Origin of the sequence: Mesotoga infera (assembly GCF_900157305.1) — a bacterium.
Lineage (GTDB): Bacteria > Thermotogota > Thermotogae > Petrotogales > Kosmotogaceae > Mesotoga > Mesotoga infera.
In genome coordinates, this window is sequence record NZ_LS974202.1 from 2,129,696 (window position 1) to 2,187,366 (window position 57,671).

Genomic DNA, 57,671 nt, shown 5'->3' on the forward strand with positions numbered 1-57,671 from the left:
GAAAATCAGTATAATCCAGGGAAACGCCACGCTGAAGGAAACGGCCTTATCGATAGCTTTCTTGAAGAGATTCGAAATTCCAGACGCGATACCCCGTAATTTCGACTGCAGCAATCTATAGCCCTCCCAGAATAGACGTTCTTTAAAAAGAATCATATCATGTTGAATACGCAAAGGCTCAGTCAGTACTTCAAAGTTATTACTCAAAATGGTAGTATATTGTTAGCATATCAAACAAAAGAAGGTTGTGGTTTGAGGAAAAACGTTTTTCTACTCCTGATTTACACGTTCATATCAACGATAACCATCTCCATGTACCGGGTAGTGTTTAACCTTTATCTCAGAGAATTGGGCTTTTATAACAACACCATTGGCAACATTACATCGGCCCAGCTATGGGGTTCGGCAATAATAGGTCTTATAGCTTCCGTAATTGCCGATAGGATTGGAAAGAGAAAGATACTGTTTTTTTCGGCTATCGTCGTGCCGGTTGTTGGAATCGCTCTAGCTTACATTGCCGACCCGGGTGTTATTATATTGCTTTCATTCATAAAAGGTGGCTTCACGGTGACGGTCTTTACCGTAGTGATGGCCGCTATGACCGGAGTCACGAAGACGGAAAACAGGGCGAGAATCTTTGGGTTGAACTTCGGGATAAACATGGCGAGCGGTGTTGTTGGTAATTTTGTGGGTGGCTTTTTTGGAGATCTCTTTGGATTGCAGTCGACTCTTTTGATTTCTATGCTCGGGCACTTTGTTGCCATAATTCCCGTCATCCAGTTGCAGGTAATCGATACAAAGTCGAGATTCAAAGAACTCTTCGATTTCTCGAGTTTAGAGCATGACGAAAAAAAGGTTCTAACTTACTACTTCGCATCTACGGCATTAGTAGGCTTCGGTGCCGGGCTCTTCATACATTTCGGGAATCTTATATTCAAAGATCTCTTCAATATGTCGGCCACGGGTATAGGCATAGCCCTCTCGATCGCGCAATTTGGAACGGCCGCCGGTTCAGTCATGTCTCATCGTCTGGGCAGGCGTTTTGGACCTTTGAGATTCAATCTTGCGATGCAGCTGCTGGTAGTTCCGCTTATGCTCTCTCTCGTAGTTGCGCGCGAGCCGATACTCTTCACGATGCTGTATGCCTTAAGGTTCGTGTTCATGAACATAACTAACCCTATAATGACATCCATAATCTATTCATACGTTCCGAATTCGAAACTGTCCACAATATCCGGTCTGAACGGTTTTTTGAACAACACAGTCAGGGCTATTGCCGCGATTGTCTTCGGTTACATTGTCGGCACATACATTAGCGGATATGGCCAGCTCTTCCTTCTTAGCACAGTATTCTACGGAATAAACTCGTTCGTGATCTTCCTCTTCTACCGAGAGTTCGGGACCAAGAACAGGGTGATGGAGCTTTACGAAGAGCGGAACTCTCGAGCGTGAGAAGAGCGGTTCTTGGTTATTCGTTCTTAGTCCAGATTCCATCCTTATAAAGACCCAGACCGATCAAGAACTGCTACCTGAATCCAAAAAGGCTTTTAGGGTTTCTTTCAGCGACGATTACGGCTGGAGCTGATGGGCGTATTAACCCTGGATATATGAAAACTCGCCTTTCTTTGTACAGGGTATTGTGCGCGATTGAAGAGAACTCCAAATACTATTGAAAAAGGCTGATTCTCTCGTCTGTCGCCTCTTATATTCTACCTTTGAGCGTTCAGTGGCTGAAAATGTGTTCTATAAGGATCTTCAATCCGATCGATACAAGCACCAGACCGCCTATCGCCTGCATCGACTTCCCGAATTTTTCGCCAAGTTTGTGCCCCCCCTTTATTCCAAGAAAGGAGAGAGAGGCCGTTACTAAACCTATAACAACGGCAGTTTCCAGAACGGGTTTCTTTAACAAAGCGAAGGCTATCCCCACAGCGAGGGCATCTATCGAAGTGGCTAAAGATAGCATTATAAGATGCACTCCTCTGGTTCTATCGAGGCACAGTCTTTCCTCTTCTTTCTTGAAGACTTCGAGAAACATCTTGCTTCCGATGAAGGAGAGGAGCGCGAAGGCTATCCAGTGATCGAAAGACTCGATGTACTTTTCGAACCTCGAACTCAGAAGCCATCCGAGTAAAGGCATCATGAACTGAAAGAATCCGAAGTGGAAAGACACCCTGAAGATCTGTCCGGGTGTGATTTTCTCCAGAGAAACACCGACACATATCGATACCGCGAACGCGTCCATTGCCAGACCAAAAGCTATAAGAATGCTTTCCATTGCAAACCTCGATGCTTCAAATGTTTCTACAATGCTATCATGAATGGACGCGGCGTTCCTGAATCGATGAAAAAGTTTTGATATACTCTTGGGAGAGGTGGAGCTATGGAGATACTGCCCTATTCGAAAGACAGACAGGAAGAGATAATGATGGTGGAAAAATTCTACGCGGAGAAGTACCCGTTCGCCGAGAGTTTTGATGTCTTAGACCTCAAGAATCCTCTCCTCAATGGAAGAAAAAATATTCTTCTCGCACTTCAAAGCGGAAAAGTCGTAGGTTTTTCGAAATTCCTTTCACGACAGAACTTCTCCAGTAAATTTTATCATCACATATGGCTAGATATAAAAACCGTCCCCTTCAACGGGGCTCACGAAGTTATGAAAAAGCTTTTTCAAAGTTCTATCCGTCCGATAAGAGAATCCACGAAGTCTTATTTCAGGGCTGCCGGAACGAGAATCTGTGTAAAACTTCACGAAAGCGAGACGGAAAGAAGCAGGTTCTTCGAGGAGCTGGGATTCCTTCCATGGATCGATTTCTATTACATGGAAAGAGATCTCGAACTTCCGGTAATGCCTGTAAAACTTCCCGAGAGTCTGTTGGTGAAAGTCTGGAAGCCAAAGAAAGAACCGGAGATCCTCAAATATCTGAGTGCCGAACAGTCATGTTTTCCAGATTCTCCGCTGGAATACAGGTACTTGAATTACTTTTTCCAGAGACCAGACTGGAAATCCCAAGGGGCCGTTATAGCGGTTTTTGATGGCAAAGAAAACCTTGTCGCGAGTTTAATGGTGTATCCATCGAGCAACGGCGTATATTACACCGAAGAAGTCTTCGTCGTGAACAGATGGAGGGGAAAGGGGGTGGCGAGAGCCCTGATGTCGGAGGCTCTAATCTATTTGCAGAATAGACAGGCCAGAAGCGCCCTCCTTTCCGTGACATCCGACAGGACGACGGCGTTGAAGATATACAGGGAATGCGGTTACGTGCATACTTTTACCAGAAAAGTCCTTGTCTTGCCAATATGATGAAGATGCTCATATTAAACGTCACTAACAACATGTGATCAATAGTTTTCTCGAACGGGACTTCACAAAATCCAGCGTACGCAAATTTTGCGTACAATTGATCATCAATTATAATCAAACATTATTATTGATTAATTGAATATAATCAAACAAAATAGATTTATGTTTGATTTATTTATTTTGCATGGTACAATGTTCCATGGAGGTGTAGGCATGGAATTTGTGGAACTTTTCTGGAAGGCGAGTATAGAAGATCTTAAGCGTGGCTATTCACTGATCGAGAGAAATTATGTCTGCCATTACTGTGGAATGGGCTTCGAAGAAGGAGTAGTTTACACGGTCAATGGGATTTTCTTCGATGCGAAAAAGGCCGTTGAAGAGCACATAAAATCCGTTCACGGTTCTGTTTTCGAATCCATGATGGCGAGAGAGAGAAAACACACTGGTCTGACGGAACTTCAAAGTGAGCTGATGAGTGGATTTTTCAGCGGTCTGGATGACGGAGAGATAGCCAGGAAAATGAATATCAACCGTTCGACAGTCAGAAACCATCGGTTTCGCCTTAAAGAGAAGGCCAGACAGGCGAAAATCTTCCTGGTTCTTTTCGAGCTGATGGAAGAGAAAATCAAAGAGGAAGACAGGATGATCGGTGTTCACAGAGGCGCGACCATGATCGACGACAGATATGCAATAACCGAAACGGAAAGGGAAGAAAAAATAAAAAAGTTCTTCGAAGAAGACGGTATTTTGAAAAGATTTCCAAAGAAGGAAAAAGACAAGCTGATTGTTCTCATGAAAATAGCCGGGGATTTCGCCAGCAACCGCATCTACTCGGAAAAAGAAGTTAATGAAATTTTGAAACGATACTACGAGGATTACGTGTTGTTGAGAAGATACCTGATCGAATACGGTTTCATAACCCGCAAGCCCGATGGCAGTAGCTACTGGTCGATTTTCTGATTTTGCGCTCTCACGCCTCTCATCTTTCACTTTTAATCGATGAAAGGTGTGTTTGTTCAGATGGAGCAGCATTCAGTACAGGCAACGGAAGACCACTCTTAATTCCTGACTTGGCAGAATGTGACAGGATAAAGACGAATCAGTCCGGATATTTCGAAACCCCATTTGTAAAAGGGGGCTGTATATGCGAAAATAAATATGGACAATTATTATCGTCATTGGGAGGTCTTTTAAATGGAGTCAAACAATCAAAAGAAGGTACTTGTCGTTTATTATTCCTATGATAACAGCACGAAAACCATAGCCGAAATGATCGCCAACGAAACCGGAGCCGACCTCTTCGAGCTGGTTCCACTTGAGGAGAGCGGTGGAAAGAGAGTGAAGTATATGTGGGAGGGAGAAAGTGTGATAATGAATCCTAATCCCCGTTTGAAAGCGATACCGGATAAAATGGAAGATTACGATCTTATATTTTTCGGAACTCCTGTTTGGGCCATGAGTTACGCTCCGCCGTTCGAAAGTCTGTTAAATTCCACTCGGTTGTATGGAAAGAACGTCGCGCTTTTCTGCACGCACGAAGGACTCATGGGAATAGTTTTTCAGGAGATGATCAACAAGCTCAAGGATAACAAGATAGTGGGAACGATCGATTTCTACGATCCGGTCGGTTCGGGAATCGAGTACGCGGCAAAAGCCGGTAGAAACTGGGCTAGACACGTCCTTAAATCGGTCATAGAACCGTGATAGCCCTGCACGGTAACCAAAGAAGTTATCCTTACTAGATTTGACAATATGTACCTTTGAGATGTCTAAATGAAATAGACAAGGAGTTCGCTATTCTAGTGTTTCCGGTCAGTTTTAATCCATCCGGACGTTCTTCACCACGACTTTACTCTTCCATCGGCCGGTGCGGTAGTAGATCAAAGTGAGTATCAATCCAACGCTCCACGCCACGGGAATCGACCACCATATGCCGCTTTCGCCCATGAACCCCGAGAAAATCGCCGCTAGAGGCACTCTTATAAGCCAGAGCGAAAGTAAGGAGATTATCATCGGAACAAACGTATCGCCCGCGCCTCTCATCACGCCCGTTGTGATAAACATCCAGGCCACGACTCCGTAGAAGGCGCTAACGATTTTGAGGTAATTCGAACCTATTCTTACTACCTCGGGATCTGAATTGAACAGTCTTATCATGAATCCTCCGAACAGAAAGATGAAGATCGCCGTGATGAATGCAAGACTGACCGAAACCAGTAGAGTTACCCGGTGACCGCGCTTGACTCTCTCCATTTTTCCCGCGCCGAGATTCTGTCCCGCGAAGGCCGATATGGCCGCGCCGAAGCTAAATATCGGCATCGATGCGAAGGTATCAACCCGAGTCGCCGCGATGAAGCCGGCCACGGTGTTGGTGCCGAAACCATTCACTAAAAATTGCAGAGCCATCATACCCAAAGAGAAAAGCATTTGTTGAACTCCTGCGGGTAGGCCGATTCTAAGAGACTTTTTGAAGATCTCACCATCGAATCTCATTCCTTTTAGTTTGATACCGAGGAAATCGTGGTTTTTGTTCAAGTATAGGATTCCAGAGAGGAAGGAAACGCCCTGGGAGATTATGGTCGCCCAGGCAACACCGGCGATGCCCCAGCCGAAGGTCATAACGAAAACTAGATCGAGCACTATGTTGAGGAGAGTGGCTATTATTATGAAATAGAGAGGCGTTTTAGAATCTCCAAGACCTCTGAGTATGGCGCTTATTGCATTGTAACCGAAAAGCGTAAGCATTCCTGCGAAAATTATGTTCAGATAAGTTTGCGCTTGGCCTACTATGTCCTGAGGGGTGTTCATCAATCTAAGAATTGGTCCGCTGAGAAGGACTCCAAGAATGGAAATTGCGATCGATCCAAAAAAGAGAAATATATACGTTGTATCTAGAGTCTTTTTAAGTTTTTCATAGTCCTTCGCTCCGAAGTATTGCGAAATCAGAATGGTGGCTCCCATAGTTACTCCCATTATCAGTGATAGAAGGAGGAACATGATCGGAAAGGAAGCCCCGACGGCCGCGAGTGCCTCTTTGCCCACCACATTTCCCACTATTATCGAGTCCACAGTGTTGTAAAGCTGCTGAAATACATTTCCCAGAAGCATCGGGATAGCGAATTTGACGATTAGACTGCCTTCGTTTCCACTGGTTAAGTCTTTCACGTAGTCCTCCAAAAATAAAGGTTTCTCCATATTCTACTCTACAATCATCTTTGAAACAACTTCCACAGTTAGATGGCGCTTTAGAAAGGGTATAATGATCTTTGAAAGGAAAAGTTGGGGGGTGGAGCAGTGGAAAACCAGAGATTGCTGTACGTTCTTATCCTTGTTCAGGCGGCCTTGCTTGGATTGGTCCTTTTTTTCGGTGACAGTATTTTTCCAATTCTTGAAAAGAGCAGCTGGTCCAGAGAGATACGTCTCAGAGAGACTGCCGATAGACTGGTGTGCGAATACTTCGACCAACTCACGGGCAGGAACATGCCCGATGAAAGAAGGATAACAGGTTATGTGATTGAAAAGCTGGAGATACTGGATCAGGACGACCTTGAATTCGCCTTTTCAGTCGAGTTCTCTGTTAAACCTTTTAACCGCGAATTATACTGGAATAAAAAAGATCTGGCCACTACCGATGCATGGGTGTCAGGTAAGCTGTTCTTCGTGGTCGATCTTTCCGATCCGGATAAGCCCGAAGTTATCTCTGTGGTCTCCTCGTTATGAGATTCAAAAGGTTCTCAAGCAGTCCTTACTCAGTCTTTTAGCTGAATAAAATACGACATCGGCTCTGTTATCATCTTATCGACGTCGTCCCACCGTTCCGCGACAGCATTTCAGCTCCATGCTTATGGTAACATTGACATTCTATTTTTCGTATTCGGACTTTACATGAGCCCGAATCTCTCGACGGTCATATTTGTCTTCGATCTGTCGGAGCTGGCAAGCCTCAATGTGGATTCGTCTCCTCCCCATCGCATGATCTGGTCGCTGCCGCCTATGACTTTTTTGATCTTTCTGAAAGTCCAAGAGAGTATGGAGTTGCCGTACACGTGGTCTATAGAATCGTTTATCGCTTAGAAATTGCGTTGTCTGTCATAATCGTCGAAATGTATTATCTTGTCACGGTTTTTCTTGGGAATTTCGAAGAGATCGTTTCTTTCTACACCACGGATGAGGGCTATTTCATCGGTAGCACCGTATTTGACCATAATGTACACGCCTTTTGTATGGTGATTCGATGTTTTGCATATCTATGCCATCTGTGATTCAAGGGTTGATATGAATCAATAGAGTATGTATAATTTCTCAATGGGCAAACCGGAAAAATCGATCGGGTGTGACTCGCTTGAAAAAAACTTATAACTGGACAGTCGAGACCGTCTCTTTACTTGCTTCAACGAGTCTGATAAAGGTTTTCTTTTTCTACATCTATACGGCTCAGACCTTGAAGCTCTCCAATATAATCGGAACGATCGTATGGTATTTCTTTCTGCTTATAATCTTTCAGGTTCTATTCAGAGGCAGGTTCTTCCTGCTTTACTGTATAGTGTCTTGTGTGCTTTTTATAGATTTCCTTTATTTCCAGTACTTCGGATTCCTACCCTCGGTGAAGGAACTTGCCCATGTTCATCAAATAGGCGGCGTGAAGAGCAGTATAATCTATGTGATGGATCCGTTGAGTTTTCTATTCATAGTCGACCTTTTTCCTGTGGGATTATATCTGAGGCGAAAACTCTCGAAAGTGAACGAGACCGGTGAAAAATCGGACAGAAGAGTGCAGTGGCTGGCCATGTTTTTAATTCTTTTTATGTCTTTGTTGCTTCCATTCATCTCTGAATCGCTGCAACCTTATTTTGTTTTCAATCGATACGGACTCTTTGCTTATCATCTGTACGATATGGCCAGGCTGGCGCTGAGTAAGATCAAAACCCCCGACCTAGATGAGAATGTTACCTATAGTGGTTATATAAACAAAATTGCTGAAAAGGGGAATTATTTTGCGGTGGCAAAAGACAGAAACATCATTCTGGTACAGCTGGAATCCTTCCAGGATTTTCTGGTTGATTTTTACTACAACGGCCAGGAAGTTACCCCGAATCTCAACAGGCTGATTTCAAACAATTCCATCTATTTCGATGAGATCTACCAACAAGTCGGGGCAGGCAACACATCGGACGCGGAATTTGTAATAATCAATTCCATGCACTGTCTTGGGCAGATCTCTGTCTATGAATCACATGATCAGAACAGTTTTTATAGCCTTCCGGCGCTACTGAATTCTAAGGGGTTCTACACGGTTGCATTCCACGGAAATAAAGGTTCCTTCTGGAACCGGGAGAAAGTTTATCCCTCTTTGGGATTCGACGACTTTGTGAGTCTTGAGGATATGGAAAACGACGAAATCATAGGTTTCGGTTTGAGCGATCTCTCCTTTTTCAGGCAGGTAGTGTCGATGACAAAATCTCTACCCTCTCCTTTTTTCGCTTTCCTTGTCACACTCACCAGTCATAATCCTTACGACATTCCCGGTGAGCTTCATGAAATTAAGTTGCTTCCTGAACATGAGGGGACGCTTTTTGGCAACTATCTCCAGTCGGTCCATTACACGGATAAAGCTCTGGGGGTTTTCATATCCGATCTGAAACGCCTTGGTCTCTATGAGAGCTCAATCGTTGCTATATACGGTGACCATTCTGGTCTCTATCCATTCAATAAGGAGAACAGGGATATTATGACCGATCTTCTTGGTAGGCCTTACGACCTGGTTCAAGCCATGAACATACCTTTGGTTTTTCATATACCAGGTTCTAAGCTCAAGGTTGTTAACTCCATAGTAGGAGGCCAGATAGATTTTTTCCCCACTCTCCTGAACCTGATTGGCGTCGTCGAAAGAAACGGAATACTGTTCGGCAGAGACCTCAACAACTCGTCGGATGGCTTCGTATCACTGACACATTATGTGCCGGAAGGCTCTTTCATAGATAATAGAAGGATATTTATAATGTCCAGCGACGGGATTCTTCAGAACAGCATAGCCTTAGACAGAGCCACTGGAGAGGCGATCCCCCCGTTCAGCTGTCTGGATGGTTACAAAAACTCTATTCAGCAAATAGAAGCTTCGAAATATCTAATATTGAATGATTCTATTTCTCAGCTTTTAGGTCAGCACACTCTCCCAAGTACTAACCAATAAATTTAAATGATAGTCAGCCGTTCTTCCTTCTGTAATCGATTAGTAGACCATCGATCTCTGCGGTTTTTTGAGCCTCAACCTTCCAAAAATCCTGATCCATGGTTCTATTGAGCTCTTCTACTGTCTTTCCCTGTTGTTCTACCCAGGTGTAGTACTTGAGATTGTGCCAGCGCAACCGGTTTTCCATCGTCCCCTCGAAGATCCAATCTGTCCTGGCTCCCAGTACGATTGATTCGAACCTCTGTTTGGCCTCGCCGCGGTCGAGCTTTCCGTATGTTCTGGTCATGTCTTTCATAACCGAGTGGTAGCGATTCATGTTGTCGGTGGCAATCGTCACTATATTGTCTCTGGAGGTAAGCCGGTAATGTTTGGCTATCTTTATGGCCCCCAGAATGTTAGCAACACCCGAGATTCCGAATATTCCTGCCATCTTCTCCACGTCTTTGTCGCTTAAAAATTCCTTCAAGAAAGATTTTCCAGACTCGTCTGTCAACATCTGGAGTACTTTCTTGCATTCGATATCATCGAGCGCCACAATAGCGTCGTTGTTGAGTACATTATGAATCCAGGTGACATGCTTGTCGCCGATTCCCTGTATGTCGTGGCCGCCATAGCCATTCAGCGAAAGCGTTGGGCATTGAACCGGTTCGCCGGCAACTATCTTAACCTCCGGGAAGACTTCTTTCACACGGTCACCGCAGGCGATCGTGCCGGCAGAACCGACGGTCGAGACGATTGCCGATACTCTTGCGTTACCAATTTTCAACTGTTCTATCAGCTCGAGTATGGTATTTCCTGTCACATAATAGTGGAATCTGTAATTGCCGAATTCTTCGAACTGGTTGAGTATCCTCACCTTATCAGGGTCGGCAGCCTTAAGCTCTTTGGCTTTGTCGTATATCTCCTTGACATTCGATTCGCACCCCGGTGTGGCGATCACACGGGCTCCGTACTTCCTTATGATTTCGAACCTTTCGGCCGACATCTCCTCGGGCAGGATAACTACCGAGTCGAACTTCATACGGCAGCCGACCCAGGCTCCTCCGATACCGTAGTTGCCGGTTGATGGCCATACGAGAGTGTGATAGGTTGGATCGACCTCCCCACGAAGGACTTTTTCCATAAGGATCGAGTAAGTGGCCCCGACTTTGTGGCTACCTGTGGGAAATTCTTTTCCATATAGCACCACGATATTGGCATCTACTCCAGTGAACTCTTTTGGTAAAACGTAGTAATAGATCCTGTTGTCGATGTCCCGCCACGAAATGTTGAAGAGGTTTATCGGATCTAGAGGGTCTTCGATTCGCATTCGCCAGGCTTTCTTTCGCAGGTTTTTATCGATTTTCTCTGGATGGAGCATTTCTTCAAAGGTTGGACCAAGAACAAATTTATTCATTGTAAGCCTCCAGTGAGATTTTTTATGTAGTTCTATTGTATTTTCAATCGGTCTTTTCCTCAATGAGACCCAACACGTACTCGGGCGTGACCGGTATTTGTCTAACTCGCTTTCCGATTGCCATAGATACGGCATTAGCCACAGAAGCCGGTACTGGCATCAGGGAGGGTTCGCCTATTCCCTTGGCCCCGTAAGGTCCCTCGCGAAAGGGGTCCTCCACGATGTCTATTACCAGTTCTGGAGGGACTTCGTGGATCGTCGGAATGATATAGGTATTAAAGTTGTCGCTTACTATCTTTCCGTTCCTGAGTTTTAGATCTTCGTACAGGGCGTACCCCATACCCTGGACGAAGCCTCCCTGAATCTGGCCGATCACACCGTCGGGATTTACGGCTTTTCCGACATCGTGGGCGGTGAATCCCTTCAGAACCTTGGTGGAACCTGTCGCCATATCGACTTCAACCTGAACCACCTGGCTGGCATAAGAGTACGTCACATAAGCCTCCCCGAGCCCGTTCTCCATATCGAAGGAAAGTTTCGGGGTATCGTACCAGCCGGCTTCAAAGAGCTTCACATTCCTCACGTAAGCGGTATCGACCAGCCTGTCAAAAGAGATCGTTCGGTCTTCTCCGTCGCTGACTTCTCCCTGGCAAAACTTCACGCTATCTGGATTCGAATTAAACAGGTCGCAGAAAACGGAAACCAATTTCCCTCTCAAGGCCATACAGGCCTGTCTGACGGCGTTGCCTGAATAGATGGTCGTCCTGGAAGCGACTGTTGGTCCGCTGTCCGGTACGAAGGCCGTATCAGGTTGGTGAACGAGAATCTTCTCAATTCTCTGACCCAACTCCTCGGCGGCTATCATGGCTATGACGGTTTTGGCACCCTGACCCATCTCCGTTCCACCTATTCTGACCTCCACCGAACCGTCCCTGTTTATTAGCACGTGCGCACCTGACTTGTCGAGAGCCTGTCCCCCGGCTCCCAAACTAACTCCGTAGAATATATGAGAGAGGCCAGCGCCGCGTTTTTTGTCTTTGTTGATTCTGTTGAATTCGTTACACTCTCTCACCAGATCCTTCCAGTGCGACGATTCCTTAACTCTCGCCAGTGTTTCTGGGGCTCCTACACTTTCGACGATCAGATGATTTGTCGATGTTCTCGAACCGGGTCGCAAAGTGTTTTCCTCCCGCAATTCCATCGGGTCGATCCCCAGTTTACAGGCGATATCATCGATCATACTCTCAACCGCAAAGAGAACCTGCGGAGAGCCGAAACCTCTGAAAGCTCCGGGCGGAACTTTGTTCGTGTAAATGCCATAGACATCGACGTTCACGTTTTCAATATCGTATGCACCCGCGGCGTGTACCAGCGTTCTGAACATCACAATGGGTGTAAGTGTCGCGTAGGCTCCCATGTCCATGTATGCCTTAATCTCAATGGCTTTAATTTTCTTCCCTTCCATCGCTATGCGGTAGAAAGATTTTATCGGGTGGCGTTTGGAGGTAGTCTGGATATCTATCTCGCGCGAATAAATGAGTCTTGCCGGTCTTTTGAGATTGAAGGCGACTACCGCTGCGTACGAGGCGACGTATGAGGGGATGTCCTCCTTTCCTCCGAAAGCCCCTCCAGTCTCGGTCTGGATGACACGTATTCTGTTTATGGGCAGTCCAAGAACGTGAGCTACGGCACTCTGAACGTAATAAGGGCATTGCATAGTGCCATAGACTGTATAACCGTAATCGAAGTCGGGAACTACGGTTACACCCTGCGGCTCCATGTAGGCCTGTTCCTGGTAGTGGGCGTAGAATTCGCCTTCGAATACTTCTTTTGAGTTCTTAATGACGGTTTCTGCATCGCCCTTTCTTATACGTTTACTGACTCTCACGTTCGAACCTTCGTGTATCTGGACTTTATCCTCCATCGCCTGTTCTATGGAAAGTACGGGCTCGAGGTCTTCTATATCGAGTCGCACGCTTTTTGCGGCGTTCTCGGCCGAGATGCGGTCTCTGGCGGCGACGATGGCCACCACATCTCCCCAGAAGCGTATCTTCTCGCCTTCCTTGACTAGACATGGCATGTCTTTTATCGCTTCACCGAGCTGGTTCTCGCCTGGGATATCCCGCCAGGTGAATATACCCTCTACCCCCTCAATTTCCGAAGCGAGAACGGTATCTATAGATCGAAGAATGCCATGCGGTTTTTCGGCGATAACCAGTGCACAGTAGATCTGACCGTCGAAGGCGATGTCGGCCGCGAACCGGGCGCTACCGTTTACCTTCTCAAAGGCATCTACTCTTTTCATCGTTTTTCCTACAACATTCGTCGATTCTCCGGAATTACTTCTAAACATCTTGCCCCTCCTTTACAAAAAGGGATACGAAATCGTTCTTTTCTACATCGACTAGTCCGAGGTTGGTAAGCTTCAATTTCGGAATAACGGAGAGTTGCATGAAAGAGAGTGTCATGAAGAGATCGGGTAATTTGCTACCCATTGTCTTCGTGGCTTCTTTCAATTCGACGAGACGTTCGGCGACCTCCTTGCTGGTCATTTCGGACATCAGGCCGGCGATCCGCAGGGGTAATTCTGAAACGATCTTACCATCTATCACCGCTACCAGACCACCGCCCATCTCCATAACTCTGTTTGCGGCGGTAACCATATCAGAATCGTTTGTTCCAAGAACACCCAGATTATGGGAATCGTGGCCAACCGAGGTTGCCACTGCGCCTTTTTTAAGGCCAGAACCGGTTGCGAAGGCCACCGACATTGATTTTCCTTCGCAGTAGCGGCAGATTGCGGCTACTTTCAAAAGATCCTTCGATGGATTGCCAACGGCCATGCCGTTTTCAATCTTCGCATCCATAACACAGCCACCTGTTAAGACTTCACTTCCGAGCAGTTCTATGGCTCTCACAAATCTGCCTTCGGCCGGCAATTCGAGGTCTTTCTCATTTATCTTCTGACACTTGAAGGTATTCACTTTCTCCTGTGGGAAGTTCTGAGAGACTATCTCGGTCACGAGTCGGCCATTTCTTGCTACGATCTTCGAATCTTTGAAGACCATGATGGGATTGAAATCTCTAAGATTATCTACCACCACCAAGTCGGCCTTATACCCCGGCGCTATGGCGCCCATAGATCTGAGGTTATAATGCCGCGCTGTGTTTATCGTCGCCGCCCTTATGGCGATTATTGGATCTATACCGTGTTCTATCGCCAGCCTAACATTGTGATCGATGTGTCCCTCACGAATTATATCGACCGGGTGTTTATCGTCGGTACAGAAGGATACGAAGGGATAAGTCTTGTCGTTTATAAGAGGTAACAACTGTACGAGGTTTCTCTCGACACTTCCCTCTCTCATAAGTATCTGCATTCCCCTGGAGAGTTTTTCACGCGCCTCCTCGACGAAGGTACATTCGTGCTCGGACCTTACGAAAGCGCTTATGTAGGCGTTCAACGGTTTTCCTAGAACGCCGGGGATATGACCATCTATCTTTTTGTATTTGTGGCGTATCAGCTCTATTTTGGCTATGGAATCGCGATCGCCGTTTATGATATCCGGAAAGTTCATCACCTCTCCCAGGCCCAGGATACGATTTTGGAACTTCTCTACGAATCCGATCATATCCATCGCGCTGATCCTGGCGCCCGAGGTTTCCATTGAAGAGGCCGGAACGGCCGAAGGGATCATTATGTAAAGATTCACGGGTATGCCTTCAGTCGAACGAATCATGTACTCGATACCGGACAGCCCCATCACATTCGCTATCTCGTGAGGATCGGCTATCGCAGTTGTAGTACCTCTGGCCAGTATCGTTTTGGCAAACTCGACCGGAGAGACCATCGAGGACTCTATATGAAGGTGGGCATCTATCAACCCCGGTACAATATAGGCACCCTCGAGGTCGATCACTTCTCTCCCTTCGTCATAGTCACCGATCCCGGCTATTCTCTTTTTAAAAAGCGCTATGTTGCCTTTCTCTATCTCGCCGCTGAATACGTTTACGATTCTGCAGTTCTTTAGAAGTACATCTGCCGGGTTGTCACCTCTGGAAACGGGTATTATGTCTATAATGTTCATAAGAGACGCCTCCTTTCTGCCTGAGCCGGAAAGAAATAAAAGCCCCCGCTTCGCAGGGGCTTAAAAAAGATCATTCGAAGATACTTTTGCCTTTTCTATCTTTCACTTCTTCTGTGAGTTTGTGTATGAAATCTTCGAGATCGATACTTCCCAGATCCTTTTCGCTTCTCAATCTGACGGAAACTTGACCGTTCTGCATCTCTCTGTCTCCGACGATCAACATGTACGGGACTTTGTTGAGCTGGGCCTCTCTAATTTTGTAATTGGTAGATTTTTGCCTGTCATCTACTTCGGCCCTGAAACCTTTGCCACGAAGCGAGACGACCACGGAGCGCGCGTAACTGGTGTGTCTGTCGGCGATTGGGATCACTTTCACCTGTACTGGTGCCAACCACGTCGGGAAGGCCCCGGCATAATGCTCTATCAATATTCCCATGAACCTTTCAGTCGAACCGAAGATCGCCCTGTGGATCATTACAGGCTGGTATTCGTTGTTGTCCGGACCGATGTACTTTATCCCGAATCGTTCCGGCATCATGAAGTCGAGCTGAATTGTCGCGCATTGCCACTCCCTGCCCAAAGAGTCCTTAATATGGTAATCAATCTTGGGACCGTAGAAGGCACCATCACCCTCGTTGACTGTGAAATCCATTTTCTTTGCCTCCAGGGAATCTCTGAGTGCCTCCGTTGCTATATCCCAGAGCTCGATCTCTCCCATGGAATTTTCCGGTCTCGTCGAAAGCTCAGCCCTGTACTGGAAATCGAAAGGTTCGTAAATCTTCTTCACGAAATTTATAACGCCGATCACTTCCTGCTGTATCTGCTCGCGTGTACAAAAGATGTGGGCGTCGTCCTGGACAAAGCCCCTAACTCTGAAGAGTCCATGTAGAACACCCGATCGCTCGTATCTGTGAACTTTTCCAAATTCGAAAATCTTCATCGGAAGATCTCTATAGCTCACCGGAGAAGATTTATAAGCGAGGATGTGACCGGGGCAGTTCATGGGTTTGACAGCGAACTGCTGTTCTTCTTTTTCCGTGAAATACATATTTTCGCTATAATGGTCCCAATGACCGGATGTTCTCCAGAGTGAGTCAGACATTATCTGGGGCGTGCTGACTTCTCTGTAGCCGTCTTCGATATGCTTTTCTCTGGAGAATTTGAGCAGTTCGTTAAGCATGTCCGTGCCCTTCGGCAGGAAGATGGGCATGCCGGGTGCATAGTCATAATTGATCGTGAACAACCCAAGTGCGGGACCCAGCTTTCTGTGATCCCTCTTCTTGGCTTCTTCGATTTTCGCCAGGTATTCTTCCAGGTCGGCTTTCTTGGAGAAGGCAGTACCGTATATCCTCTGGAGCATCTTGTTCTTCTCGTCACCGCGCCAATAAGCACCTGAAACAGAGGTAAGTTTGAAGAATTTCACCTTACCTGTAGAGGGTAGATGGGGTCCCCGGCAGAGGTCTATGAAATCGCCCTGTCGGTAGAAAGTTACAGACTCCGTTCCGTAATCTCTCACTAGATCTTCGATTAGTTCAATCTTGTATGGCTGTGACTGTTTCTTCATAAGATTTATAGCCTCAGAAACTGGCAACTCGAACCTCTCGATCGGTAGATCCTCCTTTATGATCTTCTCCATTTCGGCTTCGATTCTAGGCAGGTCTTCCTCGGTAAGTCTCACGTCGAGATCGATATCGTAGTAGAACCCGTTCTCTATTGTCGGACCGATAGCCAATTTCACCCTTTCCTCGCCGTAGAGTCTCATCACGGCCTGGGCCATTATGTGTGCCATCGTATGCCTGAAGAACACGGGAGCCTCGCTGTCCTTGTCCAGCACCAATCTGAAGTCGCAGCTAGTCTCTAGAGGTCTTCGTAGGTCCCAGTACTCGTCGTTGACTATCGCTCCTAAAGCTCTTTTGGCGAGGCCTTCAGATATATCTATTGCTATATCCAGGGGTTTTACACCCTTTTCGTACTGTTTCTTCGAACCATCGGGTAGCTTTATTTCTATACCCATTTTTTCCTCCTGTTAAGGTATCACTGCAACGGCTTCGATCTCTACAGGGGCGTTTTTCGGGAGATTACTTACCTCTACCACGGCCCTTGCAGGCTTATGGTCTTTGAAATAAGAGGAGTATATTTCGTTGAGAATCGCGAATTTGCCCATGTCTCTGATATAGATGTTGACCTTAACCACGTTTTTCAGACTCGACCCGCCGGCAGTGACCAATTGAAGTACATTTTCTAGCGACTGCTTACACGCAGCTTCGAACTCTGTCGCCAGCTCACCGGTCAACGGGTTGAGGGGGATCTGTCCGGAAACAAAGAGAAGACCTCCAGCAGCAATGGCTTGAGAATACGGGCCGACTGCTGCCGGCGCTTTGTCAGTACTGATAACCCTCAACACACTAACACCTCCCATTTTGGTTTATTATATCACTGACCGCTCCGCGATGCTGCGCATTATCTACTATATGGGGGAAAAATGCGTGGAAGACATACTGATGTATTGTAGAATTTCTTTATGATAAAAGAGATAAGAGCCACTTCGGCTTTGACCAGATCGCGAATACCGGTCGCCAGCTATACGATAAACCCCTTCGTCGGTTGCACAGTGGGCTGTAAGTACTGTTTCGCGCGCTTCATCGGGGCTTTTAAATATACCGGAGGTCTCTGGGGGCGGGACGTAGGAGTGAAGAGGAACATTGTGGAGCTCCTGAGACGCGAGGTTAATTCTCTGGGCAAAGCCACGGTCTTTCTCAGCAGCACCTGCGATCCGTACCAGCATATCGAAGAGAAGTACAAATTGACCAGAGAACTGCTGGTTACACTCATTTCTCACAGGATACCGATCTTCGCGATGTCCAAATCCGCACTTATAAGGAGAGATGTCGATCTTTTCAAACTGGCTGGCGAAGAGGCTCGAGTGTTGATAAGTATCACCACAGATCGGGAGGACGTGAGAAAACTGCTCGAACCGGGATCGTCAACCTTCGAAGAGAGGCTGGAGACCATCGATTTCTTGAGAAAAAACTGTGTCGACGCGGGAGCCTTCGTCGGGCCGGTTCTCCCGATGAACGCGGAGCGCGTCTCCGAAGAGCTGGCCAGAAGAGTCGGAACTGTTCATCTAGACGCGCTGAACTATATTTCGCAGGTGAGACAGCTTTACCTTAAAATGGGCTGGGAGAGATGGCTTTACAGAGAGAAGTTCCAAGAAGTGCAAGCCGTGTTTGAAAGAAGGCTGACGGTTGAATGAACATTGTCGAATAATGGCTCCCAATAATTTTAGCGACTTACAAAGCACCATGTCTGTCAGCGTTTTTTAAGTTTCTGGACTAATTTCTTACCTTGAACCGCTGCGGTTGCTATGCCTATAAGACCTTGGGCCCACTGACCAACCATATAGAAATCACGCAACTCCGGGAGGGTTTTGCTCAAGCCTTTCGACATGATTCTGCCGGGTTTGCTCCTGGGAGTCCACACCTGCATCCCGTGGAAATTGCCGGTGAAGCGTTCGGTAGTAATCGGTGTCGAAACATCTACAACTTCCACTTTTTCTTTAATACCGGAAATCAATCCATCCAGCCTCTCTATGACTTTTTCGGCTATCTCGCCCTTCTGATCGACATACAGTTCCCTGTCGTTGCTAAGCTTCTTCCAATATGAGTAACTGGCCGTAAAGGGAATTCTGACAACCGATTTACCTTCGGGAACCATTTCCGTTTTCGAATTGAAAACCTCCAGATCCATCTTTTGATAATTTCTATCCGAAAGTTCCAGCTTTTTATCCATCAGCCAGGTAACACCATGGGGAAGATCGATGAGAGGCAGATCGACACCCAGCGATACGTAGGCATTCATTTCCTGCTCGTCAGGGGGGTTGGCGTAGTATTCGTCTATCAAATCGTCTCTGTATTTGCCGTTGAGCATTTCGTAAATAGTACTGTATCCATCGGCCGCGGAGACGACGATATCGGCGTCTGCTTTTGTTCCATCTTCAAGTATAAGACCGACAGCTCTGTCGTTTTTTACTACGATGCCCTTTACCTTCGATCTGTAATGAATTTTGCCGCCAAGTTCTTCATATCGTTTTGCGATTCTTTTTGAAAAAGCCAGCGAACCTCCGACGGGCCATCCCATCGACCTTATTGAGCAACCGGCAAGGAAGGAAAGATGAATCATCATCGGGATTCCCTGAAAGTCGTATTGAGCCGTCGGGAAGGCCTTTTGAAGGAAGGAGTTTTTGAATCTCGAAGCGAATTGCTCGAGCGATATTGGACCCCACTTCATTATCTTGGGCAGATGTGGAATCATTGAAAATCTCTCCTTGCCTTTGCCAGCGACCATCGCGAGCAATTCGAACTTCGTGAACTTCCGTGCAGCTGTCAAGTATTGGTCTATGACTGCTTTGTCGGCCGGTGAGATTTCCATTAGATGTTCCTTCAATCTGACGAGATCGGTGTAAAAGTTGAGCTCATTTCCGCCGGAGTCTATGGTTCTTCTCAAGATTGAATCGAACAAGATCCTACCGTCTTCGATTGCGCCGAGCTCTTTCCACATTGTGTGCAACTTCGAAGAAGGGCTCGCACCTGGAAGGTGATGAATGCAGCCATCTATGGTGTAATCCTTTCGCTTCCACGAAGTACACAATCCGCCTGGATTGTTGTGCAATTCGAAGATTTCCGTCTCGAACCCGTCCATCTGGGCATAACAACCTGCAGAGAGTCCTGCGATGCCTGCTCCAATAATAGCAATTTTCTTCATCTTATCACGCCCTTTTCTTTTCCCATTTTCCTTTGCGGTAATAGATCAACATCACCAGTGCTTCAGTTACATCCGAGAAGACATAAGAGAGCCAGACCCAGATTATGCTGGCTTTCAAAAGGTGAACCATTATAAAAAGGATAGGAATCTGCACGAACCAGCGCGAGGTGATGCTAGATATGACGAATGGAAGGTTGTATCCCGATCCTCCGAAGACAGAGGAGAGACCGAACCCGTAGGCCAGGATAGATATCCCAAGAGAGCCATATCTCAAAAACTCGGTGCCGTACTTTACGATTTCCGGGTCTTTGTTGAATATACCCAGGACTATTTCGCCGGCGAAAAAGGCGATCAAGACGAAGAAAAACATGATCGAGAAACTTATAAAGGCCGTTGTTCCGGCCGTTTTTCTGGCCCTCTCGATGTTATTGATTCCCAGATTTTGACCGACCATCGCCGATCCTCCCATGTTCATTCCCACCAGCGGCATGAAGGCAAGTCCGAATAGTCTGCCGGCGACCCCTACCGCAGCCACGGCTGCAGTTCCGTAGACAGCTACGAACTTGAGTAACACCGCTCCAGACAGGTTCCTGAAGAAACTCTCCAGGCCTGTCGGTAGACCTATGGTGAGGAGCTTTTTGTCGATTTTCCAGTCAAGTTTGAAGAGTCCTTTCAGTCTGGGTTTTACACCTTCTATTCCAGAGAAGACGATGTAGAAGCCGAGTATAAAGGCCACCATCTGGGATATGATAGTCGCCACTGCCGCTCCGAACACGCCCATTCCGAAGCCCGGTATCGCAGTTCCCGGGAATTTGTCGAACATGAGCAACGGATCGAGCAGGACGTTGAGAATACTGGAAAGCATCATTATATACATCGGTGTCTTGGCATCACCTATGCATCTCAAGGCTGTGTTGACAGAGTAAGATGAGAACATCATCGGAAGGAAGAAAAGTCTTATGTATCCATAATCGAGCGCGGCCGTAATAACATTGGGATCGTTGCTGAACAGGCTGAGCGAAGGCTTGAGAAAGAGCGCGACGAGAACTGCGGCTATTACGGCGACGAGAAATTTGAAAGTAATTGTCTGTTCTATCGCCTTTGCCGTTCCTTCGTCGTCTTTCCTCCCGTAACTCTGTGAGATCAAGGAAATCGAACTCTGTCCGATTATGGAGTTCAAGATCTCTACAAGCCAGAAGAGCGTCGAAAAGATCGTGACCCCGGCGATCGCCTCTCCGGATATCCTGCCTATCCAGAAGATATCGACTATATCATAGACCATCTGTGCACTGTAACCTATCATCGTTGGTATAGACATGATGAGAAGATTCTTCAGAATGCTTCCCTGAGTAAGATCTCTTGCCATTTTCTGCCCCCTGATGTACAACCCCGTTCAGAAGATATGAATGAAGAGAAAAAAAAGAACCTGCCCTAGATAGCAAACAATAGATATTATACACTGATACAGCCTTTTGTGAACCGTTCAATTCAGGCTTTTGAGACGTCGACTGGAAAGAATTTCGAGAGCCCCTTCACGGCGATGGGGATCGTATAGATAAGCACCGGTATGAGTAGCCGTACCTCGGCTGGTCTGGCTACTATAAAGTTCATCGCGACGAAGGGAACGATCCAGAACCAGGTCTTCCTGAAGAAATCTTCCTCCCCGATTGAATCGTAGAAGATCAACGGGATCGAAAGGAACAGAAGTGGGAAGATCCAGGACCAGGGATAGTTGAGATTATACCCAAGTTGAACGAGATCAACCGAATACTTGGCCTGCGGATATAACAAACGGCTGGAAAGTAACGTAAAAACGACAGGTATTGCGAAAGTCGCGAGTGCCTTTAAGTAGAGGAGGAATTTCTCGGACTTTCCGGAGTATCTTTCGTAATTAAAGCCGAAAAGTATCAAAGAAAGAAAAACCATGTGGTCGGCTCTGAAAGTTGACCCCAGAAGGATCACCATACAGAGTGTGATAAAGGATCTTCTTTCGATTATCAGAAGCAGTCCCGCGAGAAAGAGTGCGGACGCGTGGAAGGTCTCCCAGCCGAAATACATGGTCGTCAGTGGCATGATCGACTGAAAAAGCAACACAGAAAAGAGTGACATCGCTGGAGTAAGAAAATGTCTTCCAAAGGCATACAACAGTAGAATAGTCAGTATATTGAAAAAAAACCTGGCCGTTATATGGCCGTTGAGTGTTCGGTTATCCTCACTGGTGAGATCGACGGCCACCCTTAAATCATCAGGTAGGTTTTCTCCAAGCAGCAGAAGGGTACTGGCCGGTTCGGTTATGTATGTCTGCCAGTTCAGGCTGCTGACCATAGCCTTGAGAGCGTTCTGCAGAAGGATACTCTTTCTGGCTATCCTGTCTATCGCCTCGTTTATGGTCATCTCGAGGTCGGATACAATTCTTTCTCGCTCTTGCAAAGGAAAATAGGCTTCCACCATTCCTCTCGCTTCATCGGTCCAGTATTCCGTGGACAGGAGCATCTTCGATACTTCAGACGTGTTTTCATCGAGCCAGGGGATAGGAATGTATTTAAAGAAATACTCCACAAGATAGTAACTCCCGAAACGGTATTGATCGGGAGCAAAGTTCTCTCCGGAGATTACCCTTTCATGCTGGTTGATTCTGAGATATCTGGAGAGGAAGAGATACTTCCCGTCGGTACTCCAGACGGTCATGGAGGTGAAGATGTAAGAAAGTATAGTCGCAACGATCAGAAGCAGCGGCACGCTGGAGAATTTTTTTCGGTCGTTCATGAGCCGCCTCCTTTTCTGTCTCTGTCGTAATCGAAATGACAGAGTACTTCTTTTACGCCTGCGACAACGTATGGAACGCTGTATATCAATACCGGCAGGAGGAGTCTGACCTCGGCCGGTCTTGCAAACAGGTAATTCATAACCATGAATGGCGGAACCCAGAGCCAGGTTTTTCTGAAGAAATCTATGTTCCTGATCATCGGACTGAAGGCCAAAGGAATGGCCAGAAATATCAGGGGGTAGATCCAAGCCCAGGGGTGGTTCAGGTTATATTCGAGCTGGATGAAATCGAGGTAATACTCCGAGCCGGCATAGATTACCTCGCTCAGTAATAACGTAGCGACCAGAGGGATAAGTACCAGCGAAAGCCCGGCCAATAGGGAGAGCCACTTTCTTCTCTTTATCGCCCCGGGTACTTTGTAGAGGAGGTATATCACACCGGCGAAAAGCGTTTGGTCTGTCCTGGCCGTGCAGCCTAGCAGAACGAGCAAAAGGAGGAGTAGATAGCTTTTGTTTTTCAGCAAAGCCACAAGAAAGCCGGCGAAGACGGTTGCCGATAGCATGGTTTCGGCTTGCATGAAGTCCTGGGCTACCATAGGAAGAAGGGCGGCAAAAAGCGACATACCCAAAAGCGACGTCAACGCGTCGGTAAACTGCGCGCACAAGAGAAAAACGAGCAGGAGAGTAGTTGCGGTGAAGAAGAATCTAAAGGTAACGTATCCATTTACCAATGCGCTCTCAGCGCTGTCTTTTTCTATCAGGACTTTGAATTCTCCGGGGATGTTCTTTCCAATGAGCATGGTCGTCTTCTCTATATCGTTGATGTACTCTTGCCAGCCGAAAGAATCGATTGCGGCTTTCAACATGTTTCTCAAAAGCAGATTGTTTGGCGAAAACGAGTCTATGATCCTGTCTATAGTGGATTCTATCTCCTTGATGATTACGGCACGGTCCTCTTCGGGAAAGAAGAGCTCGACGCTCTTCTCTGTGCCTTCGCCCCAGCCTGTCGGATCGAGTCCCTCCGCGACGATGTCGTTGAAGACATCGTACCATCTCAATGGTATGTGTTTGAAAATATATTCGACCAGGTAATAACTGCCGAAGCGATACTGATCAGGAGCAAAGCTCTTTCCATCTATGGCTTCTCTGTGGCGCATCACTTTGCTGTAACGGGAAATAGTCAAGAACCTGCTTTCGGTCGTCCAGAGTATCATAGAAGTGAAGATGTACGAAAGAACTATCGCAATGAAAAGCACGACCAGAAAAACCTTTTTCTTCGAGCGATCGTTCGTTGTCCCTTCAAAACACATGCACTCTTCACCACTCTCCGAGAGATTTTTAAAACAGGTTTATCTGTAAGATTCCCAAAGTCTTCCCCATGGACTGTCCTTCTTCCACTGTTGGAAGATCTTTGTTCCGTGTTTCTTCCACCAGTATCTGTCGTGATACGAATCCGACGCTGCAACGAAGACTTTCACCAATGGCGTGTGAAAGAAGAGTTTCTGGAAGATCTTCAAAGGACTGAACCATAGCAGGTCACCGACTTTGCTAGCAAAGTTGTCGCCGACGTGAAACTTGAGGTTGACTTTAGAAATATCTTCACCGACCAACTCAATGTTCTCACGCTTGCCGTTTCCTAGGCCCTCCTCGTCCGCCAGCCTTATATATTTCAGGTCCATCGGGTTGAATCCCATCATTTTCGCGGCAACAGCGTCTATGGCTACCTGATCCTGGCTTGCAAGTATATAATCCGTTCTGACAGGTATCAATGTCCTCGGACCGGGACCGTTTCCCGCGGTCGTCCCGTCCATGAAGGCAAAAAGCCCGGTATGTATCTCTTTCTGTATTTTCAAAAGATCGACAAGAGTCTCGTGTATCCAGGAATGGGTGTAATGACGTTTCACGTTCAAAAGGCCTCCGAAGGCGTTCTTCATTGCCCCCGTTGTGGTCGTGTAAATATGGCACTTCATCGTAGGGAGCTGAATGATGTTCTTGCCGAAAAAGTAGTCGGGCAATCTTATTCCTTCAGGGAAAATTCTAGGAAGCACTTTGAGTTTACTTTTCGGAGTGTATTCAATCCAGTGCATATCGCTCTCTTCAAAGTTGTACAGTACGGGTATTCCATACTTGTTGTATATGATGTCGTACTTGTTCTGCTTTTCGCCATACTTGGGCCTTGTAACTACTGTTTTGTTTTCTACGGCAACTATCTCGTTAATGCCCGCGTCCTTGAGGGCGAGGACGACTCCTTCGATCTGCCAGGGAGTACTGTTGGCGCCTGGCATCGGCAGGTGCCAGGAGATGTTGTCCTTGAGAATGGTTGTGGCTCCTCTATCGAGAAACTCCTCCATTTTCGCCATCTTCGCGAGTCTTTTATAGTCATCCAGTACACTTTCGGGTGTTGTCTTAATTACTGCTACTGTAGATTTATTCAAACCAAACACCTCCTATTTCGCGATCGATATTAGCCAGATGCCCAGAGCAATAATGGCTATTCCGGCGATCTTCAACCAGCTCATCTTTTCATCGAAGAGAAAGACTGCAAAGAGAGTCACGATAACAAACCCGGCGCTGGTCATTATCGGGTACGCGATACCCAATTTCATTTTCGTCAATACCACACTGTAAAAGATGAAAGCCACACCGAAGGAGATAAGTCCTAGCCAGACGTACACGTTGGTGATAGAGTTCAACAACATACCCTTCAACCCTACATCAGACATTTGCTGTGTTTTTTGCATGCCGAATTTCAACAGAATATTCGCAGACGCATTAAAAACTATCGCTACAACTAGAATGAAAAAATCAATCAAATTCAAGATCAGTTCCTCCAGTAAAGCCACACCCTAAAACCACATGGGCAGGTATATGATCATTACTACCGATAGAAACCACAGCACGGTCGTCACCGCGATGCCCGTATCGCGTGTTACGACCTCTGTAGGGTCTCCCTCGCCGTCTTTGAAAAGAAGTAACATATATCTGAAAACCCCGTAGGTCACGAACGGAACGGTGTAAACTAGCTTGTCGGTAGAGAATTTGGAAATCACCGAAGGATCCAGGCAGTAGAGAGTGTAAGAGATTACGGATATTGAGGCCGTAGAAACCATCATGTAATCAAGAAATCTAAAATCATATAGCTTGAGAACCTTTCTGTGATTATCGCTGTTCTCCTTGAATAGTAGCAACTCGTTTCTTCGCTTTCCAAAACCCATGAAGAGAGCCAGAAAAAAGGTCGTCACCAGGATCCAGCTAGTTGGGTTTACGCCTATCGCGTAAGAGCCGGCGATCACACGAATAACGAAGCCTGCCGAGATGCAGAAGGCGTCTATCACGACCATTTCCTTTCCTCTGAGCGTATAGAAAACGTTCTCAAGCACGTAAATGAGAAGAAAAAGCCCTGCCAGGAGAGGGAGGAGAAGGACAATCACGAAAGCCAGTATGAAACAGACGATAGCCACAACGGTTGCCTCTTTGACACTTACAGCGCCCGAAGAGATCGGTCTGTTTTTCTTTCGCCAGTGATGCCTGTCGCTTTCCAGATCGTTGATATCGTTGAAAATATAAACGCCGCTCGAAGCGAAACAGAAGGCAATGAAAATGAGAAGTGAGTTCAACATCATATCAACTCTGAAAAGACTGGCCGAAAATATTAGAGGGGCAAAAACGAAGAGATTCTTCAACCAGTGCCTGACTCTCATAAGCCTTACATATGTACCGATCTCCTTCATTGCGCAACCCCGTTGAATAATCTCATATCTCTGCAGCACACCGCATAGACATGGCTAACAGGTATTATCTTAGCATAATAGATATGGTTCTCGCTCTTTCTTTCCTAGAAAGGAACTTTCCTGTTCTCTGATCTTCCTTTTCTCTTCTTTAACTGCAAGTGTATTACTCGAAATTCCGGTTCATGGTAAAATGCATTAACCCGTATAATTCCGAGAATCGGCTGGGAAGTATCTACCAGGAAGCCTTAACTTCCTGACTACGGGGTGGATTTTTCATACTTCACCCCTTGGAGGGGTGATTTTTGTTTTTCGGGAGGATCGATGTAATGGAAAGGATAGTGGTTCTTGATTACGGTTCACAGTACACAATGCTGCTAGCAAGGAGAATAAGGGAGTTCGGAATTCTTTGCACGGTCGAACATCCCTCGTCGGTAGTGCTTGATAAGGATGTGAAGGGGATTGTTCTCTCGGGAGGTCCCCAGAGCGTTTATGAGAGCGGTTCGCTGGATATTCCGAAGGAGGTTCTAACTGCCGGCCTGCCGATTCTGGGAATCTGTTATGGTATGCATTTAATGGTTAAGAACTTCGGAGGTACGGTATCCAGGGGCAAGAAGGCTGAATACGGTCTTACACCCGTATCGCTCGAAGATTCGAAGCTGTTGACAGATGTTCCAAGAACGATTACAGCTTGGATGAGCCATGGAGACGAGGTCACGACCCTTCCTCCCTGTTACAGGACGATCGCCAGGAGCGGAAACGGTGTAGTGGCAGGCATGACCGACGGCAGGAACTACGCGCTCCAGTTCCATCCTGAGGTTCACCATACACAGTGCGGTACAAAGATACTTGAAAACTTCGTTTTGAAGGTTTGTGACGTCTCGAGAAACTGGAAGATATCCGATTTCGCTTATGAGCAGGTCGAAAAAATAAGAGAGATCGTTGGTAACAAGAAGGTCATCGCCGGTCTTTCCGGTGGAGTTGATTCTACGGTGGCGGCGGTTTTGACAGCCCGGGCTATCGGCGCAAATCTGACGGGTATTTTCGTCAACCACGGATTGATGAGAAAGGATGAGGAGTGCGAAGTCCCGGAGGTCATGAAAACTCTGGGGATAAACTTGCGGGTGGTGGATGCTTCTGACACCTTTTTCAGAAAACTTCATGGGGTGACCGACCCAGAACGCAAGAGGAAGATAATTGGCGAGACCTTCATTGAAGTCTTCGAAGGAGAGGCAAGTGATATCGATGCTGACTTCCTGCTCCAGGGAACCATCTATTCCGACGTGATAGAATCGGCTGCTTCTTCAAGGACTTCCGACAAAATCAAAAGTCATCACAATGTCGGCGGACTTCCTGAAAACATGAAGCTGAAGCTTCTCGAACCTTTGCGGGAACTCTTCAAAGACGAGGTCAGAGCTCTTGGAAAAACCCTGGGCATAAGTTCGAAGTTCATAGACAGACAGCCTTTCCCCGGTCCGGGACTGGGAGTGAGGATACTGGGAGAGGTCGATGCTGAGAAAGCGAGAATTCTCAAAGAAGTCGATGACATTTTCCTCAAGACACTCGAGGAGTACGGAGAGAAGGGCAAGATCTGGCAGGCCTTCGCTGTATTGTTACCTGTAAAGAGCGTCGGGGTCAAAGGTGACAGGAGGGCCTACGGTTACGTTGTCGCTTTGAGGGCCGTTCACAGCGCCGAAGGAATGACGGCCTCCTGGTACGAGATTCCTCACGCGGTCTTGAGGGAGATTTCTTCAAGAATAACCTCTCGAGTTCCAGAAGTGGGAAGGGTTACCTACGATATAACCGACAAACCGCCAGCGACCATAGAGTGGGAATGATGAGCATGTTCGATAAAGCTTACACATTTGATGACGTTTTGCTTGTTCCTGGTTACAGCGATATTCTCCCCAGAGAAGTGGATCTGAGTTCCAGGATCACAAGAAAGCTCTGGCTAAAGGTACCGTTCATATCGGCGGCTATGGACACAGTCACCGAAGCGGAAATGGCCAGAGCCATGGCACTAATGGGCGGCATGGGAGTGATCCACAAGAATCTCTCGATCGAGGGGCAAGCCGAGCAAGTAGAGAGAGTGAAGAAAGCACCCGTAGATCGTGAAAGATACCCTTTATGCTCTCTCGATTCATTCGGCAGACTCATGGTGGGAGCAGCCGTTGGCACGGGTCCGGAGACAGTGGAAAGGATCGAAGCGGTTGTAAGGGCCGGTATCGACGTGCTGGCGATTGACACGGCTCACGGTCATTCGAAAAGAGTCATAGATCTTCTTTCTTTGGTAAGAGAGCTTTATCCTTCTCTCCAGATCATTGCCGGAAATGTGGTGACTTCCAATGGAACTCGGGCGCTCATTGAGGCTGGTGCCGATGCAGTAAAGGTTGGAATAGGACCAGGTTCCATCTGCACGACAAGAATAGTAGCGGGTGTCGGTTATCCTCAGCTTTCGGCCGTTATGGAGTGTTCGCAGGTTGCAAGAGAGAGAGATATTCCGATTATCTCAGACGGGGGAATACGGTATTCGGGAGACATAGTGAAGGCTCTCGCTGCCGGAGCCAGCAGTGTCATGATGGGAAATGTCTTCGCCGGGACGAGAGAGTGCCCCGGAAAGAGTACATTTGTAGGTGGTGGCGAGTACAAATCCTACAGGGGGATGGGCAGTTTTACGGCGATGGCTGCTGGCAGCAGCGATCGCTATTTTCAGGATGGGCAGCCAGCATGCAAACTCGTTGCCGAGGGTGTTGAAGGAATGGTCCGGGCGAAGGGGTCGGTTGAAGATGTCTTTGAACAGCTCGCCGGAGGTGTCAGATCGGGGTTCGGGTACTGTGGGGCTGAGAGCGTGGAGTTTCTACAATCGAAGAGAAAGTTCGTGCAGATCACCGCTGCAGGAATGGTCGAGTCACACCCGCACGATATCACCACCTTCTAATCTCCGGTATGGTCCACAAACTAGAAAAAAAGAACGTCTCATATGAGACGTTCTTCTGGAGCGGAAGACGGGTTTCGAACCCGCGACCCCCTGCTTGGCAAGCAGGTGCTCTACCACTGAGCTACATCCGCATATGAAAGCAATAACGGCCTCCTGCACCTGGTGCGAGAGGAGGGACTTGAACCCTCACAGGTTACCCTACTGGATCCTAAGTCCAGCGCGTCTGCCAATTTCGCCACTCTCGCTGGTGACTCGCGCGGGATTCGAACCCGCGACCCCCTGATTAAAAGTCAGGTGCTCTACCTGCTGAGCTAGCGAGTCGCTCCCACTCTCCGTCTCCAGCTTGCGCTTGCAAGAAAGATTATATCATCACATTTTCAGTCGATCAAGTGGAGAGAAATATTAAAAGAATGTGAAACCGCACTACAGCGACGCAACACACGGAGATAGAACGGAATACCGCATGGTAAAATTGTCAGGGAGGCGATTAAATGGAACTTCTGGCCGATATTGGTAATACTACAACTGTATTTGGATTGCAGAAAGGCGACTTGATAACCTCGATATGGAGACTACCTTCAGGGAGGCTAGAAACGGAAGACGAGCTTTTCGCGATTCTCGAAGACCTTCTCGAAAGTAAGGGTTCATCCATCGACAAAGTCGATGGCTTATGCGTTGCCAGCGTTGTACCGAGTCTAAACAGGTCGATCCAGTATTTTGCGGCGAAGTATCTTAGAGAGCCGGCTGTCTTTCTCAAGCCGGACCGGTTCGTCTCTTTGGAACTGAAGGCCGACAATCCTGGCGAGATAGGCGCCGACAGGCTAGCTAACGTGATCGGCGCTTCAGTTCATTATGGGGCGAACGCAGTCGTCATAGATGTGGGAACGGCCATTACTATAGATGTGCTTAAGGAGAACGCCTTTGTAGGAGGTTCTATACTCCCGGGTCCTTCGACAGCGATGTCAGCCCTCTTTTCCAAAACCGCGAAACTTCCTGAAGTGGAACTATTTTTCGAAGATCATTATCTTGGAACTAACACAGAAGACAACATCAGGATCGGGATAGTTAACGGTACTTACTTTGCATTGGCCGGTATCGTCGAAAATATCCTGAAAGTCTTCGATGGCAAGGTAGATGTGATAGGAACGGGTGGCAATGTCGAGATGTTCATGGTCGAGAATGGTTTCATAACGATCAAAGATCCCGACCTGACGCTGAAGGGAATCAAAGCGTATTATGACAGAGTCAAGGAAAGCAAGAAGAGTACTGCTGGTTAATCCCTGGATAGAGGATGTTTCGGCGTACGATTACTGGTTGAAGCCTGTGGGTCTGCTGTACATCTCTTCAATCCTGAGGGATTTGGGAATCGAGCCCATTCTCGTGGATTGTTTGGACAGATACGACTCGGACTTTCTCTCTTCTGGCGGAGAGAGCCAGGAGAAATACTTCGGGACAGGGAAGTTTCATGAAGTGGTAATCTCCAAGCCGGAATCCATGAAGCATATACCCAGGAAATTCAAACGTTTTGGAATACCCGAAGAGCTGCTCAGGAGGAAGCTCCGTTCCACGGGCGAGGTGGCCGGAGTTTTCGTGACTTCGATGATGACCTACTGGTACAACGGGGCGGTCGATACGATACGTGTGATTCGCGAAGAATTGCCGACCGCCAGGATAGTTCTGGGAGGGATCTACGCAACGCTTCTACCCGATCACGCGGCTGCCAATTGCGGTGCCGATTTCCTCTGCCCTGGAACCGGTATCGCTCCGATAAAAAAGGCGCTCGAATGTCTCGGCATAAATGCAATACCGCGCGAGGACTGGTTTACGGCGCTAGACCCGGATTACTCCCATTACACACGCCTGCCTTACGCGGTTCTCCTGACGAGTCTCGGGTGCCCTTACAGGTGCACGTACTGTGCAAGCGGTAAACTCTGGAAGGGGTTTTCAAAGAGAGATCCTGTGGCGATAGCCGATTCGATAGAGAACCTGACCGATCGCGAGGAAACTGAAGATGTGGTTTTTTTCGATGACGCTATACTCTTCGGTGATTTCAAGGCTCTATTGAAAGAGCTTTTGAAAAGGAAGATAGTCAGGAGGTTCCACCTGCCCAATGGCGTCCACGCGAGGCTGCTGGATGAAGAGATGGCCGGGCTCCTCTACGACAACAATTTCAAGACGATCAAACTCGGACTTGAAACCTCGGATCCTTCGATGCAACTTTCGACTGGTGGAAAGGTGACGAACGAAGATTTTTTCAAGGCCGCGAAAAATCTAGCTAACGCGGGTTTTACGTCCCGCGAGATGAGCGCCTACATAATGCTCAACCTGCCTGGCCAGAAGGTGGAGGATGTTGAGCGTTCGCTGGAAATGTGTGGTGAGCTCGGGGTCTATCCAAGTTTAAACGAATTCACCCCGATACCTGGAACAGAGCAGTGGAAGACTCTCATCGAGGATGGCGTTTTTGATGAAGGGATCGACCCTCTGCTTCTTGACAATTCCCTGCTTCCCCACTGGTGGAAGAAAGGCATGAACGCGTCGCAGGTTCAGGCCCTGAAGGAGATGGAGTGGAAAGTGAGGAGGTCTCTCGATGGAAAATGAAATTTATCTGGGCTTTGGAAGCAACCTCGGGGATCGTCTTGAAAATTTGAAGATGGCCTTCGATGGTTTGAAAGAGTGTGGAGCGGTTTGCAAAAAGGTATCGGCGGTTTTCCTATCCTCTCCTTATGGGGGAGTTGAGCAACCGGATTTTCTCAACTGCGTCGGCAAGTTCTTTTTCTGTGGCTCTCCGTATTCTCTGCTCGATGCGATATTCCGGATCGAGGAGTCTCTGGGGAGAGTCAGGAGCGTGAGGTGGGGACCGAGAACCATAGATATTGATATTCTTCTCTACGGTGAGGAGATAATCGAAAGTAATACTCTCACTATTCCCCACAGCGATATAATAAATAGAGCTTTCGTTCTGGTTCCGCTCTTGGAAATAGACAGCGGTATAGTCGATCCCAGAAGCGGGAGACCTTACAGCGAGTTTCTGGACAGGCTGGACCGGAGCGAATGGCCAGAGATATACATGAAAGCCGATGATTTTGCCCGTGCGGCGGGCCTGGAGGTAAAATAATGAGAGCGAAAATTCCTTTGATACCGGTGATGATTTTAATTGTCATGCTCCTTTTAGTATCGTGCTCGACAGCGAAAGAAGAGTTAGTTCCCGGCAGATATGCGGGGTTTAAACCGGGCGACTATATGGACCTTTCATCGAACACTTCAATTGGCGGATCGATCATGGATCTCTCCCTGGATGGCGAGACTTTGCTCCTGGAAAAGCGTTTCGCCAGGGGAATGGAAGAGTTCATAATTTACATCGCCAAGTTCACTAAATCTTCACAAACGACGAGTTTCTGGTACAACCTGATCCGCGAAGTCTCCAACGATTTCAGATCCTTTGTTAGCGCCCTGCCATTGATATACGGAGAGTTCCAGGGCGAGGTACAGAAGGGATACATGAGGGCCTGGTTCTCAGGGAAGTGGCTTTACGTATTCCTTGGAAAGACCAAGAGCGAGGTGAACTCGGCGGTTAAAGCCTTCAAGGAATTCGAGAAGTTGCTGGTGAAATCAATTGATTCGTAAGCCTTACAGAGACCTGAAAAGCTACCTCAAAGAGAGATACGGCCAGGCCGTTCAAAGGATCCCTCTGGATGCGGGATTTACTTGTCCCAACAGAGTCGGTGGGGCTGGTGGATGCATCTATTGCGATTCTACCGGGAGTGGATTCACCGTTGATTCAAGGCTCTCACTTCTCGATCAGCTCCAGAGAGGAATGGACGGGCTCAGAAAAAAAGGGCTTGGGAAGTTCATGGCCTACTTTCAAGCCAACTCGAACACCTTCGCCCCGGTAGAAAGACTCAGAGAACTCTATAAACAGGTATTGATAGAAGATGTGGTCATTCTCGACATTTCTACCAGACCCGATCTGGTCGGCGAGGAAGTGCTCGAACTTCTTGATGAACTCTCCAGAGATATTGATGTGATACTTGAGCTGGGTCTTCAGAGTGTAAACCCCAACACGCTTAAGAAGATAAACAGGGGTCACACTCTCTCACAGTTCGTAGATGCGGCTATAAGGGCGACAAAGCACAACATCGAGACAGTTGCACACGTCATAGTCAACCTACCTTGGGATACAATCGAAGATGTCGCGGAGGCGGCCAGACTGCTTTCTGTACTCGGTGTGAAAGGGGTAAAAATCCATTCACTTTACGTTGTCGAAAACACCGAGCTGGCCAGGCAGTATCTGGCTGGCGAGACCGTACTCACGAGCCTGGACGTTTTTCTCGAGAGGGTGGTTACTTTTTTGGAATATCTGGACGAGGATGTGGTAGTTCACAGACTGGTCGCCGATCCGCCGATCGAGGGGACGCTTTTCGGAAACTGGGGTTTTTCAAAATTACAGCTGTTGAATATGATAGAGAAAAAGATGATAATCGAAGGTAGATACCAGGGTTCGAAAGCCCTCAAAGTTAAGAGAGGAAAGTGAAACGGGTGATCGCGGCAATGCCGAGGAAAGTCCGGACTCCATGGGCGAGGATGCTGGGTAACACCCAGGGGGAGAGATCCCCGGTAAGGGCTATAGAGAAGCAAACCGCCTACGGGCAAGGGTGGAAAGGTGAGGTAAGAGCTCACCAGCTGTCGGGTAACCGGCAGGCTTGGCAACCCCCATCCGGAGCAAGTCCAAGCAGAAAGGGTTTGAGGGCGCCCACCGAATCCCTTTCGGGTAGGATGCTGGAGGGTTATGGTAACATAACCCCGAGATAGATGATCACGCGAACAGGATCCGGCTTACGGTTTCACTTTCCCTTCTTTTTTGGTGTGGATTATGAACATACCGATGAACAGAAAAGAAATGTTACGGCGTGGCTGGAACAATCTAGATATAATACTGGTTACGGGAGACGCCTTCGTCGACCATCCTTCATTTGGAACGGCGTTGATCGCAAGGGTTCTCGAAGCGGCCGGCTGGAGGGTGGGAGTGATCTCCCAGCCTAACTGGAAGAACACCGACGATATTTCGGCACTCGGAAGGCCGCGCCTCTTCTTTGGTGTTACGTCCGGCAACGTTGACTCCATGGTCGCCAACTACACCTCCTCTGGCAAAAAAAGAAAGAGCGATGACTACACTCCCGGCGGTGCGGGCGGTGCAAGACCCGACAGGGCCGTGATCGTGTATTCGAATCTTATAAGGCAGGTCTTCAAAGATGTGAATATAGTTTTGGGTGGGGTAGAGGCCAGCCTGCGAAGATTCTCCCACTACGACTGGTGGAGTAACAAAGTAAGAAAATCCGTACTCCTCGACTCCAAGGCCGATCTTCTAGTCTATGGAATGGGAGAAAAACCGATTCTGGAGATTTCCAGTAGGATAGCTTCGGGGGAACTCCCTGCAGACGTACCAGGAACGGTCGTCTGGAGTTCGAACAGACCCCGGGGGTTGGAGCTTCCCTCTCATGATGAAGTATCGGCCGATCGCCGGAAGTATTTCGAGTCGGTAAGGCTTCTTTACGACGAAACAAACCCGGTGCGTGGACAGCTTATCTACCAGCTTCAGGACAGCCGATTTGTCATACAGAATCCTCCCCCTGGAATAGATTCAGACGATTTGAACGGATTTTACCGTCTGCCATACACCAGGCAGGTCCACCCGGTCTGTCTGGAAAAGGGGCCGGTAAAGGCGCTAGAAACGGTCAAATATTCTATAACCACTCACAGAGGCTGTTATGGTCAGTGCAATTTCTGCGCCATAACACTTCACCAGGGGAGAACTGTGGTTTCCAGGAGCGAAGAATCTATCATGGAGGAAGTCTCTCTGCTGGTAAAAAGCCCAGACTTCCGCGGCACCATCACAGATCTCGGTGGACCTACGGCCAATATGTACGGCTACGAGTGCCCGGTTAAGCTGAAAAAAGGTGCCTGCAAGGATAAGCGATGCCTCTTTCCGGAGGTCTGTGCCACTTTGAGACCCGACCACTCTAGATATATCAACCTGATGGAAAAAGTCGCTTCGGTTCCCGGCGTGAAACATGTTTTCATTTCCTCGGGCATAAGGTACGATCTGATCCTCGCCGATAAGACTTACGGAAGAGAGTTTCTCAGGAGACTTATCGAGAGACACATCTCCGGTCAATTGAAGATTGCGCCGGAACACAGCAACGACAGGGTCCTCGAGCTTATGGGTAAGCCTTCTAGAGAGACTCTCGAGGAGTTCTTGCAGGAGTTCCATGAATTGTCGAAGGGCAAAAAGCGGTACGTTATAGGCTATTTCATCGCCGCCCATCCGGGATGTCGGCTGGAAGATATGGTTCGACTGAGACGATTCGTTGCCAGAGAGATGAATTACAGACCGGAACAGGTGCAGATATTCACGCCCACACCTTCGACGATCTCGACTGCTATGTACTTCACGGAGCTGGACGGGCCTGAAGGTCGAAAGATATTCGTTGAAAAATCCTTTACCGGTAGGATGAAGCAGAAGGCTGTTCTATTGGGTAGAGAGCACCCTAAATAGCGAACATCACAAGGATATACCCCGTTCCCATTAATAGAGTAATGAGGGTCACGGGCAGGGAGAATTTCAAAAAATCGCTGTAAGTTAGTTTTTCCCGCGAGTTCTTTTCGATCAGTCCGACGCCGACCATGTTAGCCGCCGCTCCGGCCAGCGAGAAGTTTCCACCAAAGCACGAAGCTATAGACACTACCCACCAGATGTCGGTGGTTATGCCGTATCTCGATATCATTCTACTGATTATCGGTATCAGGAAAGTCACTGCAGGGACGGCTCCTATGAAACCGCTCAATAGCGACGACAACCAGAAAAGCACCAGAAAGAGAACTACTTTGTTTCCAGCCATAACTCCCAAAGCATCGGATATGAAGGCCGTGATACCGACCTCTTGAATTGCGAAAGCGAGAACGAAAAGACCTATGAAGAAGAAAATAGTATCCCATTCGATATCTTCTGAAAGCTGAGCGAAATTCCTCCCACTGAGCAACATAGCTGCCGCGGCACCGGTAAGAGCGATTATGGAAGGCTCGATTTTCAGAAGGCCGTGGATCAGGAAGCCGATTATAATTGCCAGAAAGACCACCAGGGACTTTATAAGACCGGATCTGGACAATATCGCTTTCGATGGATCCATGCTGGCCAATCTTTGAAGCTTGTCTTCAGTATTCCTGTAGGGTTTAAAAGTTACTCTGTCCAGGTAGATCACCATTACGATGATCGCCAGGATAGATATAAGACCGTCAATCTTTATAAAATCCATGAAACCGAAACCACTGGCCGATCCAATCAATATGTTCGGAGGATCTCCGATCAATGTGGCCGTACCACCGATGTTGGCCATAAGCACTCCGGCGAGCATGAAAGCCTTCGGTGATACACCCAAAGCGTCGGCAACCAGAAAAATGACCGGAGCGAAGAGAAGTATCGTTGTCACATTGTCTAAAAAGGCCGAGAAGACCGCTATCGTTACCATGAAAAGCGTCATCAAAAATCTTAGCCTGCCTTTTGTAAGGCGTACCACATAAACAGCCACGAACTCAAAAAAGCCTGTTGTCCTGAGGGTACCGACTACTATCATCATCCCGATCAGAATTCCGATAGTGTTGAAATCAACAAGCCTACCGATCTCCTTCATATCGAAATCGGGTATGATTTTAGAGATCAGGATCAATGTTCCGGCAGCGAATGCCACCGTAGAACGGTTTAGTTTTCCGGAGATTATCAGTATATAGGCGACAACAAAGATCGAAAGTACATAGAATAACTGCAAAACTACTCACCTCGGAAAATCTCGTGCAAAAATCAACTATATGAGTATAACACTACCACAGTTTTTTTGAACCAACTAAAAGAAAGGAAAGTCATATTAACACCCGGGGTAGCCGGAAATAATAAGGAGGTCAGAGTATGAGAAAAGTATTTGTAGTTGTCTTACTGGTTCTAGTATCGGTGGCTTCTCTGGCCCTGGTCAACGAAGGCTACGAAAGCCCCATAGTGAAAGTAGTGGAAACGGCCGGACCAGCGGTAGTTAAAGTTGATGTAGAAGCCACGGCAAGGTATACTCCAGACGATTTATTTGGATTCGACGAATTTTTCAGACGTTTCTTCGGCGAGATTCCCGAACAGTCGCGAAAAGTTGTGGCACTCGGTTCGGGCTTCATCTTCAACAAAGAGGGGTACATCTTTACCAACGAACATGTGGTTGCAGGAGCCGAGAAGATAACGGTCTCGCTTCTTGACGGGAGCGTTTACCCGGCCAAGTACATCGGTGGCGATGCCGATCTCGATATAGCGGTCATAAAGATAGACCCTGATGGAAGAGATCTTCCCATAGCTGAACTGGGAGATTCCGACACCCTGCGAGTTGGAGAATGGGCGATAGCCATAGGAAATCCCCTCGGATTGAAGCACACCGTTACGGTAGGAGTAATAAGCGCGGTCGGCAGACAGATACCCAAACCCGATGGAAATAGCGTATATTCCAATCTGATACAGACTGACGCGGCGATAAATCCTGGCAACAGCGGTGGACCCCTTTTAAACATATATGGCCAGGTTATCGGCATCAACACAGCGATAGTCGATCCTGATGTCGGCACAACTCTCGGCTTTGCGATACCCGTGAATGTGGCCTTAAGGTTCGTAGATTCGATCATCGCGACAGGCTCAATCCAGAGGGCTTATCTGGGAGTCTATCTCGATAATGTCACTGAATCGACAGCACGATCCCTGGGTCTAAAAATCGACAAGGGAGCTCTGGTAATGGACGTCGTGAAGGGTTCGGCTGCTGACAAAGCCGGAATAAAACCGCAGGATGTCATAGTGAAATTCCAAAATCTCGAAATCAACAATTCATCGGAACTGAGAGCTGCCATCCTCAATTATCCAGCCGGTTCGGAAGTGTCGGTCGTGGTGAACAGATTCGGTGAAACCATAGAGCTTAAAGTGATACTGGGAACTATGCAGGAACAGGTGCAGGCGACAGCCCCAAAGGAACAGAAGCCAGCCGAGAGCAGCGTTCTTGGTATTACAGTGAACGATATAACTCCATCCGATAGAGAGAGGCTTTCTCTTCCCGAAGATCTCAGAGGCGTCATAGTCAGCGGTGTGAATACGCAGGGTATCGTCTATAGACTGGGACTAAGTATCGACGATGTGATAACCAGGATAAGTGTGAACGGAAATCAACAGGCCATACAAGGTGTCGATGATTTCAAGAAGGTTGTCGATAGCTTGAAGAAGGGCGATTACATAGCCTTCTTTATCTATCGCGACGGAGTGAGATTCGTAGCCTCATTCCAGTACTAAGGATCGAAAGGAAACACCGCCACTCTTTCGAGTGGCGGCTTACCCCCGTTAACCCCTGTGCTGAATCATATGAATTATTATAGCATAGGGGATTTTTCTTTCAAAACTACGCGCGGGCAAGTAAGAGGACAGCCTCGGCTACTGGCAGTTCCTCTACGCTCGCCATCGCCTCAACTTTAACGACACCCATCTTCGTCTGTATAACTTTCACTTCATATTCAAGCACGCAAGGCGGTCTAACCTGACCCCTGAAGCGGGCTTTCTCGATACCTGCAAATAGCGGTGTAGAACCTGGTTCCAGAAGAAGCACCCCGGCCGTCTGAGCGAGTCCTTCGATTATAAGCACGCCCGGATATATGGGGTAGTTGGGGAAGTGACCCTTGAAAACTTCTAGTTTTTCATTGATATCTTTGAATGCTTTAATGTGAGAGGTTCCCATTTCGATAACCCCATCCACCATGAGAAAGGGGTCTCTGTGTGGGATCCTACTCATTACGAACTCTCTGTCCATTTCCATTGTTTCGTCTCCTTTCTGTACGCTTTCCAGACGACCAGTTGGAAAAACCGACCGGAAATCGTACGTTAACTCCCTATTTTTCTATGGTATATCTTTGCTTCGAATTAGAAGCACAAAGATGCCAAAGGAGCGGTGAATTTGATAGCGGCCGGAAAAAAACTCATTGAACTTCTAGATATAGAATTTCCAATAATTCAGGGAGGAATGGCCTGGATCGCAGATCACTCATTGGCGAGCGCAGTTTCGAATGCCGGCGGGCTTGGCGTGATAGCGGCCGGAAATCTCGATTCAGAAGAACTCAGAGAGGAGATAATACGAACCAGAAGATTGACCGACAAACCCTTCGGAGTCAATATAATGCTTCTCTCCCCGCAAGCCGGGAAACTGGTAGAAGTGGTGTGCGAGGAAAAAGTACCCGTGGTCACGACCGGTGCTGGCAACCCAGGCCCCTTCATGGAGAGATTCAAATGCCACGGAATTAAGGTCCTGCCGGTAGTTGCGTCGGCCGGTTTGGCGAGACGGATGGAGAAGCTTGGTGCCGACGCCGTGATCGCAGAAGGTATGGAGGCCGGAGGACACATCGGAAAGGTGACCACCATGACTCTAGTACCGGTCGTTGTCGATACCGTCACCATCCCGGTCGTGGCGGCCGGAGGTATCGGAGACGGTAGGGGATTGGCGGCAGCCTTTGCACTGGGGGCCAGCGGAGTTCAGATAGGAACGCGTTTCATCTGCACTTTCGAGTGTACAGCCCACGGGAAATACAAAGAGCGGATACTCAACTCTTCCGAACTCGACCCTGTGGTCACCGGTTCATCGACGGGTCATCCTGTCAGATCGCTAAGAAACGGTCTCACCAGGAGGATAGAAGAACTAGAGAGAGAAGGGGCGGGTTTCGAAGAGATAGAGAAAATCGCTGTTGGCGCACTCAAAAAGGCCTCCAGAGAAGGGGACGTCAACAACGGTTCTGTAATGGCCGGTCAGGTCTGTGGGATCATAAAGGAGATCAACACCGTAGAAGAGGTAATTGGAGAACTGGTGGAAGAGGCCAGAAAAACAATCGATTCTTTGGGAGGTAAGGGTTTATGGTAGCTTGGTTATTTCCCGGTCAGGGTAGTCAATATGTGGGAATGTGCAAAGGACTTTACGAGAGCTGCGCTTCGATAAGAGATAACCTGGAGCTTTCGGGACGGCTCCTCGGATTCGATATGGTAGATATTATGCAAAACGGTCCAGAAGAAGTGCTGAAATTGACTCAGAACGCTCAGCCGGCGATTCTGGCTCACAGCATAGCGATTTCCGATCTTCTGAGCGATTACGGCTCGAGGCCCAATATAGTGGCCGGACTCTCGCTCGGAGAGTTCAGTGCGCTGGTGGTTGCCGGATCGCTAAGTTACTCTGACGCGTTGAGACTGGTGAGGTTGAGGGGATTGGCAATGCAGGAGGCAATCTCTCCTGGAGAAGGCACTATGGCCGCGATAGTCGGTTTACCCGAAGAACTCGTAGAGAGAATCTGTGGGGAGGTTTCCCCGGAGGGAGACGTGATAGTGGCAAATTACAACTGCCCCGGACAATTGGTCGTCTCCGGTCTGACGGCATTGGTGAGAAAAGTGGTCCTACTTGCCCAGGAGCGTGGTGCGAGAAGGACGGTCGAGCTTTCGGTAAGTGCACCATTCCATAGCAAATTCCTTCAGCCCGTCGGAGAAGTACTGAAAGAGTTTTTAAAAGGCATCCAGGTAAGGGCTCCGAAGATACCCGTCATATCCAACGTGACGGCCGAGTTCTTTCCCGACGATCCGGAAAAGATAAAGGAGCTTCTCATAGTTCAGGCCTTCAGCCCGGTGAAGTGGGAACAAACGATCAGGAAGATGCTTTCCATCGGTGTCGACAGATTCGTGGAAGTTGGCCCTGGAAGAGTGCTCAATTCATTTGTGAAGAAGATAGACAGAAACGCACAGGTGAGTTCTACGGATGTGGAAAATCTGGCTCAACTGCGTGAGATAGAGATAAACGCATAATAAAAGAGGTGAATTACTGTGGAGAAGACTGCAAATATCAGAGAAAAGGTAATTACTATCGTAGCACAGCACTTGGGAGTGGATGCAAAAAGCGTGTGTGGAGATTCGAGATTTGTCGAAGATCTTGGAGCAGATTCGCTGGACCTTGTCGATCTCGTAATGGAGCTGGAGGATGAGTTCTCTATACAGATAAACGATAGTGAAACGGGAAAGTTCAAGACCATCGACGATGTAGTATCGTTTATAAACACGCTTGAAGAGAAGTGAAAATGAAAAGAGTAGTAATCACCGGCCTGGGAGTCGTCAGTCCAATAGGCAACAATCTTTCTGAATTCTGGAACTCTCTGAAGAACGGTAAATCGGGGATCGACTGGATAGAGGGCTTCGATACCTCCCAGTTTCAGGTTAAGATCGCCGGACAGGTGAAGAACTTCGATCCATTGAGGTACATGGACAGAAAGGAGGTCCGAAGGAACGCAAGGTTCGTACAGCTGGCGATTGCCAGCGCACAGGAGGCCTTCGAAGATAGTCGTCTAGATGAAAGCGTATTCGACAGGGAGCGCGCCGGCGTGATCTACGGAGTCGGTCTTGGAGGGATGGATGTTTTAGAGGAGCAGCACGGACAGCTCCTATCAAAGGGGCCTGGAAGGGTCAGTCCCTTTCTAATCCCCATGACCATTGCCAACATGGCACCGGGTGTGCTGGCCATCAGGTTCGGTTTCAAGGGTACGAATTTCACGATATCGACTGCCTGTGCCTCGAGTACGAACGCCCTGGGTGAGGCGGCCCGGCTGATAGCGGGAGGTCTTCTAGATGTGGCGATTAGTGGGGGCAGTGAAGCGACGATAACACCCCTGGCGCTTGCCGGATTTGCCAACATGACAGCCCTTTCAACAAGGGGTCCCGAAAGGGCCAGCTGTCCTTTCGACCTGAATCGCGACGGTTTCGTTATGGCAGAAGGTTCGGCGACTCTAATTCTCGAGGAGTATGAACACGCCCTGAAAAGGCACGCAAAAATATACGCAGAAATCGTTGGCTACGGTTCGACGGACGATGCGTATCATATAACCTCGCCAGAAGAATCGGGAGAAGGTGCTTTCAGGGCAATGGTAATGGCTCTCGAGTCGGCGAGGATTGATCCAGGCGAAGTCGATTATCTGAACGCTCACGGCACTTCCACTCCCCTGAACGACATAACCGAAACAAAAGCTATCAAGAGGCTATTCGGATGCAGGCAGGATCTGAACATCAGTTCTACGAAATCCATGCACGGACACGCGCTGGGTGCGGCCGGAGCGATAGAAGCGGTAGCCACGATAATGGCGATGAACAACTCTCTGGTACCTCCGACGATAAATTACGAGACTCCCGATCCGCAGTGCGATCTGAATTATACTCCAAACAAAGCCTTCGCCAGAGAAATACAATTCGCCATGAGCAACTCACTGGGTTTTGGCGGACACAATGCGACGCTTCTGTTCAAGAGAATTTCATAAGCTGAGGAGAAATTTGCCACACTCTGGAAGGGGCGCAGAAGCGCCCCGTTTTTTATTGTTGGACAATCGATGCAAGTCTATTCACAGCCAGTTTCACGGCAGGCGTTCTGAAGGGTTTGGCTTGACTATCGAGCTGAACCAGCCAGCCCGCTTCCTTACGTACCAGATTGATGTAAAACCTCTGGCTGTAATCGTTGTCAACGGTTATCGTTTCCACCAGGTAACTTTCTTCTCCCATTGATTTGAATACCCTCAAAAACTTCACCAGAGATTCGCCCTCGATTATCGGAACATTGTAAATCTCTTCCAGCCTGTCCATATCGATTTCCCCGCTCAACCACTTGTGAGGCATCTCTTCCTCCTTCAAAACATCGCGCCTGGCAGTACTGCTCTCGAGAGTGCTGTAAAGCCTGAAAATCTGCCTTCCTGCCGATAGCCACTTGGCTTCATACCTTGTGTTCACCCCCTCTGAGGGATTCTTTTCCATAGCTCCTATATTGTATAATCCGGTCGATTCCAGACTCGAGACCATCCCAAGCGCGAAGTCTTCCGAATCGGTGTAAAGTTGAAAAAAACCGCCTGGTTTCAACACCCTCGAGACCTTCTCCATGAACTCTCTACTGTTCAAGCGTCTACCCGAGTGTCTCTTTTTGGGCCAGGGGCAGGGGAAATTCATATAAACTCCATCGAAAGAGTCCGACGGAAGGACTCTGTCCAGCGCGAACTGCGCATCTATCAGGAGAACACGAAGGTTTTTCAAACCCTTTCTCAGGACGGATTTAAGGAGTTTCTGGCAGCTAACCATCGAGAGTTCAAGCCCAACAAAATTCCATTCTGGTTTGTTCTGAGCCATCTGAAGAAGAAACTCGCCACCTCCGAAGCCTATTTCGAGGAAGTTCGGACCGGCACGATGGAAGAGTTCTACGATCTTCAAAGGCAGCTCATATTCGGTCGCATCGATGAAATTTCCTAAAAAATGATCCACTTTTCTCTCCATTAGCGCTCCGTGATGTACGTTTTTCCATCTAGAAGATTGTATCCGAAATACGTTTCCATTTCCAGTATTTAACACTCTAAACCGCGTACGGGACTATGCGTCGCGTTCGTTAATGATATAATTATCCTAACTCTCTGGAGGTGAATATGATGCACTTTGATCCTTCGAAAATCGAAGTACTATATTCGGAAAAAGATCTCGAGAGAATTGTAGAACGGCTCGCGAGCGAAATAAATGCTTATTATACGCCTATCACCGATGAAATCACGGCCGTCTGTATTTTGAAAGGATCGGTACACTTTTACAGTGATTTGCTCAAGAGAATCAATCTAAAGGTGAGATACAATTTTGTTCACGTTTCCAGTTATTCGGGAAGTTCAACTACTGGTCGGATAAGGGTGAAGACCTGGGTGGACGAGTCGGTTACCGATAAATACGTCCTGCTGGTTGAAGATATCGTCGATACCGGTGGGACACTTCGATACATAATAAACTACATATGGAAGCAGAAACCCGCCGGCGTGAAGCTGGTATCGCTTTTCGAAAAGACTATTCATGAGCACGGTGTCAAAATCGATTTTACCGGCGACAGAATAGGAGATCTGTTCGTCGTTGGCTATGGGCTGGACTTCGATGAAGTGTACCGGAATTTGCCGTATGTGGGTTATCTGAAGTCGGACTTATGAACAGAGGAAGTATTACGGTACTGGTTATTTCGATTTTGCTTTTGTGTGCCTGTGCGATATCAGTCGCGTTCGTTCTGAAGAGTGTTCGTTCGTTTCGTGATACTAGCAGGCTAATGGTAGAGGCTTCTATCAGGAGAGGTGTACTCGAATCTGCAAAGAAATTGCTGGACTTCAGTGTTGAGGAGAAATGCGAGTTGTATCTTGAGATGAACGGTTACTCTCTGAGAACGGAGTTCGTTAATGCCAGATGGTTGGTTCGGATAGAGAGCGGGGATTTCAAAAAGATAATATATGCCGAGGGTAGGTGACTCACTTTGCTGGCTATATCCATAGATTCCGGATGTGCTCCGGTCAAGGGATTCGTAAAAAAGCACGGATTGTTTTTTATGGGTATGAAAGTGATAATTGATGAAAAAGAATACGGCGACAGTTTCGAGTTCCAGGAAAATGAGTTCTATAAAATAGTAGATTCTTCCAGAGACTTTCATACCGCGCAACCTCCGTTGGGTCAGGTGCTTGAATACTACAACGACATCAAATCTAAAGGCTTTACACAACTTCTCGATATACATTTTTCCTCAAAGATGTCGGGACTTTACGAAACATGCCTCATGGCGTCAAAAATGGTAGAGGGCCTGGATGTGTTTGTGGTGGACACCAAAAAGGTCTCTATAGGTGCTTTTTTGGTTTCTAAGAGGTTGATAGAACTTGCCAAAAGTGGAATGGAGATTTCCAGAGTGTTGGAGGAAGTGCCCCGGGCGATTAGCAACTCTTTTATGGAATTCAGCGTTCCAACCCTGAAGTACCTGATTAAGAACGGTAGAATAGGGAAGGCTCAGGGTCTTGCCGGGACACTCCTGAACATAAAGCCGATTCTCTCAGTGGACGAAGAGGGTTTTATAACTCCTATAGCCAAATTGAGAGGGATGAAAAAACTCCAAGAACAAATGGTTTCGAATGTTGTCGAGTTTCTCCAGGAAAGAAGGAAAGACGTCGTTCTCTACTCCATATACGGTAGCGAGGAATACCGTCCCATGATGGAGGAGACCCGTGATCGGGCAATTGAGGCTTTGAAGGAGACGCTGGGAATAAGGCTGGAGGATCTAGAGCTTATTAATGGTCGTATCTGGCCCACCATAGCCTGTCACAGTGGACCCGCCGTTTTCGGACTGGCCTGTTACGGGGAGAAGAACAGTTCATAATGCTCCTGGAAAATTTTCTGAAGTGCGCTGAAGAGGTAATTTCACTTTTCGAAAGAGAAGGCAAAGAGGCTTCGCTACACTCGGAACTGGTTAGACTCTCTTCTCTGATAGACCCGGAAGAGTTCGATTTCTTTCCTTCTTTGAAAGAGTACCTGGAGAAGTTCCTGTCATATTTCTCACCCCTTGACTCTCTGCCTCGTGACAGAAGGATGACAAGGATAGAGAACGGCCATAAGATGATCGACAAACTCCGCGAAATCTTCTTGGTCAGAAGCGAAGAGGAAGTTATGAGCCTGCTGGGAAAACCCGTTGCGGCAGCGACTTCGATCAAGTACGCCACCTCAGTCGGTGAATCAAGGTCGAAGATACTAAAGCGAATGGGAATAGAGACTGCGGGAGATCTCGTAAACTACTTTCCGCGCGACTACGAAGACAGGAGAACGATAGTCCCCATATCCTCCATAGTCGTTGAAGAGAAGGTCAGCATAAAGGGGAAACTTCTGAATTATTCGGCGAAAAAAGTCTCGGGTTACACCATCATTTCAGCCGTTGTGAGCGATGGCTTCGGTCAGATTCTTCTCAAGTGGTTCAATCAGGACTATATTCTGCAGAGACTGGTTAAGGACCGTGTATATCTAATACACGGAACCGCGAAGAAAACACCTTTCGGTCCGCTGGAAATGAACTCGCCAGAAATAGAGAAAATTGAGGGAGAAGTACCCCGGGAGATCCTTCCGGTTTATTCTCTGACCTCGGGCATATCCATGAAAATGATGCGCAAGATAATGAAAAGAAACCTTGGGGTAGTTAAGTCGCTCGATGAGTTGTTGCCAGATTTCGTCAGGCATGAGAGAGATTTGATGTCTAGAAGACATGCGATGATTTCGATCCACTTTCCCCTCAGTCTTTTCGAGATGACGAGGGCCAGAAAGTACCTCGTCTATGAAGAGTTCTTCCTATTCGAGCTGGCCATTCTTTACAACCGTTCCCGGCTGAGAAAGAGCAGGGGAGGTATCGCGAAAACCATCACCGGTGAACTCTCGAAAAGACTGATTGCGAGATTGCCTTTCGAACTTACAGGCGATCAGATCAAAGTCTTTGAAGAGATAAGGGAAGATATGAGATCTTCCAACCCTATGAATAGGCTGCTCCAGGGTGATGTCGGTTCCGGCAAGACCATGGTGGCCGAACTGGCAATGGTGGACAATTTCGAAGCCGGTTACCAAAGTGCTTTGATGGTGCCGACTTCTGTTCTGGCGATGCAGCATTTCGAAAAGCTGTCCAGCGATCTCGAACCGCTCGGAATAAAAGTCGAACTACTCACCGGCTCGCTCAAGAAGAGCGAGCAGGATCGAATCAGGCTCGGTCTAGTTATGGGGGAGATAGACATCGTTATCGGCACGCACTCACTGATACAGGAAGGCGTCGATTTCGAAAATCTGGGCTTGATCGTTGTAGATGAACAGCACAGATTCGGGGTGAGACAGAGGGAGGCACTGACCACGAAGGGGCACCTCGTCGACAGCCTCATCATGACCGCAACGCCTATTCCTAGGACCTTAGCCATGACGGCGTATGGCGATCTCGATGTATCGACCATCATAACCATGCCCAAGGGGCGAAACCCAGTGAGGACACTACTAATCTCCAGAAGCAGGACGCGCGAGCTGTATTCTTTCATAATGGAAGAACTGAAAATGGGACACCAGATCTTCTTCATCTATCCGTTGGTGGAGGAGTCGGAACAGATAGATCTTAAAAACGCTACCGACGAAGCGGAGAGGTTGAGAAGCGAAATCTTTCCGGGTGTGGGCGTAGAGCTTCTGCATGGAAGAATGAGCGACCTTGAGAAACAGGAAGTTATGGGGCGTTTTCGCTCGAAGGAGAGCATGATACTCGTTTCGACGACAGTGGTCGAAGTCGGCATAGATGTACCCTCCGCAACAGTTATGGTGATCGAACACCCGGAGAGATTTGGGCTGGCGCAGCTCCACCAGCTCAGAGGAAGGGTCGGAAGGAGTTCGTTGAAATCTTACTGTATCATGGTCTTGAACAGTGGTGTATCTAAAGAAGCGCTCGACAGGTTGCGCGATTTCTCCAGTACGTCAGACGGTTTCACGGTTGCGGAACTTGATCTTAAATTGAGGGGTCCGGGCGAATTTATGGGGTTGAGGCAGCACGGTTTGCCGCAATTCTCACTTGGTGACATAGTTAGAGACTCCGATCTACTCACGGCCGCTCGTGAAGATGCGGCTAAACTGCTCAGGAGCGATCCGGATTTGCAGAGTTCGGGTGCATTGCGCCTTGAGATAGAAAAGAGGTTTTCCGACAGTATTAACCTGATAGAGGTGGGATAGTTGTTGACGTTGACTGGCGGCGAATGGTCCCGTAGAAGGATAGAGGTAACGGCGAGAGAAGTGACCCGGTACACCCCGCAGATCGCTAGAAAAGCGATTTTCGATATAATTGATGTGGAAGGGAAAAACTTTCTGGACGCCTTTTCCGGGAGCGGCGTGATGGTTTTCGAGGCCCTTAGTCGGCGAGCAAAACAGGCGACGGCGATCGATGTTTCGCATACAGCATGCAAGACTATCCGGAGAAACATGGGTCGTCTCGATCCTTCGATGAAGCTCGAGATTCTCTGCGGGGATTTTCGTAGAATGCTGCCCCTCCTTGCGGAAAGGGAAGAGCGGTTCGACTTCGTTTTCGCCGATCCGCCATTCGATCGCAACTATATGCCTTCCTTCTTGAAATCTCTTTCGGAGAACATTTCAATTCTAAACCTCGGCTCGCTGATAATAGTCGAAACTTCAGAGGGAGAATCGCTCTTTGAAGAAAGAGAAGAGGCGCGCTTTTTAAAACTGATTGACAGGAGGAATTACGCGAACGTGGTATTCACGTTCCTGGTGATGTCAAATGAAGTTCCTCGTTGACGAATCGCTTTCAAAACTCGGAAGAAAGCTTAGAATACTGGGACTGGACACGGCAGTTTGCAGCTGGCAAACTTTCGACTCTTTGATAGTGGAGAGAGACATCTTTTTGACTACCAGCAGGCGTTTCCTTGAAAGGGCCATTAAAAGTCGTTTACGCTGTTACCTTCTAAAATCGAACAACTGGAGGAGTCAGCTGAAGTCCGTCTTTCAGAGGTACTCGATTCGGGTGGAAGATCTAAAGCCTTTCAGTCGTTGCTCGGTCTGCAACGGTGAACTAGAAGAGGCTTCCCCTGAAGATCTTTGCTCGGTTCCCGAGTACGTACTGCTGAACAACGAAAATCTGCGAAAGTGCCAAAACTGCGGCAGGGTTTACTGGAAGGGCAGCCACGTAGAACATATGAGGTCGCTCTATCGGATAATTGCTGAGACGAGTGGTGGTAAAACTGAACAGAGTCCATTTTGAAACTTCGTATGAGAAGATAATACAAAGACTAATGAAGAGGATCTCCGAGTATTTCTCGGGTGATGTATCTCTTTACATTCTCGAAAAATACAAAGGCGTTTACAAAGAGATCATATTCGGTGAGAAGCTCCAGAGGTCCGGTCGGGAGATAAGACTCGAATCGAACGAGTCGCTGGAAGAGTTCACCACCGGTGTTTTCTCAGGGACCGTCACGGTGCATAGCCACTCGGATTCCGCCGAGGAGTCGAGAGACCTACACTTTTTGAATCATGAGGGCGATCTACTCGGTTTGCTCTCACTTCCACGTGGCTCTTATGTAGCCAGCTCCCTGAAGGAATGGATTTCAGAACTGGAGATGGCGCTTCACTATTCTCTGACACGTAACTACGAACAGGAAGGTTACAGAAGGCTGAAGCTGGCCTCGCGCCTCACATCAGTACTTGAGAGCGAAACAATGATAGAGCGGCTGATTTACTCTTCTTTGGAGGTTGCCAGAGAGATGCTAAGGGTGAGATGGATCTTCTTTCTGGAGCAGTCGGAAAGCAAATTCACTCTTAAGGCCGCGATTGGAGAGGGTAGAAATCCTCTGAAGAGCATCGAGTTCCAGCTTTCCGCCCAACAGCTGAATTATCTTACTTCAGGCAGACTGTTCATTTCGGCGAAGAAATCAGAGATTTCTTCGGTTTTCTTCGACGACGTATCGGCGGTGGGATCCTTCATCGTGGTACCTCTACTCTCTGAAGGCGATTTCATAGGCTTCTTTTTGGCCGCCGACCGGGAAGAAGTAGAAGGGGAGTTCAGACCTTACAAACATCTGGACGAGGAAGACGTGAGGTTGCTTGATGATGTGGGTCGGAGAACGGGCGTCGCGATAAGCAAGATCCGACTAACTTCTAGACTGGAACTGGAAGTCAGAAAACTGAAGCAACTCAGCAAGAGACACGAGGAATCGATAAGCGAGCAAAAGGATCAACTATTCAAACTGGGCGCGCTTCACAAGATATCTCAAGCAATGAGGAAAAGCCTCGATTATGAGAGAATTGTAAATATTCTCCTGGTCGGAGCGACACATTCGGCTGGCCTTAGGTTCGATAGAGCCTTGTTTCTGAAGAAAAACTCGCGCATGGCGCTTCTAACAGTGGAGGCAAAGATCGTGAGGGGCGAAGGCGAGTTCGAAAGGACCGTGTACGGCGATCTTTCGAGGTATCTACAGGATGTCTCGCTGGAGCGTCACTTCATAGCCGAAAAAGATAATCACATTTCCGTTTCATATCTCGGGAACATGATTCTCGAGAGAGTCGTCAACCGTCGAAAGATTGTCCATGTGACACCCGACATGGGTCGTTTCAGAAGCGAAGAGCTCTCAATACTAAATAAAATAGTCGGGGCACAGGATTATCTGGTGGCGCCGGTTTCCGGAGAAAAGGATGTTCAGGGTGTCATAGTGGTCGATAAAGTCCTGACTGGAAACAAAATAAGCAACGCCGACATGGAGATACTGGGTTTGCTGGCCGACAGCGCCGGGGTGGCTCTCGAATTGACGGGGAATTACGAAAGGTTACTGGAGATAACCGACAGCCTGGAGAAAGAAAGAAACCTTTCCAACTATTACCGTAAATTCGTGTCAAGTATACTTCAGTCTCTCGAGTCGTCGATTGTGGTCTGTTCTCCGTCCGGAGAGATAACCGAAGTTAATCGCACCGCCGAGCTTCTGTTCGACGCAAGGCGGGAGGAGTTGATCGGCAAGAAAATCGAAATTCTGGCCGATAAACTTGAGGGTGTTATGGAGTTGCTTTTCGATGTCTTGAGAATCGGTGAAACTATAACTCTCAGCGATCAGAGATTCGATAATCTCGGTGAAAGATACTTCGACGTAAAGATCACTCCTCTCAGGCAGGACAGTGGAGGCCATCTCGCCGGTGTGATTATCTCCATGGATGAAGTTACAAGGCGCAAAAAGCTCGAACAGGAATTCAAGAGCAGAGAAAAGCTAGCCGCACTCGGCGAGATGTCGGCCAGAGTTGCACATGAAATTAGGAACCCCATAACGATAATAGGCGGATTTATCAAGAGGATGGCCGCCACAAACGATAGGGAAAAGATGGGAGAATATGCGACAATATTGAGAGAAGAACTCGGAAGACTCGACGGTATAGTGAGGGAAGTGCTGGAAATCTCCAGAGCAAGAACCAGTATCCAGGAAGAGGGATTCGACCTTCTGGCACTTACGAAAGAAGTGCTGGACGGCTTTCAAGAAAGAGCTCAGGAAGATAATGTAAAGTTAATTCTGGAATCGAAAGAAGAGAAGCTGGAATATTACGCAGATAAAAATAGAATCAAACAGGTTATAATCAACCTTGTTCAGAATGCGATTGAAGCATCTGAACATTACGGAGAGGTGCTGGTAAAGATAGATAAAGACCCGAAAAATATAGTCTTTTCGGTATGGAATCGTGGAAAAGTCATTCCTCAGGAGATTCTGAAGAGAATATTCGAACCCTTCTTCACAACGAAAACTCTGGGTACCGGGCTGGGCCTTTCTATATGTAGAAAGATAGTTCAGGAGCATGGAGGCGAAATCGAAGCCGATAGCGGAGAAAAAGGCACTGTGTTCACCTTCAGATTGCCGCTTCAAAAGATAGGGAGGTTTGATCATGAAAAAGATACTTATCGTTGAAGATGAGAAAAACATGAGATTTCTCTTAAAGGAAGAACTCGAAGAAGAAGGTTACGAAGTGATTGTCGCAAGCAACGCCCAGGAGGCGGAGAACTTCCTCGACAGTGGAGTTCACTTTGACCTCGTTACGATAGACATAGAGATGGAAGGAATGAATGGTCTCGAACTGGCCGGCCTTATGAGAAAGCGGTTGCCCGACTTGAAAATAGTTCTTCTCACTGCTTACACACATTACAAACACGATCTCTCTTCATGGGCAGCGGATTCTTACATAGTAAAATCGCCTGATTTTTCCGAATTGAAAACGGTGATAAGAGAATTGATATAGATATAGGAAAATATAAAGAGAGGGGGACATAGAATGCACTTAAAAAAGACAATTATGATTGTACTTCTGGCACTAGTGTCCGTTCTGGTTATGGCCTACAAAATCAGACCGGGTGACGTTCTGTTCGTTTCGGTCTATGGTTCCGCAGAGCTTTCGGGAGAAATCGTTGTGGGGCCGGACGGCACGGCGTCGATACCTCCACTGGGCAGCGTGGCAGTACTTGGCAAGACTCTTGAAGAAGCCGAGTCGCTTTTATCCGGAAAGTATCTGAGCGGAGGAATTCTGGCTACGAGACCGCAAGTGACAGTTTCTGTAAAGTCTTACGCACCTTTCATGTTTTACGTCCTCGGAGAGGTTAACAAACCCGGCGCCATAGAATGGACGAAGGACAATCTAACAGTATCGCAGATAATAGCACTGGCCGGAGGGTTAAAGGACGGTGCAGACCTTTCCTCCTCCTTCCTGGTAGAGAGCAACGGAAATAGAAAACATATTGACCTATCTTCTTTTCAGGTCGGTGGAGAGGCATCATCGATTACACTGGCCGAAGGCACGACGCTCTTCATACCTGCCGGTGCCAAAGCCTGGATAAGGAGCATCGGAGAGTTCAGATCTCCCACCCTGATAAGGTATAACCCTGGATTGACACTCACTCAGGTGATTGCCCAGTCGGGAGGTTTGACGGAAAACGCCGACAAGAAAGAGATTTTGATAATGGGAGAAGGAGTTCAGGGGAGTAAAAAGGTGGTCGATCTCAACTCCGTGCTCTCCGGTGCCATCATTGACCCATTGATCCCCGCTGGCAGCATAGTGGTCGCCAACGACTCCTCCATTAAATCGGTGAAGTTGCTGGGCGAGGTTGGTTCGCCATCGTCGATAAGTTTCAGGGACGGACTGACACTGATTCAAGCGATAGGGCAGGCAGGCGGTGTCAAATCCGGCGCCGCAAGCCAGCTGTTCATAATAAGAAGCGAACTCTCCGAACCTTTGAGAATCGAGTTGATCTCTCTGTTGAGAGGCGAAATCAAGGATGTGCCGCTTAAGCCTGGAGATACCATTTTCATTCCCCGTGAAAGCGAGAAGTTCGTTTATATCTCCTCGCCAACCTTTGGAGGAAAGGTACAGTTCGGCGTCGATGAGTCGATTACTCTGGCCAACGCTCTGGTGAAAGTGGACCTGTACAACCCTGCCAGCGACGAAAGTTCGATACTTGTAGAGCCTTCCGGAGAGCGTATGGAAGTTCGTCTCAACGAAGATAGAGTTCTTCAATCGGGTTCTATGATAATCGTAAGCGGCGGAACTAAAAGCATTTATATCGCCGGTGAGGTAAACTTTCCCGGTATGATGCAGTTCGGAAACTTCGATGAAATCACTCTGGCAAAAGTGATATCGAGGGCCGGTGGTTACACCGAAAAGGCCGGCAGCGTGGAGGTAATCTCTCCCAGCGGGAAGTCGGTATATTCGATTGAACAGGCTTTGAGGAGCGATGTGAAGCTCTCTGTGCAATCGATAGTCCTGGTAGAGAGGATCGAAGAGAGATATGTATATGTCGTGGCTCCTGGGAGCGGTGGAAGGATAGATTTCAAGGAGAGTGAAAGCTTCACTCTGAAGAACCTCCTGGCCAGACTCAACCTTCTCAATCTGAACTCCTCAAAGGAAATCGAAGTTATTGAACCGTCTGGAGAAGTCAGCACGGTGGCCGCCTTAAAGTTAAAAGATAACGATCTGCCGCTTCAGACAGGAGCGATCGTCATTGTGCCAGCATTGGGCTCGTGGGTTTATGTTTTCGGAGAGGTGTCCAGACCGGGGAAGATCGAAGTTGACGGAGAAGACCTCACACTCACCAGGGTGCTTAGTTCAAGCGGTGGATACACGAGTGTGGCCGATATATCGAGTGTTGAGGTTCTATCGGCTGGAAAGAGTGTGACCGTCAATCTGCAGGAGATCCTCAAAGGTAGTATCCCCGATGTCAAAATAAAATACGACGATCTTATATACATACCCAGACTGGATAACAGGTTTGTTTACGTTGTGTCGCGCAACAAAGGAGGAAAAGTAGATTTCGGCAGCGGTGAGAACATAACCTTGAGAAACGCACTGGCCAAGCTCAACCTTGTGGAAGTGTCTTCGGAGAAAACCGTTCGTGCCATTGAGCCTGACGGAAAGATCACGGAATTGAGTATAAAATCTCTTGAGAACTCGGATGTGGTGATCGAAACAGGTACCATAATCTTCTACCCGGAACCATACAGCACGGCTTCTGTACTGGGCCAGGTAAGAAACCCTGGAACGGTAACGCTTCAACCTGACGTTCCATTCACGCTCTCCAACATCCTCGCTGCAGCCGGTGGCCTCACAGAACGGGCAGATCACAAGAGAATCACCGTCATGGTCACCGACAGCTCATCGGTGACTATATATGACATGGATAGTATTTCAAGTGGAAAGGCTATATACATAAAAGATGGCTCTACTGTCTTCGTTCCGGAACTTGAGAGCTTCTACGTGTACGTAGTTGGAGGCGTTAAGGCTCCCGGCGTCAAGACTCTTGATCGCGATGGAGGTCTCCCAACAGTCACGAAGGCAATCGCATTGGCTGGCGGATTGATCGATCCGACTGCGAGCAGCATCGAGATCGTTGAGAACCAGAGCAGACAGAAGCTTGACCTCCAGCGGATAATGAGGGGCGATTCTCCCGATGTTAAGATCGCTTCCGGTTCGGTTATATATGTGCCAGAAATCCCCGGAAAATACATTTATATAGTATCCGACAGCGGCGGCGGAAGGGTCGATTTCAATTCCAGTGAGTCTCTGACACTCAGAAACGCCCTGGCCAAGGAGAACTTGCTCGATCTCGCCTCCGATGGTAGGGTGACGATCATTTCTCCCGACGGAAGCAAGAGGGAGAGGATCCTCTCCGATCTGAAAGATAGCGACATTTCGCTCCAGTCGGGTTCGATAATACTCTATCCAGTTACCCAGAGGCAGATATATATTCTCGGAGCCGTTAGAAGTCCAGGGACGGTTCTCTTCAAACCCGCCGAGAAGCTTACCCTATCGACTCTCATAGCTAAGGTCGGCGGAACTACTCCCGAGGCTCTAATGTCGAAAGTCCAGATTACCGACCAGTTCAGCAGGACCAGCACCGTGGATCTTGAAATGATTCTTCAGGGCAAGGCCCTGGATGTGAAGCTCGAGGATAGAACTTTCGTGTACGTTCCGGTTTATGAACCCATAACGGTCAGTGTTCTCGGTGAGGTACGCAACCCCGGTCAGGTTACCTTTTCAAAGACCGAGATCCCCGGTCTGCTCCTTGCGATTTCTAAGGCCGGAGGGTTGACCGGTGAGGCCTCTTCGGAGATCAAGATTGTCGGTCAGGAAAACCAGTCTTACTGGTATCAACTCATGGAAGGTCAGGACATAACCCTGAAAAACGGTCAGACTGTATTTGTACCCGGTAGAGAAAGATACGTCTACATAACCGGTGAAGTCGCCTCGACGGGTAGATACGATTTCACCGCCGAAGAGAGAATGACGGTCATGAGAACTCTCATAAAGGCTGGAGGAGCGAGAGAGACAGCCTCCGACGAGTTAAGGGTTATTACCCCGTCGGGACAGGTTATACCCGTGAAACTTTCAGAGCTCCTTTCGGGAAAGAGTGATCCGACTCTCGAAACGGCGAGCACGATCGTGGTTCCAAAGAAGGTCGCCAGAATAACCGTTTTGGGAGCCGTCAGAAATCCCGGAACGTACATCTTCAATCGCGACGAGAGTTCGTCCCTCGCCGACGTTGTTGCAAAGGCCGGTGGTCTTACCGACCAGAAGAACGTTGACAGAATTCTAGTTCAGATTTCGAACGAAATCAAAGAGTTCACAGTTGCCTCCATAGAGAAGAGGAGCGATAACCTTCCTGACAACACATTTGTTTACGTGACCTCGCTCGAAGCTGCGTATGTTACTGTGCTGGGAGACGTTCCAAGGCCTGGTAGGTATTCCCTTGAAGGGACCCAACCGGTGTCGGTAGCCGAGATAATAGCTACTGCCGGTGGCCTTGGAGACACCGTCAACACCTTGAGCATCGTGTCGGCCGACGGTAAGATCAAGCTTCTGAACGCACTCAAGATCGAGGATCTCACCAGAAATTTCTTGCAGAAGAGGGATACAATAATCGTCTTGAAGAACTACGACTCTTATGTGTCGATAATAGGCGATGTGAAATCCCCGGGTATCTTCTCTATCGGCGATTACGGAGAACTGTCGCTGGCAGAACTGATCACGATGGCTGGTGGCTTCAACAGTCTTGAGTTCAGCAGAAAAGTGCAGATACAGAACGCTGCGAAGACCGAAGAACTGACCGTCGGACCGGACAACTTCCTTCTCCTTTCCACTAAAGAACTGGAACCGGGATCTGTGGTCTTCGTTCCATATATACAGACACAGAGGGTTTATGTCTTCGGAGAGGTTCTCAGACCGGGAGTGGTGAAATTTCTCGAGGGAATGACGGCTATAGAAGCGGTTATAGAAGCCGGCGGCCCGACAAGCTACGCTGTTCTCGGCAATGCGCTTCTCTTTCAGGATCCACAGAAAGAGCCCCTTGTACTCAACCTGGACCAGCAGAAGGGAAGCCCGGTGAAGGGAAACGTAAAGCTAGTTCCCGGAAATATAATTTACGTTCCGCAATCATCGATCGTCAACATAAAGGATATAATGTCAATCGTCGCCTCGTCACTTAGTATAGTGAACTCGGCTGTCGGGATCTTCAAGTGATCGAGTGAGGTTGGAGTGTGAACATAGATCTACACACCCATCTATTGCCGGGAGTCGATGATGGCAGTTCAGATGTGGAAGAATCACTAAAAATTCTCGAAAGAATGAAGAGCGGGGGCGTAGAGAGAGTCTATCTGACTCCGCATCTTTATTCACCGCGTACTCCAACAGATATCTTTGCGATCAAAGAAAGCTGGAGGAAACACTCGGCTTCTCTCAACTCCTCGGGGGTTGAGGTGTTCCTGGGTTCGGAAATTTTTTTGAGACCTGAGGTGCTGACCGGTGAAATCATTTCAATGGGAGAGACGAATGTGTTGCTTGTGGAACTCCCCACAGACGCAAGGCCGCATTACTTAGTCGAAGCCATAGAAACCCTTCAGAAGAGGGGATTCAAGATTGTTCTGGCGCATGTAGAGAGGTACGGCTTTCTTTTCAAAAAGAGTCTTCTCCCTTTCTCCAGGAGTAAACTTGAAGATGAAGTATTTCGCCTCAAAGATATGGGTGTGCTTTTCCAGGTCAACTGGGATAGCCTAAAGGATTGGCGTACGGTTTTACTCCTGGAGAAGAGAATGGTCGAAACTATTGGTAGCGATAAACACCACAACAGCGACGGAAGAGGAGTTATAGATTTCTCTTCGGAATTGGCGAGTCAATTCATAAATGATTATTATCTGTGATCGGAGGTGCACCTGTGAGCGAGCTAGAGGGCAGTGATTACAGGGAGCTAACACTGGAAGATATTTTTAGAATGTTCAAAAAAAGACTGTCTCTTTTTATCTCTATCACGCTGGCCGTGGTTGTAGTGACGGGAATATACCTCGTGTTTGCCACCCCCATCTACGAAGCCAGCGTTACGATCAAGGTCGATCCTACTTCACAATCTTCGGTGAGCGATCTATTCACAAATTCGTTGACAGGAAGCTCCATATCTAGAGATATATCAACGGAAGTCGAATTGATCAAAAGCCGCACGAACATAGAGGAGATAATCGCCGAACTCGATCTTGTAAACAGAGTATACTCGAGCGAAGCTCGCGAGAGATTGATATCGGAGGGCT

51 protein-coding genes, 3 tRNA genes, 1 other RNA gene and 1 riboswitch (2 of these 56 running past the window's edge) are annotated in these 57,671 nt (G+C 47.9%); of the genes, 32 read left to right on the forward strand and 23 right to left on the reverse strand.

Features of this window, described 5'->3' with window-relative positions; translation table 11 throughout:
* Positions 1 to 114, reverse strand: partial view of an efflux RND transporter permease subunit gene (locus MESINF_RS09675; RefSeq protein ID WP_169699630.1) — the 5' portion only. Its footprint begins 2,226 nt before the window's first position; only the first 114 of its 2,340 coding nucleotides appear in the window; its start codon is at positions 112 to 114; the stop codon falls past the left edge of the window.
* A 138-nt stretch (positions 115 to 252) separates the two neighbouring features.
* Here MESINF_RS09675 and MESINF_RS09680 point away from each other — a divergent pair, with 138 nt between their 5' ends.
* Entirely contained in the window at positions 253 to 1,452 is a 1,200-nt protein-coding gene (locus tag MESINF_RS09680) for an MFS transporter (RefSeq protein ID WP_169699631.1), read from the forward strand.
* 271 nt (positions 1,453 to 1,723) lie between these two features.
* Here the strand turns inward: MESINF_RS09680 and MESINF_RS09685 are convergent, their stop codons facing one another.
* Positions 1,724 to 2,278, reverse strand: coding sequence for a manganese efflux pump MntP (locus tag MESINF_RS09685; protein WP_169699632.1), 555 nt, complete (start codon positions 2,276 to 2,278; stop codon positions 1,724 to 1,726).
* 105 nt (positions 2,279 to 2,383) lie between these two features.
* Here MESINF_RS09685 and MESINF_RS09690 point away from each other — a divergent pair, with 105 nt between their 5' ends.
* The 3 genes from MESINF_RS09690 (at position 2,384) to MESINF_RS09700 (ending at position 5,008) form a co-directional block, all read left to right on the forward strand.
* Complete coding sequence (locus MESINF_RS09690) at positions 2,384 to 3,304, forward strand: GNAT family N-acetyltransferase (RefSeq protein WP_169699633.1); 921 nt, start codon at positions 2,384 to 2,386, stop codon at positions 3,302 to 3,304.
* Positions 3,305 to 3,517: 213 nt separating this feature from the next.
* A complete protein-coding gene (locus MESINF_RS09695) occupies positions 3,518 to 4,264 on the forward strand; it encodes a DUF2087 domain-containing protein (RefSeq protein WP_169699634.1) in 747 nt (248 codons plus the stop codon).
* A 234-nt stretch (positions 4,265 to 4,498) separates the two neighbouring features.
* Positions 4,499 to 5,008 carry a flavodoxin family protein gene (locus MESINF_RS09700; protein WP_169699635.1) on the forward strand — a complete coding sequence of 170 codons (510 nt, stop codon included), beginning with the start codon at positions 4,499 to 4,501 and terminating at the stop codon, positions 5,006 to 5,008.
* Between the two features lie 114 nt (positions 5,009 to 5,122).
* On the opposite strand, the gene MESINF_RS09705 is transcribed toward MESINF_RS09700, so the two are convergent.
* Entirely contained in the window at positions 5,123 to 6,469 is a 1,347-nt protein-coding gene (locus MESINF_RS09705; RefSeq protein WP_169699636.1) for an MATE family efflux transporter, read from the reverse strand.
* A gap of 129 nt (positions 6,470 to 6,598) precedes the next feature.
* Between MESINF_RS09705 and MESINF_RS09710 the strand changes: the two genes are divergently transcribed.
* The gene (locus MESINF_RS09710; RefSeq protein WP_169699637.1) at positions 6,599 to 7,024 is read left to right on the forward strand and encodes a hypothetical protein; all 426 of its coding nucleotides are present in this window, start codon (positions 6,599 to 6,601) and stop codon (positions 7,022 to 7,024) included.
* A 161-nt stretch (positions 7,025 to 7,185) separates the two neighbouring features.
* Here the strand turns inward: MESINF_RS09710 and MESINF_RS13790 are convergent, their stop codons facing one another.
* Positions 7,186 to 7,350 carry a hypothetical protein gene (locus tag MESINF_RS13790; RefSeq protein ID WP_169699638.1) on the reverse strand — a complete coding sequence of 55 codons (165 nt, stop codon included), beginning with the start codon at positions 7,348 to 7,350 and terminating at the stop codon, positions 7,186 to 7,188.
* Between the two features lie 24 nt (positions 7,351 to 7,374).
* A complete protein-coding gene (locus MESINF_RS13745; protein ID WP_269460643.1) occupies positions 7,375 to 7,509 on the reverse strand; it encodes a hypothetical protein in 135 nt (44 codons plus the stop codon).
* 137 nt (positions 7,510 to 7,646) lie between these two features.
* Here MESINF_RS13745 and MESINF_RS09720 point away from each other — a divergent pair, with 137 nt between their 5' ends.
* On the forward strand, positions 7,647 to 9,494 hold the full coding sequence (locus MESINF_RS09720; protein ID WP_169699639.1) for an LTA synthase family protein: 1,848 nt from the start codon (positions 7,647 to 7,649) through the stop codon (positions 9,492 to 9,494).
* 13 nt (positions 9,495 to 9,507) lie between these two features.
* Here MESINF_RS09720 and MESINF_RS09725 read toward each other — a convergent pair whose 3' ends face one another.
* The 5 genes from MESINF_RS09725 to MESINF_RS09745 form a co-directional block, all read right to left on the reverse strand.
* Positions 9,508 to 10,890: a PLP-dependent cysteine synthase family protein gene (locus tag MESINF_RS09725; protein ID WP_169699640.1), complete on the reverse strand. Its 1,383-nt coding sequence runs from the start codon at positions 10,888 to 10,890 to the stop codon at positions 9,508 to 9,510.
* 43 nt (positions 10,891 to 10,933) lie between these two features.
* The gene (locus MESINF_RS09730) at positions 10,934 to 13,243 is read right to left on the reverse strand and encodes a xanthine dehydrogenase family protein molybdopterin-binding subunit (protein WP_169699641.1); all 2,310 of its coding nucleotides are present in this window, start codon (positions 13,241 to 13,243) and stop codon (positions 10,934 to 10,936) included.
* Entirely contained in the window at positions 13,236 to 14,978 is a 1,743-nt protein-coding gene (ade, locus tag MESINF_RS09735; RefSeq protein ID WP_169699642.1) for an adenine deaminase, read from the reverse strand. Before ade ends, MESINF_RS09730 begins: the two co-directional genes overlap by 8 nt.
* A gap of 70 nt (positions 14,979 to 15,048) precedes the next feature.
* The gene (gene thrS / locus MESINF_RS09740) at positions 15,049 to 16,992 is read right to left on the reverse strand and encodes a threonine--tRNA ligase (protein ID WP_169699643.1); all 1,944 of its coding nucleotides are present in this window, start codon (positions 16,990 to 16,992) and stop codon (positions 15,049 to 15,051) included.
* 12 nt (positions 16,993 to 17,004) lie between these two features.
* Positions 17,005 to 17,382: a Rid family detoxifying hydrolase gene (locus tag MESINF_RS09745; RefSeq protein WP_197712660.1), complete on the reverse strand. Its 378-nt coding sequence runs from the start codon at positions 17,380 to 17,382 to the stop codon at positions 17,005 to 17,007.
* Positions 17,383 to 17,499: 117 nt separating this feature from the next.
* Between MESINF_RS09745 and MESINF_RS09750 the strand changes: the two genes are divergently transcribed.
* Positions 17,500 to 18,231, forward strand: a complete 732-nt coding sequence (locus tag MESINF_RS09750; protein WP_169699645.1) for an SPL family radical SAM protein — start codon at positions 17,500 to 17,502, stop codon at positions 18,229 to 18,231.
* A gap of 56 nt (positions 18,232 to 18,287) precedes the next feature.
* On the opposite strand, the gene MESINF_RS09755 is transcribed toward MESINF_RS09750, so the two are convergent.
* The 7 genes from MESINF_RS09755 to MESINF_RS09785 form a co-directional block, all read right to left on the reverse strand.
* A complete protein-coding gene (locus MESINF_RS09755; RefSeq protein WP_169699646.1) occupies positions 18,288 to 19,739 on the reverse strand; it encodes a phytoene desaturase family protein in 1,452 nt (483 codons plus the stop codon).
* A 4-nt stretch (positions 19,740 to 19,743) separates the two neighbouring features.
* A complete protein-coding gene (locus MESINF_RS09760) occupies positions 19,744 to 21,105 on the reverse strand; it encodes an MATE family efflux transporter (RefSeq protein ID WP_169699647.1) in 1,362 nt (453 codons plus the stop codon).
* A gap of 122 nt (positions 21,106 to 21,227) precedes the next feature.
* The gene (locus MESINF_RS09765) at positions 21,228 to 22,505 is read right to left on the reverse strand and encodes a hypothetical protein (protein WP_169699648.1); all 1,278 of its coding nucleotides are present in this window, start codon (positions 22,503 to 22,505) and stop codon (positions 21,228 to 21,230) included.
* Entirely contained in the window at positions 22,502 to 23,815 is a 1,314-nt protein-coding gene (locus tag MESINF_RS09770) for a hypothetical protein (RefSeq protein WP_169699649.1), read from the reverse strand. The genes MESINF_RS09765 and MESINF_RS09770 overlap by 4 nt, the downstream gene beginning before the upstream one ends.
* Before the next feature lie 39 nt (positions 23,816 to 23,854).
* Positions 23,855 to 24,940 carry a DUF362 domain-containing protein gene (locus tag MESINF_RS09775; protein WP_169699650.1) on the reverse strand — a complete coding sequence of 362 codons (1,086 nt, stop codon included), beginning with the start codon at positions 24,938 to 24,940 and terminating at the stop codon, positions 23,855 to 23,857.
* 12 nt (positions 24,941 to 24,952) lie between these two features.
* Positions 24,953 to 25,324, reverse strand: coding sequence for a DMT family transporter (locus MESINF_RS09780; RefSeq protein WP_169699651.1), 372 nt, complete (start codon positions 25,322 to 25,324; stop codon positions 24,953 to 24,955).
* Positions 25,325 to 25,351: 27 nt separating this feature from the next.
* A complete protein-coding gene (locus MESINF_RS09785; RefSeq protein ID WP_169699652.1) occupies positions 25,352 to 26,236 on the reverse strand; it encodes a decaprenyl-phosphate phosphoribosyltransferase in 885 nt (294 codons plus the stop codon).
* Between the two features lie 180 nt (positions 26,237 to 26,416).
* Positions 26,417 to 26,516, forward strand: a riboswitch (purine riboswitch).
* A gap of 46 nt (positions 26,517 to 26,562) precedes the next feature.
* Here MESINF_RS09785 and guaA point away from each other — a divergent pair.
* Both guaA and guaB read left to right on the forward strand, forming a co-directional pair.
* Positions 26,563 to 28,071 carry a glutamine-hydrolyzing GMP synthase gene (gene guaA / locus MESINF_RS09790; protein ID WP_169701001.1) on the forward strand — a complete coding sequence of 503 codons (1,509 nt, stop codon included), beginning with the start codon at positions 26,563 to 26,565 and terminating at the stop codon, positions 28,069 to 28,071.
* Positions 28,068 to 29,171: an IMP dehydrogenase gene (gene guaB / locus MESINF_RS09795; protein ID WP_197712661.1), complete on the forward strand. Its 1,104-nt coding sequence runs from the start codon at positions 28,068 to 28,070 to the stop codon at positions 29,169 to 29,171. The genes guaA and guaB overlap by 4 nt, the downstream gene beginning before the upstream one ends.
* Before the next feature lie 56 nt (positions 29,172 to 29,227).
* Here guaB and MESINF_RS09800 read toward each other — a convergent pair.
* From MESINF_RS09800 to MESINF_RS09810, 3 genes are all read right to left on the reverse strand, one after another.
* Positions 29,228 to 29,302, reverse strand: a tRNA-Gly gene (locus tag MESINF_RS09800).
* Between the two features lie 29 nt (positions 29,303 to 29,331).
* Positions 29,332 to 29,416, reverse strand: a tRNA-Leu gene (locus tag MESINF_RS09805).
* Positions 29,417 to 29,492, reverse strand: a tRNA-Lys gene (locus MESINF_RS09810).
* Positions 29,493 to 29,662: 170 nt separating this feature from the next.
* Here MESINF_RS09810 and MESINF_RS09815 point away from each other — a divergent pair.
* The 7 genes from MESINF_RS09815 (at position 29,663) to MESINF_RS09845 (ending at position 35,724) form a co-directional block, all read left to right on the forward strand.
* Entirely contained in the window at positions 29,663 to 30,448 is a 786-nt protein-coding gene (locus tag MESINF_RS09815) for a type III pantothenate kinase (RefSeq protein ID WP_169699654.1), read from the forward strand.
* Positions 30,408 to 31,769: a B12-binding domain-containing radical SAM protein gene (locus tag MESINF_RS09820; RefSeq protein WP_169699655.1), complete on the forward strand. Its 1,362-nt coding sequence runs from the start codon at positions 30,408 to 30,410 to the stop codon at positions 31,767 to 31,769. The genes MESINF_RS09815 and MESINF_RS09820 overlap by 41 nt, the downstream gene beginning before the upstream one ends.
* A complete protein-coding gene (gene folK, locus MESINF_RS09825) occupies positions 31,759 to 32,286 on the forward strand; it encodes a 2-amino-4-hydroxy-6-hydroxymethyldihydropteridine diphosphokinase (RefSeq protein ID WP_169699656.1) in 528 nt (175 codons plus the stop codon). The genes MESINF_RS09820 and folK overlap by 11 nt, the downstream gene beginning before the upstream one ends.
* Positions 32,286 to 32,795, forward strand: a complete 510-nt coding sequence (locus MESINF_RS09830) for a hypothetical protein (RefSeq protein ID WP_169699657.1) — start codon at positions 32,286 to 32,288, stop codon at positions 32,793 to 32,795. Before folK ends, MESINF_RS09830 begins: the two co-directional genes overlap by 1 nt.
* A complete protein-coding gene (locus MESINF_RS09835) occupies positions 32,785 to 33,702 on the forward strand; it encodes a TIGR01212 family radical SAM protein (protein WP_169699658.1) in 918 nt (305 codons plus the stop codon). The genes MESINF_RS09830 and MESINF_RS09835 overlap by 11 nt, the downstream gene beginning before the upstream one ends.
* An RNA gene (rnpB, locus tag MESINF_RS09840) (RNase P RNA component class A) lies at positions 33,696 to 34,023 on the forward strand. The genes MESINF_RS09835 and rnpB overlap by 7 nt, the downstream gene beginning before the upstream one ends.
* A gap of 18 nt (positions 34,024 to 34,041) precedes the next feature.
* A complete protein-coding gene (locus MESINF_RS09845; protein WP_169699659.1) occupies positions 34,042 to 35,724 on the forward strand; it encodes a YgiQ family radical SAM protein in 1,683 nt (560 codons plus the stop codon).
* Here MESINF_RS09845 and MESINF_RS09850 read toward each other — a convergent pair.
* The gene (locus tag MESINF_RS09850; RefSeq protein WP_169699660.1) at positions 35,717 to 36,991 is read right to left on the reverse strand and encodes an ArsB/NhaD family transporter; all 1,275 of its coding nucleotides are present in this window, start codon (positions 36,989 to 36,991) and stop codon (positions 35,717 to 35,719) included. The two genes, MESINF_RS09845 and MESINF_RS09850, sit on opposite strands and share 8 nt — an antisense overlap.
* Before the next feature lie 137 nt (positions 36,992 to 37,128).
* Between MESINF_RS09850 and MESINF_RS09855 the strand changes: the two genes are divergently transcribed.
* Complete coding sequence (locus MESINF_RS09855) at positions 37,129 to 38,529, forward strand: Do family serine endopeptidase (protein ID WP_169699661.1); 1,401 nt, start codon at positions 37,129 to 37,131, stop codon at positions 38,527 to 38,529.
* Positions 38,530 to 38,635: 106 nt separating this feature from the next.
* Here the strand turns inward: MESINF_RS09855 and fabZ are convergent, their stop codons facing one another.
* On the reverse strand, positions 38,636 to 39,040 hold the full coding sequence (fabZ, locus tag MESINF_RS09860) for a 3-hydroxyacyl-ACP dehydratase FabZ (RefSeq protein ID WP_169701003.1): 405 nt from the start codon (positions 39,038 to 39,040) through the stop codon (positions 38,636 to 38,638).
* Between the two features lie 210 nt (positions 39,041 to 39,250).
* On the opposite strand from fabZ, the gene MESINF_RS09865 reads away from it, so the two are divergent.
* The 4 genes from MESINF_RS09865 to fabF are packed head-to-tail and all read left to right on the forward strand — an operon-like array spanning position 39,251 to position 42,560.
* Complete coding sequence (locus tag MESINF_RS09865; protein ID WP_408631275.1) at positions 39,251 to 40,138, forward strand: nitronate monooxygenase; 888 nt, start codon at positions 39,251 to 39,253, stop codon at positions 40,136 to 40,138.
* Entirely contained in the window at positions 40,132 to 41,064 is a 933-nt protein-coding gene (fabD, locus tag MESINF_RS09870; protein ID WP_169699662.1) for an ACP S-malonyltransferase, read from the forward strand. The genes MESINF_RS09865 and fabD overlap by 7 nt, the downstream gene beginning before the upstream one ends.
* A gap of 36 nt (positions 41,065 to 41,100) precedes the next feature.
* Complete coding sequence (gene acpP / locus MESINF_RS09875) at positions 41,101 to 41,331, forward strand: acyl carrier protein (protein ID WP_408631276.1); 231 nt, start codon at positions 41,101 to 41,103, stop codon at positions 41,329 to 41,331.
* Between the two features lie 2 nt (positions 41,332 to 41,333).
* On the forward strand, positions 41,334 to 42,560 hold the full coding sequence (fabF, locus tag MESINF_RS09880) for a beta-ketoacyl-ACP synthase II (RefSeq protein WP_169699664.1): 1,227 nt from the start codon (positions 41,334 to 41,336) through the stop codon (positions 42,558 to 42,560).
* Positions 42,561 to 42,612: 52 nt separating this feature from the next.
* Here fabF and trmB read toward each other — a convergent pair whose 3' ends face one another.
* Entirely contained in the window at positions 42,613 to 43,545 is a 933-nt protein-coding gene (gene trmB / locus MESINF_RS09885) for a tRNA (guanosine(46)-N7)-methyltransferase TrmB (protein ID WP_169699665.1), read from the reverse strand.
* A 161-nt stretch (positions 43,546 to 43,706) separates the two neighbouring features.
* On the opposite strand from trmB, the gene hpt reads away from it, so the two are divergent.
* The 11 genes in view from hpt to MESINF_RS09940 are tightly spaced (at most 33 nt apart) and all read left to right on the forward strand, a layout consistent with a single transcriptional unit that may run on beyond the window.
* The gene (gene hpt, locus MESINF_RS09890) at positions 43,707 to 44,243 is read left to right on the forward strand and encodes a hypoxanthine phosphoribosyltransferase (RefSeq protein ID WP_169701007.1); all 537 of its coding nucleotides are present in this window, start codon (positions 43,707 to 43,709) and stop codon (positions 44,241 to 44,243) included.
* Positions 44,240 to 44,551: a hypothetical protein gene (locus MESINF_RS09895; protein ID WP_169699666.1), complete on the forward strand. Its 312-nt coding sequence runs from the start codon at positions 44,240 to 44,242 to the stop codon at positions 44,549 to 44,551. The genes hpt and MESINF_RS09895 overlap by 4 nt, the downstream gene beginning before the upstream one ends.
* A 6-nt stretch (positions 44,552 to 44,557) precedes the next feature.
* On the forward strand, positions 44,558 to 45,445 hold the full coding sequence (locus MESINF_RS09900) for a DegV family protein (RefSeq protein ID WP_169699667.1): 888 nt from the start codon (positions 44,558 to 44,560) through the stop codon (positions 45,443 to 45,445).
* A complete protein-coding gene (gene recG / locus MESINF_RS09905) occupies positions 45,445 to 47,802 on the forward strand; it encodes an ATP-dependent DNA helicase RecG (protein ID WP_169699668.1) in 2,358 nt (785 codons plus the stop codon). The genes MESINF_RS09900 and recG overlap by 1 nt, the downstream gene beginning before the upstream one ends.
* Complete coding sequence (locus tag MESINF_RS09910) at positions 47,803 to 48,378, forward strand: RsmD family RNA methyltransferase (RefSeq protein ID WP_169699669.1); 576 nt, start codon at positions 47,803 to 47,805, stop codon at positions 48,376 to 48,378. It abuts the gene before it with no gap.
* Positions 48,362 to 48,841 (forward strand): Mut7-C RNAse domain-containing protein, encoded by a 480-nt coding sequence (locus MESINF_RS09915; protein WP_169699670.1) that lies wholly within the window; start codon positions 48,362 to 48,364, stop codon positions 48,839 to 48,841. Before MESINF_RS09910 ends, MESINF_RS09915 begins: the two co-directional genes overlap by 17 nt.
* Positions 48,842 to 48,872: 31 nt before the next feature.
* A complete protein-coding gene (locus tag MESINF_RS09920; RefSeq protein WP_169699671.1) occupies positions 48,873 to 51,518 on the forward strand; it encodes a GAF domain-containing sensor histidine kinase in 2,646 nt (881 codons plus the stop codon).
* The gene (locus MESINF_RS09925) at positions 51,496 to 51,846 is read left to right on the forward strand and encodes a response regulator (RefSeq protein ID WP_169699672.1); all 351 of its coding nucleotides are present in this window, start codon (positions 51,496 to 51,498) and stop codon (positions 51,844 to 51,846) included. The genes MESINF_RS09920 and MESINF_RS09925 overlap by 23 nt, the downstream gene beginning before the upstream one ends.
* A gap of 33 nt (positions 51,847 to 51,879) precedes the next feature.
* A complete protein-coding gene (locus MESINF_RS09930; protein WP_169699673.1) occupies positions 51,880 to 56,613 on the forward strand; it encodes an SLBB domain-containing protein in 4,734 nt (1,577 codons plus the stop codon).
* Positions 56,614 to 56,630: 17 nt separating this feature from the next.
* Complete coding sequence (locus MESINF_RS09935; RefSeq protein ID WP_169699674.1) at positions 56,631 to 57,290, forward strand: CpsB/CapC family capsule biosynthesis tyrosine phosphatase; 660 nt, start codon at positions 56,631 to 56,633, stop codon at positions 57,288 to 57,290.
* A gap of 14 nt (positions 57,291 to 57,304) precedes the next feature.
* Positions 57,305 to 57,671: the 5' portion of a GumC family protein gene (locus tag MESINF_RS09940; RefSeq protein ID WP_169699675.1), read on the forward strand. The gene runs 1,847 nt beyond the window's last position; the window shows 367 of its 2,214 coding nt (coding positions 1–367); it begins with the start codon at positions 57,305 to 57,307; the stop codon falls past the right edge of the window.

What these genes read in the sequence shown, in the direction of transcription:
- MESINF_RS09750 (WP_169699645.1), top strand. Translation starts at nt 17,500, where the DNA reads ATGATAAAAGAGATAAGAGCCACTTCGGCTTTGACCAGATCGCGAATA.
- MESINF_RS09820 (WP_169699655.1), top strand. Translation starts at nt 30,408, where the DNA reads ATGACAGAGTCAAGGAAAGCAAGAAGAGTACTGCTGGTTAATCCCTGG.
- MESINF_RS09895 (WP_169699666.1), top strand. Translation starts at nt 44,240, where the DNA reads ATGAACAGAGGAAGTATTACGGTACTGGTTATTTCGATTTTGCTTTTG.
- guaB (WP_197712661.1), top strand. Translation starts at nt 28,068, where the DNA reads ATGATGAGCATGTTCGATAAAGCTTACACATTTGATGACGTTTTGCTT.
- MESINF_RS09690 (WP_169699633.1), top strand. Translation starts at nt 2,384, where the DNA reads ATGGAGATACTGCCCTATTCGAAAGACAGACAGGAAGAGATAATGATG.
- MESINF_RS09915 (WP_169699670.1), top strand. Translation starts at nt 48,362, where the DNA reads ATGAAGTTCCTCGTTGACGAATCGCTTTCAAAACTCGGAAGAAAGCTT.
- MESINF_RS09765 (WP_169699648.1), bottom strand. Translation starts at nt 22,505, where the DNA reads ATGAACGACCGAAAAAAATTCTCCAGCGTGCCGCTGCTTCTGATCGTT.
- MESINF_RS09855 (WP_169699661.1), top strand. Translation starts at nt 37,129, where the DNA reads ATGAGAAAAGTATTTGTAGTTGTCTTACTGGTTCTAGTATCGGTGGCT.
- MESINF_RS09785 (WP_169699652.1), bottom strand. Translation starts at nt 26,236, where the DNA reads ATGAAGGAGATCGGTACATATGTAAGGCTTATGAGAGTCAGGCACTGG.
- MESINF_RS09695 (WP_169699634.1), top strand. Translation starts at nt 3,518, where the DNA reads ATGGAATTTGTGGAACTTTTCTGGAAGGCGAGTATAGAAGATCTTAAG.
- MESINF_RS09845 (WP_169699659.1), top strand. Translation starts at nt 34,042, where the DNA reads ATGAACATACCGATGAACAGAAAAGAAATGTTACGGCGTGGCTGGAAC.
- MESINF_RS09815 (WP_169699654.1), top strand. Translation starts at nt 29,663, where the DNA reads ATGGAACTTCTGGCCGATATTGGTAATACTACAACTGTATTTGGATTG.
- hpt (WP_169701007.1), top strand. Translation starts at nt 43,707, where the DNA reads ATGCACTTTGATCCTTCGAAAATCGAAGTACTATATTCGGAAAAAGAT.
- MESINF_RS09770 (WP_169699649.1), bottom strand. Translation starts at nt 23,815, where the DNA reads ATGTGTTTTGAAGGGACAACGAACGATCGCTCGAAGAAAAAGGTTTTT.
- thrS (WP_169699643.1), bottom strand. Translation starts at nt 16,992, where the DNA reads ATGGGTATAGAAATAAAGCTACCCGATGGTTCGAAGAAACAGTACGAA.
- MESINF_RS09685 (WP_169699632.1), bottom strand. Translation starts at nt 2,278, where the DNA reads ATGGAAAGCATTCTTATAGCTTTTGGTCTGGCAATGGACGCGTTCGCG.
- MESINF_RS09760 (WP_169699647.1), bottom strand. Translation starts at nt 21,105, where the DNA reads ATGGCAAGAGATCTTACTCAGGGAAGCATTCTGAAGAATCTTCTCATC.
- MESINF_RS09755 (WP_169699646.1), bottom strand. Translation starts at nt 19,739, where the DNA reads ATGAAGAAAATTGCTATTATTGGAGCAGGCATCGCAGGACTCTCTGCA.
- folK (WP_169699656.1), top strand. Translation starts at nt 31,759, where the DNA reads ATGGAAAATGAAATTTATCTGGGCTTTGGAAGCAACCTCGGGGATCGT.
- MESINF_RS09920 (WP_169699671.1), top strand. Translation starts at nt 48,873, where the DNA reads ATGAAGAGGATCTCCGAGTATTTCTCGGGTGATGTATCTCTTTACATT.
- MESINF_RS09925 (WP_169699672.1), top strand. Translation starts at nt 51,496, where the DNA reads ATGAAAAAGATACTTATCGTTGAAGATGAGAAAAACATGAGATTTCTC.
- guaA (WP_169701001.1), top strand. Translation starts at nt 26,563, where the DNA reads ATGGAAAGGATAGTGGTTCTTGATTACGGTTCACAGTACACAATGCTG.
- recG (WP_169699668.1), top strand. Translation starts at nt 45,445, where the DNA reads ATGCTCCTGGAAAATTTTCTGAAGTGCGCTGAAGAGGTAATTTCACTT.
- MESINF_RS09730 (WP_169699641.1), bottom strand. Translation starts at nt 13,243, where the DNA reads ATGTTTAGAAGTAATTCCGGAGAATCGACGAATGTTGTAGGAAAAACG.
- MESINF_RS09865 (WP_408631275.1), top strand. Translation starts at nt 39,251, where the DNA reads ATGGCCTGGATCGCAGATCACTCATTGGCGAGCGCAGTTTCGAATGCC.
- MESINF_RS13745 (WP_269460643.1), bottom strand. Translation starts at nt 7,509, where the DNA reads ATGGTCAAATACGGTGCTACCGATGAAATAGCCCTCATCCGTGGTGTA.
- fabF (WP_169699664.1), top strand. Translation starts at nt 41,334, where the DNA reads ATGAAAAGAGTAGTAATCACCGGCCTGGGAGTCGTCAGTCCAATAGGC.
- MESINF_RS09700 (WP_169699635.1), top strand. Translation starts at nt 4,499, where the DNA reads ATGGAGTCAAACAATCAAAAGAAGGTACTTGTCGTTTATTATTCCTAT.
- MESINF_RS09725 (WP_169699640.1), bottom strand. Translation starts at nt 10,890, where the DNA reads ATGAATAAATTTGTTCTTGGTCCAACCTTTGAAGAAATGCTCCATCCA.
- MESINF_RS09930 (WP_169699673.1), top strand. Translation starts at nt 51,880, where the DNA reads ATGCACTTAAAAAAGACAATTATGATTGTACTTCTGGCACTAGTGTCC.
- MESINF_RS09830 (WP_169699657.1), top strand. Translation starts at nt 32,286, where the DNA reads ATGAGAGCGAAAATTCCTTTGATACCGGTGATGATTTTAATTGTCATG.
- ade (WP_169699642.1), bottom strand. Translation starts at nt 14,978, where the DNA reads ATGAACATTATAGACATAATACCCGTTTCCAGAGGTGACAACCCGGCA.
- fabD (WP_169699662.1), top strand. Translation starts at nt 40,132, where the DNA reads ATGGTAGCTTGGTTATTTCCCGGTCAGGGTAGTCAATATGTGGGAATG.
- fabZ (WP_169701003.1), bottom strand. Translation starts at nt 39,040, where the DNA reads ATGGACAGAGAGTTCGTAATGAGTAGGATCCCACACAGAGACCCCTTT.